Below are 57,127 nucleotides of genomic sequence, written 5' to 3'. Positions count from 1 at the left end.
CATATCGTTTTGTGGCACAAGAAAAAATATCTTTTTCAACAGCACCAAATCTTACGAAAGAACATTTAGAACCTAGAAAAGTTGTTTGTAGAACTTTTGCAATTGCTAAAGAGAACACGTATAGCATTATGCCTGGAGGTTTGGTTAGAGTTGCTGCAGAAAGAAAAGACATGAGAGTTTCCAACCAAAAAGGAGGCACAAGTAAAGATTTTTGGGTTACAAATAACAATAAGAAAAACAACAAAAAACTTCAAAGATATCATTGGCATCACTCAACATCTAACAACTTAACAGGTATTGAAAACCTACCAAGCAACACAGCCGAAAATTTATTTTGGTCTGGTAGATATTTGGCAAGAACTTTAATTACTGCAAGGTATATAAGAATGGTTTTAAACCAAATGAGCAATTCTGAATTTAATAAACGAGATTCAGATTCTGAAAGTTTACATATTTTATACAAATCAATAACACATTTAACATCTATTTTTCCTGGATTTACAGGTAAGAACGAAGAGAAAGCACTAGAAGATCCTTTAAAAGAAATTGCTATTGTACTTTTTGATAAAACTAAAGTTGGTAGTTTAGCACATGCACTTTCTTCTTTTAACAATTCTTATTACTCTTTAAGGAATTTATGGTCTAAAGATATGTGGCGTGTTTATGATACGTTGCAAAAAATTTGGCATGATTTTGATGAAGAAGATCATCAAAATGAGAAAAAAATCATAAAATTACTAGACACTGTTATTACAAAACTAATTGCTTTTATTGGCTTAATTGAAGAAAGTATTTTAGTAGATCAAGGATTATTACTCTATTTTATTGGCTTACAGATGGAATTAGCAACGATGTGTATTGATAAATCTAGAGCACTTTTAGCAATCAATTATGAGGAAGATGTAGAATATGAAATTTTAGAATCGCTATTAAACAGCCACGAAAGTTTAAACATTTACAGATATAGTTTTAAATCTTACTTGAATGTAGAAAATGTAGTGAATCTTATTTTATTAGATAAATCGTATTCAAGATCTTTAAAATATCAACTAAACAGAATTAAAAGAGATATTTTTAAATTGCCAAAAAGAAACGAAGATACTGCATTAACTTCTTTACAAAAAGCAATTACAGAGGCTTGTAATTTAATTAATGATGCAAAAGCAACTGATTTAATTAAGGTTGATAAAAATGAAGTTACTAGAAAAAATTTGGAGAATTTATTGGCTTCTTTAAGTGATAAAATCCATGATACTTCTATGTCTTTAACGGATATGTATTTTAATCATTCTGATGAACAAAAACAGTTAGTTGACCAAAATTATACACTTTAAAATGATTTTTTCAATTATACACACAACAAGCTATAAATATGATAATAATGTAACTTATTGTCACAATTTAGCCATCTTAAAACCTAAAGATTTTATTGGGCAAAAGTTATTGAGTTATGAGTTAGAAATTACTCCAAAACCTAGTTTTTTAAATGAAAATATAGATTTTTTCGGGAATACAGTAACTCATTTCTCTATTGATAAACAACACAAAGAATTAATTGTAACTGCAAAAAGTAACGTAGAGCGTTCTTTTGAAATTCAAGAAAAAAATGAACATTTAAAAGGTGATAAAAACATCACTTTAGAAAAAGCTATTGAAAAATTAAGTTCTTTTTCTTCAGAAATTATAGATGCTAAACAGTTTTTATTAGACTCACCTTTCATCAATAAAATATCGAGTTCAATTAAAGAATATGCAGAGGTTTCCTTCAAAAAAGAGCGTTCTGTTTTTGAAGCCTCTAAAGAATTAATGAAACGTATTTTTACGGATTTTAAATTTGATGCCACTTTTAGCACGATTGCAACTCCTATTGAAGAAGTTATGAAAGAAAAAAAGGGCGTTTGTCAAGATTTTGCTCAAGTTGCAATTGCTTGTGTACGTTCCATGGGTTTGCCTGCAAGATATGTTAGTGGCTATATAGAAACATTACCTCCTCCAGGAAAAGAAAAACTAGTGGGTACAGATGCTTCCCATGCTTGGTTTTCTGTATTTATTCCAGGTTTTGGTTGGGTAGATTTTGATCCTACAAACAATCAAATTCCAAAAAACCAACATATTACAGTTGCTTTTGGTAGAGACTATTATGATGTACCTCCTTTAAAAGGAGTTATTTATGGTTCTGGAAATAGTATTATGAAAGTTTCAGTAGATATTAGACCTGCTAAAGACTAAAAACCAAAATGCTTTGAAATTTTTAAATCTTAAAAATCTCAAAGCATTTTATTTTAAAAGTAAAGTAACTAATTAACAAGCAATATGGTACTTTACATTCTCTTTTGTGTAACTCTCAATAGCACCTTTACTTTTAAGTTGATCTATAATTGTATATAAAGATAATATCATAGAAATATTTTCTACTTTATTTAAAATTTGAAAACTTGTTAAAGGTTCTTCTTTAATTACATTTAGCACAGACAATTGTTGTGCTGTCAATTTATTGTTATTCATAGCATATTTTTTAGATGATAAATATACAATAATAATTTTTCAAACAACTACAACCTAATAAGAATCTGTTTTACTGTCATTTACTTATTTTGTAACAGAGTAAATATCCTCCTTAAAAAACATAAAAACGTTATCTAATTTACCTTAGAAAGCAAATAGAACAACGTTTTATAAAATCAATAGAAAATAAAATTAGCTACTAAGCAGCATAATGATATTTTTTATCTTGTTTCATGTAACTTTTAAGCACACCTTTTGTACTAAGCTTATCTATAATATTATACAATGATAAAATCATAGAAATACTGTCTACTTTTTTTAAAATTTCGAAACTTGTTAGATGCTCAGTTTTTACAGCATTTAATACTGACTGCTCTTCAGCAGATAGGGTAATTTGAATCATAGGGATTATAATTTAGAACTCAAATATACAGTATTTTTTAAAAAATTTAAAAAAAACATCATAATTATTAAGAAAATTTTAACAATATATTTTTTGAATCTTATAAACGATATAAATTAAAGTATCTAACAGCAGTAAACATAACTCTTAAAAACTTGACTTACAGTATTTTAAAACATTTAAATTAGGGAATATTATTTTATCTCTTCATATTCAATAAGATACATATCTGAATATACTTTGGTAAAATGCGCTCCAAAAAATAAAATTAAACTAGAATAAGAAACCCAAAGCATAATTAAAATGATAGAACCTGCTGCTCCATACGTAGAACCTGGATCCATTTCGCTAAAATACCAAGCCATTAAATACTTACCAATTACAAATAAAATTGCTGTTAAAGCTGCACCAATTCTTACTGCTCGCCAACGAATGCTTTTTGTTGGTAAATATTTAAACATTGTTGCAAAAAGCACGTATATAAAGAAAATGGAAATTGTAAAATCGATAAGATATACATAATCAAACAAAATTTCTGGCATAAATTTTTCAATTCTGCTGCTAAAAGCACTAATAATTGAAGTGAAAATAAAACTGATTAAAAGTAAAAAACCTATAATTAAAATAAATCCAAAACTTTTTAATCTACTTAAAAGCATTTTAACAAATCCATTAGTATTTTCATTCTCTTTTACTTTCCAAATTTTATCGAAAGCAGATTGAAGTTGATAAAAAACTCCTGTTGAACCATAAATTAAGGTTATAAAACCAATAATAGTTGTAAATATTGAGACTGATTCATCTCCTCTATCCAACATCATAACTCTTATGGATTCTGCTGTTTGCACACCAACTGCTGCAGAAATTTCGTCTAACAATTCTCCTTGCACAATTTCTCTACCCCAAACATTACCAACAAGATTTAAGATGATAACGATTAAAGCAGGCAAAGATAATATTGCATAATAAGCAACCACTGCACTTAATTCAAAAGGATTGCTATCAAACCAATTATTTGCGGTTTTTACAAATAGTTTTGGTAAATCTTTAAGTTTAAATTTATGTGTCAATTTTATAATATATTTAGATAAAAAATAATCCAAAGTAACAATTACTTTGGATTATTTTTATGCGTTTTTAAGCTTCTCCTCTTGCAGGATAGTCTTCTTTTAATATATAATCTATTCCATTTAAAACGTCTTTAAATTCAGGTCTTCCAAAAGGCATAGATTGTATAGATTCCCAATAAATTTTTCCTTTTGTATCAATCAAAAATAAACCTGGTTCTGTAAATTGTTTTGGTTCTTTATCACTAATACCTTCAGAAATGAATAAACCCCACTTACGAGCTTCATCAATTGAAAAATTATAACCTACAGGAACATCATCTATTGCCCAATCTTTGTAAGTTTCTTTTGCAAGTTCTTCTGTATTTGCACTAATTGCAACTATATTAACACCTCTTTTTTTAAAGTCTGGTATTTTTGTTTGTAATTCTTCCAATTGTTTTTTACAAACTGGGCAATGTTTGCCTCTATAAAAAATTATTAATGTGAAATTTTCTGGCTTTTGTTCTTGTAAACTCCATTGTGTACCATTTACCAAATCAATTGTTAATTCTGGTGCTTTATTTCTAGGTTTTATCATCTTGTAATTTTTATGAGTTTTCTAATTTATTTACTTCTAATTTCGGATAATCTGTATATCCTTTAGGTCCAGGTGTGTAAAAAGTTTCTTGATTCCAATCTGCTAATTCTTGGTTTCTTTCAAAACGTTCTACCAAATCAGGATTTGAAATATACAATTTACCAAAGGCAACTAAATCTGCGTTTCCTTCTTCAATCACTTTGTTTCCAGAAGCTTCATCAAAACCTGCATTAATCATTAAAGTTCCATGATATAAAGGTCTAAAATGTTCTGCAATATTTTGTACAGCAAACTTAACATCAGAAACATCATTAAAAGGTTCAGATAAGTGAATGTATGCTAAGTTATAATCATTTAATTTTTTAATAATATATTCGAAAGTAGGAATCGTCTCTTCATCCATTTCCATTCCAAAAATTCCATTTAAAGACGGATTGAATCTTGCTCCAATTTTTTGTTCGTGTAAAACTTCTTTTACAGCATCTAAAACTTCAAAAAAGAAACGCGCTCTATTTTCAATACTTCCTCCATATTCATCTGTTCTTTTGTTGGATGTTTTGTTAAAAAACTGATGAAACAAATATCCATTTGAAGAATGAATCTCTACACCATCAAAACCAGCATCAACAGCATTTTGTGCAGCATTTTTAAAATCAGATATTGTTCTTTTAATATCTTCTTTTGTCATTTCTTTTGGTGTAACTGTTTCTTTTTCTCCTTCTGGAGTATACACAGTTTCATTGGCATTTATAGCAGAAGGTGCTAAAGGTAATTCTCCATTATGAAAATCGGGATGCGAAATTCGTCCAACGTGCCAAAGCTGAATAAATATTTTCCCACCTTTATCATGTACTCTTTTTGTTACTTTTTTCCAACCTTCTACTTGTTCTTTACTGTAAATACCAGGAGTGTTTATGTAACCGACAGCTTCTTTAGATACTTGAGATCCTTCTGTAATAATTAAACCTGCAGAAGCTCTTTGTTCATAATATAAACCTTGTAAATCGTTTGTTGGCACATTACCTTTATTATCTGCTCTACTTCTAGTCATTGGAGCCATGACAACTCTATTTTTTAAAGGCAAATCATCAATATTATTAAAATTTTGTAATAAAAATTCTTTCTTCATTGTTCTCTCTTTAAGTTGTTATTATTAAATTTATTATTGATAAAAGCGTTTAATAGGTAGCTAATTTTTCTTTTTTCTTTGTCAATTGTCTGTCCAATTCTTTTACAGATTCATTAATAGAACTTATAAAATTATCGTGACTTGCTTCTGCAAACAATCTTGGTCCAGGTACACTTACTCTAATATTACAAATCATTCCTGTTTCATCAGAAGAGGTGTTTTCTGTTTTAAAAAAAACATCTGCTCTTACTATCATCTGAAATTTATCGTACAGTTTTTCTAACTTTTCTTTTGCGTATGCTTCTAACCTTTCACTAGCTTCTACATTATGGTACTCGAAATTAATATTCATAGTTTTATCATTTTAAATTAATAGACTATAAATGTATTTACAAATAGAAATGTAGGTTTGCTGAAATGCAATTAAGTTGAACTCAATTGAATTGTTAACACCTTTTTAAGAGATTATTTTCTTTTTCTTGAAGTGATAAAATAAACGCCCGTTAATAAAATACATGAAGCTACAATTGATTGTGTTGTTAACGTTTCCTCTAAAAAATACCAACCCATAAATAAAGCAATTACAGGATTTACATAAGCAGATGTTGACACTTTTTCTGTAGACACATTTTTTAGTAGATAATTAAAAGCAGTAAAGGCAACAATACCTCCAAAAACAATTAATAAAATCATAGAAATCTGAACATTTGTACTCCAATATAAAGGTGATAGCCAAACTTCATTAAAACTTAAACTTGCTAAAAACAGCACAAAACCAGCCACCAACATTTGATAACCTGTTGTAACCATAAAACTTTTTGGTAAATCTGCTTTCGATACAAATACACTTCCATAACTCCAACTTAACACACACGTAAGTATCATAAAAACCCCTAATAAAGTTCCTTCAGAAGTTATCAATTCTTTTTGACTAACCAATAAATACATGCCAAACATTCCTAAAATTACTCCAATAATAGATTTTTTCTGAAATGGTTTTCTATCAATTAATCGTAATAAAAAGAGCACAAAAAGTGGTTGAGTGGATGCCATTAAAGCTCCAAAACCACTATCTACATAACGTAAAGCCCAAACAAAAACGCCATTTCCGTAGATTAAAAAGAAAAAAGAAGCAATCATGGAATTAAAAAATTGCTTTTTAGTAATTTTTAAAGGTTGTTTTAAAATAAACGCTAAAAAAATCATTAAAATACCTGCAACAGAAAAACGAATAGAAGCTAAAAAAAAAGGCGATAATTCTGTAACTGCAATTTTATTAAATAAATAGGTAGAACCCCAAACTACATAAATTGCAAAAAATGAGATAGCAATAAGAAATTTGGAATTTTTCATATCAATAAATTTATAAATCAAAAATACTACTAATAAACATCTAATAAATATTTATAAAGTAAAAATGTTTAAATGTTTATATTTGAGAATTCAGAAGAAAAAAATAAACATAAAGAAGTTAAAATTGCATAAAATGAGTTCATTTGGCGATATAACAGAAGAAACTAAAGGTTGTTTAGAAGGAAGAAAATATTGCTAGTCAAGTATTAAAATCTGGAAAAACAAGAAATATTGTGATGGTTGGAGCTTCTCACGTAATTGATTTAGAGAATGAATTAAAGGCGAATTACCTAAATCTAAGAGTAATTCTAATGAATGAGTATTAAACTTTCTATGTTACTTTAAATTAGAAAACCTTCACGAAATTCGTGAAGGTTTATTATTGAAAATTAACTAATAACTATTTGTCTTTTTTCTTTTCTGTAATCGTTTTTTTATCCAAACTAAAATCCTTGTTCTCTTTTAAATTAGGTGATGGATTTGTAGGATCGTTTTGAGTTTTTGATCTATCAAATTTTTTATTGTCTTTTATAATTCCCATAATATTTTATTTTTTAAATTCGATATAAAACTAAAAAACAAATTTAGAACCACAAGTTAAAAGCTTGTTAATAAATATTTTACACTGTTAAAATAGTTTATGAGTTAAAGTTTACATCTATCAAGACAACAATATTTTAAGTTGTTTTATAATTTCGTAATTCAACTAAAAACAAAACAAATGTCAATATTAACAATAATTTTAAGTGTATTATTACCTCCTTTAGCAGTGTTTTTAAAACATGGTTTAGGAACACAATTTCTATTAAGTATTCTATTAACCATTTTAGGTTGGTTGCCAGGAGTTGTACATGCACTTTATGTAAATAGCAAATAATTATGAAAGAAAAATCAGATACATACAATTCGGAAATTACAAAAGAAGATTTACAAGCTTTAGGAGATAAAGCAGGAAATTTAAGAAACGATAATGGAGATGATGAACTTTTAAAAAATAAAGTTACCAAAGATTTCTCTGGAAATGATTTAGATGTTCCTGGCAGAAAACCTAGAAAAAACGTTACTAAAAAAACTCTTAAAGACGAAGAAAATCAATTATATAGTATTGGAAGTGATGACAATGAGAATCTAGAAATTGATACTATTAACCATAAAGAAAAATAAAATGGACACTGAAGATAAAGAAAAGAAAATTAAAATTAGCAAAAAAAATGCCGATGAAATTTTGGCAATTAATCATGATGCAGAAGGAAATCATATATCTAATGCTAGATCTGGTATTACTTATATTCCTAAAAAAAATGGAAAATAAAGTAATTATACTAAAAATTTAAACCTCACAAATAACTAATTTGTGAGGTTTTGGTTTATAAAACCATTATCAAACTAACTATTCTTCTTCATTTTTAGTGTTGATAAAATCAATATCTCTTGTGTTTTTTTGAACGGTAATTGCGCCAAAAAGACTCAATAAAAAGGAAATTCCATAGAAACCTTTTTCACTCAAAGCTAAATCTGCATTTCTTAAACCGATAATTAATAAAAGTATCGAAGCAATTGCGACCACCCAACTTATTCCATAATACATATCACTTACTTTTAGGTTTTCAGCTTTGTCTCTCACTGCTTTTTGAAGCGAAATCACAGCATAAATTCCCATTAAAAGAATGGCAAAATAATAGCCTTTTTCATTCAACTCCATACTTGCATTCCACAAACCAATACAATAAGATAGTAAACCGATAATAACAATTCCCCAAGTTGCACCAATATAAGCTGCTGTTGGTTTTTGATCTATTTCATTTGTAGACTTTTTACTTTTTTTCTGTTTTTTAGTTTCTTCATTAGATGAAACCGTTTTTTGATAATTCATACTATTTAGTTTAATAATTATGATACAAATTTGCAACAGTTTTAAAGTTCTATAAATACTATTTTTAACAATAAATGACGACTTAATTTTAATAAAGTAAGTACTAATAATATAATTTAGTATATTTATGAACTATTTACTGACGATATAATGATTCATTTAAATGAAATTCTAAGAACTCTAAACAAGGATAAACAACAAGACTTTATCAATTATTTAGATAAAAAGAACAAGCGAAAAGACGCTAAAAACATTCAATTAGTAAAACTATTATTAATAGATAATTTTTCTTCTCAAGAAATATCAGAAAAAATTTACGGGAAACAAAACAAAGTAGCTTTGCATGCTTTAAGAAAACGTTTGTTTCAATCTTTAATCGATTTTACTGCAAATACAAGCATCAAAGAAGAAAATTCTTTAGATATTCGATTGATAAAATATATTATTGCTGCAAGAAATTTTCTTCAAAAACAGCAAATAGAAGTCGGATACCAAATTTTAGAGAAAGCTAGAATTGTTGCTACTGAACATCAATTATTTTCAATTTTAAATGAAATTTATCATACTAAAATACAATATGCACATCAATATGAAACTTTAAATTTAGAGGAGATTATTCATAACTTTAAAGAGAATCAGCAGCAGTTAATTCAAGAAGATAATTTAAATATTGCGTATGCTAAAATCAGGAAATCGCTAAATGATTATCAACAAAAGAAAACAACTATTGATATTAAAAAGCTAATTGAAAGCACCTTAAAAGAACAAAATAATTTAGACATAAGCTTACTTTCTTTCAAATCATTATATCAACTTTTACAAATAACCACAATTTCTTCTTCTCAAAAATTCGATTATTACAACATAACAAATTTTGCTGTAGACACTTATAAAATTGTAAAAAACCATACGGCTAAAAACAAACAAACGTATTATCACATAGAAATTCTATACTTAATCTCTAACATATTTTTCAGAAATAAAAAGTTCAATCAATCTTTAAAATATTTAGAATTGATGAATTTTTACATGCAAGAAAACAAGCAAAAATATTTGAAAGAATTTTCTTCAAAACACGATTTGTTACTTGCTTTGAATTATAATTATACAGAAAAACAAGAAGAAGCAATTCAGCTTTTAGAGAATTCTATTGATAAAAAAAACATCAATATTATTCATCAATTGGATATTTATTTATCTTTAATTGTATGCTATTATCAAAATAAATCTTTAACAAAAGCACAAAATTTACTTTCCAAATTATACCATACAGACAAATGGTATCTTGAAAAAGCAGGTTTAGTTTGGACGATTAAAAAGAATTTAATTGATATTTTACTACAAATAGATTGTGGAAATATAAATTTGGTAGAATCTCGTTTAAAAAGTTTCAAAAAAAATTACTTTAAACACTTAAAAGAAATAAATCAAGAGAATGTAATTGCTTATTTAAAATTGGTAGAAATCTATTATAAAAACCCAGAAACAGCAAGTTCAAAAGAATTTTATAATAAAGTAGAAACATCTTTCAATTTTATTGATAAAGAAAAAGAAGACATTTTTATGATGAGTTTCTTTGCTTGGTTAAAAGCAAAAATGACGAAACAAGATGTGTATTTAGTGACTTTAAAGTTGATCAATAGTTAATCTATATTGTTTTTTTAATTTTCAAAAAAGAATATACATTTGGCATCATAATTGTTTATTTATAAATTTTTCAAACAAAACCTACTCTATGAAACGTATTTACTCTTTAGTCTTAATTATTTCAACTTTATTTTTTTCTAACTGTAGTAAAGACGATAACGAACTAGATGTGAGATATAACACAAATGATTTACAAAAACTACATGCAAATAGTTCTAAAAAATGGTTAGTTGAAAGCTTTTTTATAAACTATGAATCTAACATTTTAAGTGAATATAACGATTGTTATACAGATGATGAATTTACATTTTTTGATGATAAAAAAGAAGTTCAAACAACACTAGGTAATAGCTCTTGTTTCTATGATAATCCAACAGATCAGCAAGCTACTTTATCTTATCAATTTTACGACGATATTGGTAAAATTTATTTAAACGTAAGTAGAGGAGAAAGTTTCAATGAAAAATTCACAACTCGAATTTTTACGCTAGAATTAGAAGAAATTAGTGAAACTAGAATGGTTTTTGCATCAGGTGAATATCCTAATTATGGTAAAACCATTGTTTTTACAGCAGTTCCATAAATTTTAAAAAACGTTACTTTTGTCTTTTTATCAATTCAGCTTCTATATCTTTTAAAGTAAAGCCTTTCGCTTGCAATAACATTAAATAATGAAATAACAGATCTGCAGATTCGTACAAGAATAATTCATCATTAGTATCCATAGCTTCAATAACAGTTTCCACAGCTTCCTCACCTACTTTTTGCGCTATTTTATTGATGCCTTTATCAAACAAACTTGCTACATAAGATTTTTGAGTGTCTTTATTGGCAACTCTTTCTGTAATTACGTTTTCTAAAGTTGATAAAAATCCAAAATTAGAATTGTTTTCTTCAGCCCAACAAGTATCTGTTCCTGTATGGCAAGTTGGTCCTTTAGGGTTCACAGAAATCAACAATGTATCATTGTCACAATCTAGTTTTATAGCAACCAAATTCAACACATTGCCACTTTCCTCACCTTTGGTCCACAAACGCTTTTTTGTTCTACTAAAAAAAGTAACTAGTTTAGTTTCATTCGTTTTTAAAAAGGCTTCTTCATTCATATAACCCAACATCAACACATTTTTTGTGGTGGCATCTTGAATGATTGCTGGCACTAAACCATCATTATTTTTATTGAAATCTATGTTCATATTTTTTGTTTTAGTGTCTCTTCGAGCGCAGTCGACAAGTTAATAGTTCTCGACTGCGCTCGAACTGACATTTTATATTCTAACTGGAATATTATGCTCTTTCAATTCTTGTTTTAATTCCAAAATCGGAATTTCCCCAAAATGAAAAACGCTTGCTGCTAAAGCTGCATCCGATTTCCCTTCTACAAAAGTATCAATAAAATGCTGTACAGTTCCTGCTCCACCAGAAGCAATAATTGGAATATTCAATTCTGTAGATAATTTAGCCAAAGCTTCATTTGCAAAACCTGCTTTTGTACCATCATTATTCATAGAAGTGAATAAAATTTCTCCTGCACCACGTTTTTCAACTTCCTTTGCCCAATCAAATAAATTCAATTCTGTTGGGATGGTTCCTCCTGCCAAATGCACAAACCATTCTCCCTCAATTTGTTTTGCATCAATAGCAACAACCACACATTGACTCCCAAATTTATCTGCCAATTCGTTTACTAAATCAGGTCTTTTTACTGCAGATGAATTGATAGAAACTTTATCTGCACCACAGTTTAAAAGTACATCTACATCTTCTACTGATGAAATTCCTCCACCAACTGTAAACGGAATATTTACTTGTTCAGCAACTTTCAAAACCATTTCACGCATGGTTTTTCTACCTTCTAAGGTTGCAGAAATATCTAAAAAAACGAGTTCATCTGCGCCTAAATCTGCATATTGTTTTGCCAAAACTACAGGATCTCCAGCATCAATTAAATTCACGAAATTAACACCTTTTACAGTTCTTCCGTTTTTAATATCTAAACAAGGTATTATTCTTTTTGTTAACATAAGCCCATCCTAACCTTCCCAAAGGGAAGGAACTAATTCGTTAATATTTTTATAATTATGGATATTATTTTAAATAAATTTATCCATAATGTCAGTTCGAGTGATTTCGATTTTTTATCGAAATTGTATCGAGAACTTTTTATAATTCAGAAATAAATCGAAATAACATTTAGTTATTTAAGATAAATTTCTCCAATTGTTTTAAGCTAATCTTATTCTCATAAATCGCTTTTCCAATAATTACACCTTCACAACCTAATGCTGCTAATTTCGGCAATTCATCAAACGTTGAAATTCCACCAGAAGCAATTAGTTTTATATTTTTTACTTCGGATAAAATCTGTTGATACACATCGAAACTTGGTCCTTGTAACATTCCGTCTTTAGAAATATCCGTACAAATTATGTATTGAATTCCTTTTTGCTGATAATCTGCAATAAACGGAATTAATTCTAAAGCACTTTCTTCTTGCCAGCCATTTGTCGCAATTTTTCCTCCTGAATTATCTGGATAAAAATCGGCTCCTAAAATTATTTTTTGGGATCCATAAGTTGCAATCCAGCTTTCAAAAATTTCTGCATTTTTCACAGCAATACTTCCTCCAGTAATCTGATTTGCACCAGAATTAAAAGCAATTTCCAAATCTTTATCCGATTTTAAACCACCACCAAAATCAATCTTTAAATTGGTTTTTGATGCAATTTGCTCTAAAACTTTATAGTTGATAATCTCACTAGCTTTTGCGCCATCTAAATCTACAACATGTAAATATTCGATTCCTGCAGCTTCAAATTCTTTGGCAACTTCAAGCGGATTTTCATTGTATATTTTCTTGGTAGTGTAATCGCCTTTTGTTAAACGAACACATTTTCCGTCAATAATATCTATGGCTGGAATTATTCTCATTGATTAACTTGTTAATCAACCCTGAACTTGTTTCAGGGTTTTTATTATATTTCTAATATTTTTAAATCTGGATTCGATTTTTTAACCAAATTCCATTTCCATTCTTTATGCCAATTCTTCAATTGACTTTCTCTTTTTCTAGCCATTTTATTATCTTCAAATGTTTCAAAATAAATCAATTCAAAAACATTATACTTTCTTGTAAAATTAGCTCCATTTCCAGACTTATGAACTTTAATTCTTTTTTCTAAGTCTCTAGTAGAACCAACATAAAGTAAAGTTCTATTTTTATTTGATAAAATGTAACAATAATAATTCAATTAAAATTTGTTAGTTTAAAATTAAATTTTCTGAAACAAGTTCAGAATGAAATTATAGCTTCAAAAAATTCTCAAGAATTTTTGAACCTATAATTCCAGATTTCTCTGGGTGAAACTGAACTCCATAAAAATTATCTTTTTGTAAAGCAGATGCATATTCAATTTCATAATCTGTGGTTGCAATCATTTCAGCACATTTTTCGGCATAAAAACTATGTACCAAATACATAAATTCTTTGTCTTTAATTCCTGAAAATAAATCAGATTTTAAATCAGCAATTACATTCCAACCCATTTGCGGAACTTTTACATCCTTAGAAAACTTTTTTACATCCACATTAAAAATTCCAAGTCCTTTTGTATTTCCTTCTTCAGAGGAATTGCACATCAATTGCATTCCTAAACAAATTCCTAAAACAGGTTGTTTTAACGTAGGAATTAATGTGTCCAATCCACTTTCTTGCAACATTTTCATGGCAGAACTTGCTTCTCCAACTCCAGGAAAAATTACTTTATCTGCTGCTTTTATTTCATCAATATTGTTTGATAAAACTGCATCAACTCCCAGTCTTTTAAAAGCAAATTGAATACTTTTAATGTTTCCTGCTCCGTAATTAATTATCACAACTGAAGCCCCATCTAACTTCCCCAAAGGGGAAGAACTCTCACTCGTACTTTTATTATTTGATATTTCTTTAGTCATTATTTTAAATTATAAACTTGCTAACACAAGAGTGTTTCTTCCCTTTGGGAAGATTAAGATGGGCTTCTCTACAACATTCCTTTTGTAGATGGCAAAAACATTTTATTTGCATCTCTTTTTACAGCCATTTTCATCGCTTTTGCAAAAGCTTTGAAAATTCCTTCAATTTTATGATGTTCGTTTGTGCCTTCTGCTTTGATATTTAAGTTGCATTTTGCACCATCAGTAAACGATTTAAACAAATGATAAAACATTTCTGTTGGCATATCACCAATTTTTTCTCTTTTGAATTCTGCATCCCATTCTAACCAGTTTCTACCTCCAAAATCGACTGCAACTTGCGCTAAACAATCGTCCATTGGCAAGCAAAAACCATAACGTTCTATACCTAATTTATTCCCTAATGCTTTGTTGAATAACTCCCCAAAAGCAATCATGGTATCTTCTATAGTATGATGTTCATCAACCTCTAAATCGCCATCTACTTTTATAGTTAAATCCATATTTCCATGCCTCCCAATTTGGTCTAACATATGATCGAAAAAATGCAATCCTGTAGAAATATCATTTTTACCTGAACCATCTAAATTTAGTTGGATGTAAATTTTGGTTTCATTTGTATTTCTGGTAATTTCTACAACTCTATCTTTCAATTTTAAAAATTGATAAATTTCTGACCAATCAGTAGAAGTTAAAGCGATGCAATCTATAATTTCTTGTTTAGACGTTTCAATTTCGTCAGCTCCTAAATCTGGATTTTCTGATAAGAAAATTCCTTTTGCTCCCAGATTTTTAGCCAATTCCATGTCTGTAATTCGATCTCCTAAAACAAACGAGTTTTCCAAATCATACTCTTCAGAAAAATATTTTGTTAGCAAACCTGTTCTTGGTTTTCTGGTTTCAGCATTTTCATGAGGGAATGTTTTATCAATAAAAACCTCAGAAAAAACAACCCCTTCTTTAGCAAAAGCATCGATTATTTTATTTTGAGCTGGCCAAAAAGTATCTTCAGGAAAAGAGTCTGTTCCCAAGCCATCTTGATTGGTAATCATAACCAATTCGTATTCCAATTCAGCAGCAATTTTTGCCATAAATTGAAAAACTTTAGGATAATACTCTAACTTTTCTAAACTATCTAATTGATAATCTACAGGTGGTTCTAAAACCAACGTTCCATCTCTGTCTATAAATAATACTTTTTTGCTCATACTAAAAGCCCATCCTAACCTTCCCAAAGGGAAGGAACTCTTACTCGGGTTTGTAAGAATTTAATTGTTTATTATTCTTTTCTAACCTGACAGGTTTTGAAAACCTGTCAGGTCTATTGAATCAAGTTCAGGATTTCGAGATTGATAAAAGTTCCTTTATCAATCTCTCATTTTCCAATCTAGTTCCAACTGTTAATCGCAAACAGTTTTCACATAAAGGCTGGTTTGTTCTATTTCTAATCACAATACCTTTTGCAATTAATTGATTGTACCTTTTGGTGGCATCATCTACTTTTACCAAAACAAAATTACAATCTGTTGGATAAATTTTTGTAATAAAATTAATTTCTTTTAAATGATGAATTAAAGAAGTTCTTTCTTTAATAATTTCCGAAATTTCATTCGTTACTTCCTCCATTTTTTGCAAACGTTCAACTGCTTTTTGCTGCGTTAATTCGTTTACGTTATAAGGTGGTTTTATGTTGTTTAAAATGGCAATAATTTCTTGTGATGCATAACAAACTCCTAAACGAATTCCTGCTAAACCATACGCTTTTGATAAGGTTTGAGTAATAATTAGATTCGGAAATTCTTCTAATCTTTCTAACCAGCTTCTTTGTTCAGAAAAATCGATATAGGCTTCATCTATAACTACTAAACCATTAAATTTCTGCAATAATTCTTCTACTTTATCAGTCGAAAAACTATTTCCTGATGGATTATTAGGCGAACATAAAAACAATATTTTAGTGTTTTTATTGATCTTCTCTAGAATTTGAGCAACTTTTGGTTGAAAATCTTCCGTTAATAAAACTTCTCTATTTTCTATATTATTGATGTTCGCTAAAACCGAATACATTCCATATGTTGGTGGTAATGTAATAATATTGTCTTCTTTAGGTTCGCAAAAAGCTCTAAAAATTAAATCTAAAACTTCATCACTTCCATTTCCTAAAAGGATGTTTTTTTGAGGAACATTTTTAATACCTGACAATAATTCTTTAACCGAATTTTGTTGTGGATCTGGATAACGATTTACACCATTTTCAAACGGATTTTCATTGGCATCCAAAAAAATCATATCGCCAGAAGTTGCATCTTTATATTCATCTCTTGCTGATGAATAAGGTTTTAGAGATTTGATGTTTTCTCTAACTAAACTGTTGATGTTGAAATTTGTTTTCATTTTTATGTTTATTAGACCTCACAGGTTTTAAAAACCTGTGAGGTCTTACTAACTAATTTATTTAAAAGGTACTGAAACAAGTTCAGCACAGTTTCTATAATCTTTTCAATCTTATAGAAACTGCATTTTTATGTGCTTGTAAACCTTCTGCTTCCGCCATTAATTCTATCGATTTTCCAATGGTTTGAATGCCTTCTTTTGATATTTTTTGAAACGTAATACTTTTCAAAAAACTATCTAAATTTACACCTGAATACGCTTTTGTAAATCCGTTTGTTGGCAATGTATGGTTGGTTCCAGAAGCATAATCTCCTGCGCTTTCTGGTGTGTAATTCCCAATAAAAACAGAACCTGCATTGGCAATATTATCTACATAAAAATCATTATTGTTTGTGCAAACAATAAAATGTTCTGGACCATATTCGTTAATTAAATTCAACGCAATTTCATCAGTTTCCACAAAAATAGATTTTGAGTTTGCAATGGCCTTTTGAGCAATTGCTACTCTTGGCAAGTCTAAAATTTGTTTATTGATTTCAATTTCTACTGCTTCAATTAATTTTTTTGATGTTGATACCAAAATAACTTGACTATCTGCTCCATGTTCTGCTTGACTTAATAAATCTGAAGCTACAAAACTGGCTTTTGCAGTATCGTCTGCAACTACCAATAACTCACTGGGTCCTGCAGGCATATCAATTGCCACTCCAAATTTGGTTGCCAATTGTTTTGCCACTGTAACATACTGATTTCCTGGACCAAAAATTTTATACACTTGTGGAATTGTTGCTGTTCCAAAAGTTAAGCCAGCAATTGCTTGAATTCCGCCAACTTTAATAATTTTAGTAACGCCACAAAGTTTTGCAGTAAATAAAATTGCTGGGTGAATTTTACCTTCCTTATTTGGTGGTGAACACAACACAATTTCTTTACAACCTGCAATTTGTGCAGGAATTGTCAACATTAAAACTGTTGAAAAAAGTGGTGCAGTTCCTCCAGGAATGTACAAACCAACTTTTTGAATCGGTCTTTTTTCTTGCCAACATTCAACTCCTTTCGTGGTTTCTACAAAAACTTTATCCGTTTTTTGTGCGTTGTGAAAAACGGTAATATTTTTATTCGCTAAAATAATAGCTTCTTTTAATTCGTCTGAAACTAATGAAACTGCTTCTTTAATTTCAGCTTCAGAAACTAAATTATTTTCTAAAGTTACTCCATCAAATAACTGTGTGTATTTTTGTACAGCTTTGTCTCCTTCTTTTTTTACTTCTGTAAAAATTTCGGTAACAGTTTTTTCAATATCATCAACCGTTTTTGTGGGTCTTTGTAATAGTTGAGACCAAGTTGACTTTGGTGGATTTATAATTGTTTTCATAAAATTATACAAAAATTTGAAAATTCAAAAAATAATCTTTTTCTTTTTTATTTAATGATACAAGGTTTTTAAAATTTTGCAAAACTTGTATAAACTTGCAATTTGCGTTAGGGATTGAAATGACATCCTTTTGCTTTTTCTGCAAAAGATATAATGTAAAGCCCGTTAAAACGCCCAAAAAATTACACTCGATACTGAAACAAGTTCAGCATACTTTAGTTTTTAAACAAAAAAACTAAAGTACCATGTTTTCAATAGGACACACTAAAATTCCCTGAGCACCATTGGCTTTCAACTCATCTATAACATCCCAAAATTTATCTTTATCGATCACAGAGTGAATTGAACTCCAACCTTTTTCTGCCAAAGGCAACACAGTTGGACTTTTCATTCCTGGTAAAATATCGATAATTTTATCGACCTTATTATTTGGTGCATTTAGCAACACATATTTGGATGATTTCCCTTTTAAAACAGCCTGCATTCTAAACTGAATTTTCTCTAAAATTGCTTTACTTTCTTGAGAAATTTTAGGCGAAACTGCCAAAACTGCTTCCGATTTAAACAACACCTCAATTTCTTTTAAACCATTTTTAAACAGTGTGCTTCCACTAGAAACGATATCGCAAATACCATCTGCCAAACCAATATTTGGGGCAATTTCCACAGAACCGTTAATGATGTGTAATTGGGCGTCGATATTATTTTGCTTCAAATATTTTTTTACAGTTTCTGGATACGAAGTCGCAATTCTTTGTCCTGCTAAATCTTTTAACGAATTTGCTGTAGATTCTTTTGGAACCGCAATTGAAACCTTGCATTTCGAAAAACCTAAACGTTCTACAAAATCGATATCAGTTCCTTTTTCGATTAAAACATTTTCGCCAATTATGGCTGCATCTACAACTCCATCTCGTAAATATTGAGGAATATCGCCATTTCTTAAATAGAAAACTTCTACTGGAAAATTTCTTGCGGATGCTTTTAATTGATCAATTCCATTATCGATAGAAATACCAATGTCTTTTAAGATTCCCATAGAATCTTCGTTTAATCTTCCTGATTTTTGTACTGCAATTCTTAAATTACTCATTTTTTAATTTTAGTTTGGTTTGAGCAAATTGGTTTTAAAACAAAAAACCTGTTTGATTTGCTCAAACAGGTTTATAAATATCTTGACTTTATTCAATACATTTTTAAATCGCTTGATTGCAATTGTAAAAATGATGATGATGGTTTTGAATAAATTTCATGTCTTTTTTTAATTATACAAATATTCAAATTTTATTTTGATTATTCCAAATGATGCACGTAAAATTTTTGTTAAACTGAAATATTTATCAAAATTTGAGTTTTTGTTTAATTTTTTTGAGTTGGGTGATTAAAAAAGGGGTGTTTTCCTGTTGATTATTTGGTGGGAATACTCGAACTTAGCTGAGGATGAATATTTTGAAATAAAACTTGGGATATTTGTTAAGTTGTAATTTATATGGCTTATCAAATAGCTGAAATGAATACTCAAAAATTTCAGCTTATTTTGCAACAGAGAAATGAATATTAATTATTAAATTTAACAAATATGAAAAACAGAAAAAACAAACCAACCAAAATCTTTATAATTGGATTTTTATTCCTCGGAATTTCACTCTTCCTTTGTAATTGTGAAAAAGAAAACGAATTTGAAAATATAACTCAAGAGAAAATAACTCCGCAAAAAATAACGCTTTCTCAAGCCAAAGAAGACAAAAACTTTATTGATATCTCTAATAAATTTAAAATCAATTCTTATTTCGAAAATGAGTTTAAATCTAAATCAAAAAAACAATTTTAAAATTGACTTCTCCATTTTTTATAAAATTGAAAAAGAAAACTATGTTTCTTATACTTTTTTAATTGAGAGAAATTCTGAAGAAACATCTTCAAAAGCTTCTGAAAATTTAGTAATTGAAAAATCAAATGACACTATCAAAGGTTTTATAATTAGGTACGATAGTGTATTTTATAGAAAAAAAGGATCTGGGTTATACCTAAATGCCACTGTTTCAAAAACAGCATATAAATATAATATTGAAGAGCTTATTAATAACCAAAATATACAATTAAAAGGAGGTTGGTCTTGCAGTAATACAACAACTTATACACCTAAAGTTTGTACAGACCACGGTTCATTTAGTACAAATCCTAATTGCGAACATGTTAGAAGTGGTTATTGGAATGTTTCAACAATAAGAACTTGTTCATATAGCAGTGAAAATAGTCTTGTAGCAGAAACTGAATTAGACTTTGGTTCAGAAGCTGGTGGAGGTAGAAGAGGTGGTAGCTCTGGAAGTGGAGAAACTGTTTCTATCATTCCTTGTGATGGAGAAAGTGATGGTTTAGAGCAAGGAATTGATGGTGGGTGCTTTGATATTATAGAGGAAGATGAGTTAATTGATGATGACCAAATTATTAACGAACTTACTGGAAAAGCACTTTGTGTTTATAATAAAATGGTTGACAACAATAATAATATTAATTGGATACTTGAGAATTTTAAAGATGGAAATAAACCTTCTAAATTTGATTTAATATTTGAAATGTCTACAAGTTTGGGAAATGAGACAAATGCTTCAACTGTAAAATCTGGAAACACATTTACTATTAGTATTAATGAAAACACTTTATCTAACAGAACTTCACTTGGACTAGCAAGAACAATCATACATGAAGGCATTCATGCAAGATTAAGAGAGTTTGCATCAAGAGATGGAAGTAATGCTGTAAAGTTTCCTGGCGTATATAATTATTTCAGAATTTATAAAAAAAATTGGGATCATCAGCAAATGGCGGACTATTATAGAAGTACAATTGCTAAAGGATTAAAGCAATATGATAATAGTCAACATTCTGACCAATTCTATAATGATATGTCTTGGGAAGGTTTAGCGAATATAAAAGATGCTAACGGTGTTCAAGATCAAATTTATACCGAAGCATGGAAAAAATTAACTACACCAGAAAAAAATAGAATCAAAAACACCATTACAAATGAAAAAGATAATGTTAATAAAACTTGTCAATAATGAAAAACTATTTATTAATAATTACCTACTTTTTATTAACAAACACATATTCACAATCAAAGGATACAATTTATTTGCTAATTAACAAAAATGATTCCTTAATTAAAAAGCAGGTTGCTTCTATAACAAATGAATATGAAGGATATAAAATTATAGATAAAAAAAAACTTATAACAGACACCAAAAGGTCTTCTGACATAGGAGGTGATGATATTCAATATGAAAGATTTGATAGTTTTTCATTTTCTTTTAACAGAAAGAATGATATTCTTATTTCTAAGTCATATTTAGCTAATCTAAATTTAATAACAGACAGAGAATATTTTCTAAATCTCAAAAAGAAAGGTGATAATTTTGATACATTAGGGTTTACTTATTTTTTTATTGAGAAAACTAATTGTGAAAATAAATTTATTTTGAGAAAAGTTAGCCCTGTTACTTTTGAATAAAATACAAACTTAAGCCATATATAATTTATTGCTAGCTTCTTGCTTACTTACGAAAGTCCTCGCGGACTTTCTTGCTCGGTAATTATTTACTAAATTAGTTGCTTGAAACACGCAACAAACCATATACAACCACATTAGAAAACCTATACCTAAAATCAAAACAAAAACTTCATCCCTTTTAACTAAAAATCAATAATCATATTTTCTTTAATTTTTTCTAAAATTATAGTTGTAAAAAAAACTATTTTTGCAACCATGAAAGAAGTAAAACAAGTTACTAAAAAATTGCAGAAAGCAGTTGCAGAAGCTATTCAACAATACACTATGATTGCTGAAGGTGATAAAATAATGGTGTGTTTATCTGGAGGGAAAGACAGTTATACGCTTTTAGATATGTTGCTGTATTTTAAAAAAGTAGCACCAATTTCTTTCGATTTAATTGCTGTAAATCTCGATCAAAAACAACCTGGTTTTCCTGAGGAAGTTTTACCAACGTATTTAACAAACCTACAAGTCGATTATAAAATTATAGAGAAAAACACCTATAAAATTGTCATGGACAAAACTCCTGAAGGCAAAACTACTTGTAGTTTATGTTCGCGTTTGCGTAGAGGAACTTTGTATGAAGCTGCTAAAGATTTGGGTTGTAACAAAATTGCTTTAGGGCATCATAGAAATGATATTTTAGAAACCTTTTTCTTGAATTTCTTTTTTTCTGGAAAGATGGAAACCATGCCTCCAAAATTTAAAAATGATGCTGGAGATTTAGCCGTTTTAAGACCTTTGGCTTTTTGTAAAGAAAGTGATATTGAGGTGTATTCGGATTTTAAAGACTTCCCAATAATTCCTTGTAATTTATGTGGTTCTCAAGAAAATTTGCAACGCCAAAATGTAAAACAAATGATTGCTGATTGGGAAAAAGAGTTCCCAAATAGAAACGCAATTATGATGAATGCTTTGCAGAATGTTTCTCCTTCGCATTTATTAGACACCAAATTGTATGATTTTGAAAATTTAGAAAGTAAGGTTGCTGAGGATATTTTGATTGATTAATTTTCTTTTTTAAAACCAAGAATTTACATCAAAATTAAAACTGCAATTGCCACAAAAACCACAATTTGCATCCATTTTAGATAGAAACCAATTTTCTTATTTTCTTTAATTTTTTCTGAAATTGTGCCAGCTAAAATGGCTATTGTAGAAAAAATAATGAGTGAAACTGACATAAAAATAAATCCTAAAACATAAAATTGCAGGACTGTAGAAATTGTATCAGAAAACAAAAATCCAGGAAACAGCGCTAAAAAGAAAATAGAAACTTTTGGGTTTAAAACATTCATAACAAACCCTTGTTTAAACAATTGTGTGGTCGTTTTCTTTGCTACATGTTCATTGGATAGTATAATAGTAGCATCAGATTTATACACTTTATAGGCTAAATATAATAAGTAAATTGCGCCAAATAATTTAATGGCAAAAAATAAGTTTTCTGATTCTTTTAGGATGGCTGAAACTCCAAATGCTAATAAGGTTGTGTGAACCAAACAACCAGAAATCAGTCCAAAAACGGTTGCCAAACCAAACTTTTTACCATTTACAATACTTTGTGTCAGCACAAAAATATTATCTGGTCCTGGAGACAATGCTAAAAGAGAGGTTGCAATTGCAAAAGAGAATAAGGTTTCTAACATGTAAACGAAATTAGTCTTTTTCCAAAACAAAACTGAGTGAGATTCTGAAACGAGTTCAGAATAACAAATGTTACAAATCCTTCAAAACAGCTTTGTTAATTCTCTTTATCAAACTTGGTCCTTCATAAATAAAACCTGTGTAAATCTGTACCAAATCTGCTCCTGCTTTCAATTTTTCTAAAGCATCTTGTTCAGAATGGATTCCTCCTACTCCAATAATTGGAAAAGATTTGTTGGAGTTGTCTGCCAAATATTTGATCACTTTTGTGCTCTGGTTTTTTATTGGCTGACCACTGACTCCTCCATTTCCAATTTCTTGCAAACGTTCTTTTGAGGCTTTTAAATTATCTCTATTGGTTGATGTATTGGAAGCAATTATCCCATCAATTTTAGTTTCTACAACCAATTCTATAATTTCATCTAATTGTTGATTGTTTAAATCTGGAGCAATTTTTAGTAAAATTGGTCTCGACTGCGCTCGACCTGACAAAGAAAGTTCTTGATTTAATTTTTGGCAAGCAGAAATTAATTCAATTAAATACTCTTTGTCATTCAATTTTGCATGACTCCCAACATTTGGGCAACTAACATTTAGCACAAAATAATCTACATAAGGATGCAAACCTTCAAAACACTCTAAATAATCTGCTGTGTAATTTTTAGGTAATGTTTGTGTGTTTTTACCAATATTTCCACCAATAATAACATTGCCTTTATTCTTTTTTAATTGTTGAATGGCAACTTCCAAACCTTCGTTATTAAAGCCCATTCTATTGATAATTCCTTGATCGTCTTTTAAACGAAATAATCTTTTTTTAGCATTACCAACTTGTCCTTTTGGAGTTACTGTACCAATTTCTATAAAACCAAAACCGAAGTTTGCCAACTCATTATATAAAACTGCATTTTTATCAAAACCAGCAGCTAAACCCACTGGATTTTTAAACGTTAAACCAAATAAAGTACGCTCTAACTTTTTATCATTTACTTGATACAAACTTTTAAAAATCCCTGAAACCAAAGGAATTTTACATAAAAAGCGTATCAACGAAAAAGTAAAATAATGAACTTTTTCTGGATCAAAAAGAAAAAAAATGGGTCTTATAAGTAGTTTGTACATATTATTTTTTTGAAAACCAGTTTTTAAATTCTTTCGTTTTTATAAATGTTGGAGAAAATTCCGATAAATTGAACTTTAATTCTTCTTTATCTATCTCAAATCTGGTCACGTATAATTCTAAAATTTCGATGACTTTTTCATGATTATTTGTTTCCAAATAAATACCTAAAGCACTGTCATAAGCATCAATAAAATCTGGATATTCAAGATTTATAATAGCATATTTTCCTAAAGCACTTTCATAATCTTTTTCGAAATAATAAATATTCCCTTTTATATAATTTAAGAATGGATCACCTCCTAAAAGTTCGTCTAATTTATCAATAGATTTTATAGCTTTATCAAATTGTTTGTTTAAAATTAAACCATCTAAAGAAACTAAATATAAACTAGGATCGTTTGGAAATCTTTTTTCGTAATCTTTAATCGCTTTGTAATATATATCTTCAGATAAATTAAAGGTAACCATAATATTTACCAACTGAAAAGCTTTTGTAATTTTAGAAGAACTACTAATAGTTTTATATACTTTATGCGCTTCTTTAAATTTACCAGCAGCACTTAACTCTTTCACTTCAATTAATTTAAGAGCATCTTGATAGCTTGTAATTCCAGTTAAATCTTTCGTTAAAACGTTTGATTTATCTAAAATCGACTTATAATATGTTTTATAAGTATCACTCAAATATTCGCCAGACATATAAATGTACATGTCTACAATTTTAAGTTCGCCATTAATCTCTTTCACTAAATAATCATGGTAGTTTAAACCTTCTCCATAAAGCCTAAATAGCAAATGAAAATTGTTTTTTTCGTCTTCGTAAGCTCTAATAAATTCATAAGAACCACCTTCGCTTTTTTGTTCAACCAGCATTTCTCCAAAATTGAAACTTCTAGAAAATCCGTTGAAAAAACCAGCATTAAATTCGTGAATTTCTTTGTCTGTAGATTTTAGAAGAAAAATATCTGCAAAAGCTTTTACATCATAAAGCTCATTCATTGCAGAAATATCATCTCTATCTGATTTATTTTGAAGACTAAAACCCAAATTTGTTACTTCTTCTAAAGTAATCTTCGTTTTTTCTTTTTCTTTAACGCAAGAAAATGAAATTACAAATAAAAGTAAGTAAGCAATTTTTTTCATGATATTTTATCTTAAAACAGCTTCTAAATTCTTTTCGAAACTTTGCTGTAATTTTTGCATTACTTTATCTATTTGATTGTCTTCTAAAGTTTTAGAATTATCTTGTAATACAAAACTAACTGCGTAAGATTTTTTACCTTCTGGTAATTTATCTCCTTCATACACATCAAATAAATCTACTTCTTTTAAAATATTTTTTTCCGATTGAAAAGCAATATTGTAAATCTCTTTGAATTGTGTTTTAGAATCTAACAATAAAGCTAAATCTCTTTTTACAGATGGAAATTTAGAAATCTCAGTAACTTTCAATTGTTTTTTACTGGCTAATTTTAAAATATTATCCCAATTAAAATCTGCAAATAATACTTCTTGTTTAATTCCGAATTCCTTTAAAATTGATCTTTTTACAACCCCAAATTCAGCAACTTTAATTTTTCCTAAGCTTAAAGCAATTCCTTCAGAAAATACATCATTTTTTGTAGGGGAAGTTTTAAAGTTACTTATTCCTAATCTTTCTAATACTGATGTTATAATTCCTTTTACATAAAAGAAATCAGATGTTGTTGTTTTGCTATTCCAAGAATCTTTGGTTCTGTTTCCAGTTACAAACAATGTTAAGTGTTTGTCTTCTTGATATTTGCTGTTATAGTTATGATATGTTTTACCAAATTCATAAAACTTTAATGAGTTATTTCTTCTATTTAAATTATAAGAAACAGACTCTAAACCACTAAATAACAAAGATTGACGCATCACATCTAAATCGCTACTTAAAGGATTTAACATGGCAACATTTGCTTCATCATTAATGTTTTCTGACAATTTTGTATAATCAGATTTTGTTAAAGAATTTGCCATGGTTTCATTAAATCCTAAAGAACTTAATTGGTCTGCAATAATGTTTTCAATTTTGGTTTCTTTGTTAGAATCAAAAGAAATTGAGGTGTTTAATTTGTGAGAAAACTCAATATTATTGTAGCCATATACACGTAAAATTTCCTCAATAATATCTGCTTCTCTTTGCACATCTGTTCTGTAAGATGGAATTGTTAATCCTAAACCACCTTCAGTTTCGCTGTTAATTTTAATCTCTAAAGAAGCTAAAATATTTTTAATTTTTTCTTTCGGAATTTCTTGTCCTATTAATCTATACGCATTTTGATAAGAGAAAAACACTTGAAAATCTTCCACTTTAACAGGATAAAAATCAGAAATATCAGAAGCTAACTTTCCTCCTGCAAATTCTTCAATTAATAACGCTGCTCTTTTTAAAGCGTATTCTGTCATATTAATATCAATTCCTCTTTCAAATCGAAAAGAAGCATCTGTATTTAAAGCGTGTCTTTTAGCTGTTTTTCTAACAGAAACAGGATTAAAATAAGCACTTTCTAAAAATATTGATGTTGTGTGTTCTGTAACTCCAGATTGTGAGCCACCAAAAACACCTCCTAAACAAAGTGGAGTATCATCAGCATCACAAATCATAATATCATCCCCAGAAAGCGTTCTTTCAACATCATCTAACGTGGTAAATTTAGTACCTTCTTCTAGAGTTTTTACTTTAATTTTAGTTCCTTTAATTTTCTGAGCATCAAAAGCATGTAAAGGTTGCCCAAGTTCATGCAACACATAATTTGTAATATCTACAATATTATTTTTTGGTGCAATACCAATGGCTTTTAAATGATTCTGAATAAATTCTGGTGAATCTTTTACAGTAATATCTGTAATTGTAATTCCACAATAACGAGGCACTAATTCTTTATCTTCCACTTCCACATCAAAACGAAGTGTTCTTTCATCTACGTGAAAATTACTTACAGAAGGCGAAATTAATTCCTTTTGAACATCTTTCTGAATTAAACCAGCTCTTAAATCTCTGGCAACTCCATAATGACTCATGGCATCAGATCTGTTTGGTGTTAAACCAATTTCAAAAACATAATCTGTTTTTATATTAAAAACATCCGAAGCTAAAGTTCCTTCTTTAAGTTTTTCATCTAAAACTAGAATTCCATCATGTCCACTTCCAAGACCTAATTCGTCTTCAGCACAAATCATTCCATGACTTTCTTCGCCTCTAATTTTCCCTTTTTTAATTTTAAAACCTACTCCTTTATCATCATACAACATCGTTCCAATAGTAGCCACAGGTACTTTTTGACCAGCAGCAACATTAGGAGCTCCACACACAATTTGTACAGGATTCCCATCTCCTAAATCTACAGTAGTTACTTTTAATCTGTCTGCATTTGGATGCTGCACACAGGTTAAAACTTTACCAACAACAATGCCTTTTAAGCTTCCTTTTATAGATTCTTTGGTTTCAATTCCTTCTACCTCTAAACCTAAATCAGTTAACAACTCTCCTGTTTTAGTTGCATCCCAGTCAATTTTTACAAATTGTTGTAACCAATTATAAGATATCTTCATGTTTTTTTCTTGAAATTTTTCAGCGGCTAAATTAACCAATTTTAAGGGTTTTATTAAATATTGATGTAAGTATTTTATCGTAAATTTGAACTCAATTTTAATTACTATCGATGCGTTTTTTACTATTGACTATCAGTTTTTTACTCTTTATTTCTTGCAATACAAAAACTACTAAAACTTTGGATATTGGCACTTATAGAGGTGTTTTACACATACAAGACAACCAAGAATTGCCTTTTATTTTTGAAGTTAAAAACGATTCTCTTTTAACAATTTTTAATGCTGATGAAATTATAACTGTTGATGAAATCACCTATAAAAATGATTCTGTTATCATACAAACGCCCGTTTTTGAAGGTTATATAATTGCAAAAATCAAAGAAAACTCCTTGAAAGGAAGTTTTATAAAACCGAGTTTAGATCAAATTGTGCCTTTTGAAGCGATAAAAAGTAACAATCGATTTTCATCAAAAAAAGAAGCAAGCATAAATATTACTGGTAATTGGGAAACTGTTTTTAATGCTGATCATAAAGTTGATACGTATCTTGCTAAAGGAATGTTTACCCAAACTAGCAATAAAGTTACTGGAACTTTTAGAACTACAACTGGCGATTACAGATATTTAGAGGGCATTGTTGATGGAGATTCCTTAAAACTTTCAACTTTTGATGGTGCTCACGCATTTTTATTCACAGCAAAAGCTACTGATTCTACCTTAAATGGGTATTTCTATTCTGGCAATCATTGGAAAGAACCTTTTACAGCAAAACTAAATAATGAGTACGAATTGCCAAATGAAGAGAATTTAACCTTTATAAAAGAAGGTTACGAATATTTCGATTTTTCTTTTCCTGATACTAGAGGAAGAGTTGTTTCCTTGAGCGATCCTGAATTTAATAACAAGGTTGTTATTTTACAAATTATGGGAACTTGGTGCCCAAATTGTTTGGATGAAAGCAAGTTTTTAGTCAAGTATAGTAAAGAAAATCCGAATAAAGATTTGCAAATTATTGCATTGGCTTTTGAAGAAGCAAAAACGAGAGAAATTGCGTACGAAAGAATTAAACGTTTTAAAAAACGAATAGGAATTGAATATCCTGTTTTATTAGCGCAATTTGGTAATTTGGCTAATAAAACGCTGGCACAACAAAAATTGCCAATGTTAAATCATATAATTTCTTACCCAACTACCATTTTTATGGATAAAAAAGGAAAGGTTAGAAAAATTCACACGGGTTTTAATGGACCAGCAACAGGTGAAAAATATACTGATTTCACTAAAGAATTTGAAGTTTTTGTAAATGAATTGTTGAATGAAAATTGATTTATTTATTGTTACGAATTCACTAATTTGAAATTCAAACAATTATTGTTTTATGAAATGTCGCTCCTAAGGAGCTTTACCATTTTATCTAATTTTCTTATTAATATTACGCTCCTAAGGAGCTTTACAACCTTGTTGTATTTACTCACTATTAAGTTTACGCTCCTAAGGAGCTAAATAAAACCTGAAAATATTTTCAGAAAAAATAAAATTTAATTTGAAGACTTTAACCTTTGTGATTCGTGAATTCGTAGTGTTTTTTTTTAAACTTTTTGTTTGATATAATTCAGAAAACAAATAAATCTAAAGCAAATAAAATATAATTCGATTTATCCATTTCAAAATAAATATCTTTGCTTTTTAATTAAAAATAATGCTGCAAAAAATCCCAAACTACATAAAATACATTTTTAGCAATTTCTTTTTATTAATTGTTTTTAATTTCATTTTTAGAATCCTATTTTATTCTTTTTTTGCAGAATTAGAAACTGCAACTTCAACCGAAATTCAAAAAGCATTTTGGTTAGGTTTACGTTTCGATATAAAATTGGCTGCGATTGCTCTTTTTCCTTTAGCACTTTTAGTTTTAATTGTAAACAGACGTTTTTTCAGCAATCTGTTTTATAAAAAATTAGCAACTTTTTATTTGATACTTGCATACATTATTTTGACGTTATTCTATGTAATCGATTTTGGATATTATGATTATTTATCCATTAGATTAGATGCTGCTTCACTTCGTTTTTTGGAAGATTTACAAATATCTACACAAGTTTTATTTGAAAGTTATCCTGTTTTTAAAGGTTTGCTTGGTTTTTTAGTTCTTAGTTTTATCATTTATAAACTCTCTAGATTTTTATTTTTTAGTTATAAAAATCACCAACTTAATCGTTCTAAAAAGGTAAAAGCTATTTACTTTATTTTTACTTTTTTATTGTTATCTTTTAGTATTTACAATAGTTTTTCTCATTATCCTTTAAGATGGAGTGAAGCTTTTTTCTCTAAAAATAGTAAAGTAAATCAGTTTTCATTAAATCCTGTTTTATACTTTTTCGATAGCTTTAAGTTTAGAAGTGAAGGTGTAAATATGACCGAATTCAAAAATTATTACCCAGTAATTGCCAAAGATTTAGGCTTGCCAAAAGACAGTATTTCTTTCGAAAGAAAAGTAGTTTTTGAAGATTCATTAAAAACAAAACCCAATGTTGTTTTTGTCATGTTAGAATCTGTTGGCGTAAAACCTTTAAGTTACTATGGAAATCCCCTCAACAGTTCACCAAAAATAGATTCTTTAATTCCTAAGAGTTTAAATTTTTCTAATTTTTTTGTGCATAAATCTGGAACTGCAGCCAGCGTTTTTGCAAGCGTTACTGGTTTGCCAGATATAGATGATGTAAATACAGCTTCTAGAAATCCAATGATTATAGATCAGCGTATTTTATTTGATCAATTTAAAGGCTATGAAAAATTGTATTTTTTAGGTGGTAGTGCAAATTGGGCAAATATTCGTGGAATTTTTCAAGCAAATATCAAAGGTTTAAAAATATTTGAAGAAGGCAGTTATGACACAGAAAACAGAGCTGATGTTTGGGGAATTGACGATTACGAGTTATTCAAAGAATCTGACAAGGAGTTGCAAAAATTACATCAACAAAACAAACCCTTTGTAGCGTATATTCAAACTGCAAGTAATCACATTCCATTTACAGTTCCTGATCAAAAGGAAAGCTTTACACCTCTTTCTGATACCGATATTTCTGATGATTTGTTAGCAAAATCGGGTTTTAAATCGGTTGCTCAACTAAATGCGATGCGTTATTTAGATTTTAATATTGGTCGTTTTTTAGAAAGAGCAAAAACTGCTGGTTATTATGAGAATACTGTATTTGTGTTTTTTGGCGATCATAACACAATGATGAACAGAAATGATCAATACACAAATGAACACGATTTAAACATCAATTTACAACATGCGCTTTTCTTTATTCACGCTCCAAAATTTGTAGAACCCAAAGAGATTTCTAAAAACGGAAAATTAATTGATATGTTTCCAACTGTCATGAGTTTGATAAAGATGGATTATACAAATTATACTTTAGGAAGCAATCTTTTAGACACTTCAAAGACTAGGAAAGCATCCTCTTTTGTGTATTTAAAAATGAATGGCGAACCTACTGTTGGTTTGCTACAAGACAGTTTGTATTATTCAAAAACAAACATAACTAAAACGAAAGGTTTATATAATTTAAAAGCAAAAAACTTGGTAGATTTAAAAGCAAAATATCCGAAGAAAACTTTAGAAATGGATAGCCTTTTAAATGCGTATTATCACTCAACAAAATATTTATATTTCAATAATAAAAAGCTAGAAAAATAATTTTTTATCGAGTTTTTTAAAGAAGAAATAATAAATATTAGCCAATAAAATTCCTAACAAAATTCCAATAAAAACATCTGAAGGAAAATGAACGCCTAAATACAATCTGCTATAGGCAAAAAAGGCTGGGAATAGTAAAAGGAAATAAATTTGTTTGTATTTATCTCTCAATAAAAATATTGTAAATAAAGAGAAAAAGGTAGATGTTGTAGCATGCCCAGACATAAAACTATGACTTTGTGGGTTTGTAAATTCTCTTAAAGAAATACGTAAAGAATCCATAATATCTGGATCGTTATTTGGTCTTAATCTAAAGGAATTATCTTTTATAAAAACGGTTAATTGGTCTGAAATTGTAACCAACAAAATCATGGCTAAAATCATAACTCCACCACGTTTCCAACCAAATGTTTTTACAATTAAAATAAGTATAAAAAGGAACAATGGAGCCCAGTAAAATTGGTTGGTAATTCCCAACCAAAATGAGTCCCATTGTTCACTTCCTAAATTGTTTAAGAAAACTGATAGCTCTTTGTCTTTTTGTAAAATTGAGTCGAACAAATTAATTTCCTATTTCTAAAATTTCTATTTCGAAAACCAAATCAGATTTTGCAGGAAATGGTCCGTATTTAGCTTCGCCAAAACCAATATAATAAGGAACAAATAATAGAGCTTTTTCACCAACTCTCATATTCGCAACACCTTCTTTAAAACCAGTAATCATTGGTTTTTCTGCATCATCTAACTGAAACACAAATGGCTGACCACCATCTTTTGTAGCTTGTATTTGAGTACCATCTGCAGTGTATAACATAAAATGAGATTTTATAGGTTTATTGGTAACTATTTTTTCTCCAGAAGGATTTTCCTTTAACATTAAAATCCCTAAACCAGAGGTTGTTTTTCTTGCTTTTTCTTCGCCCATTTTAGCAAAAAAAACAGCTTTATCTTCTAGATACTTTGCATATCTAGCAACTTCTGCTGATGCTTCTTGCTCTTTTCTTGTTTTCTTATTTTCTTCATACAAAAGCAACTGATTATCAAAAACTTCGGCTGCATTAAAAGAATTGGCTTTACTTCCAACTCTAATAATATTAATGGTATGAATCGTATCTAACTGAACAATTGAATTTAAAACAACATTTCTTAAAGAATCTACAGCATTATTTAGTTTTGCTTCATCTTTAATGCTCTTTTTTAAAGTAGCTAATTGAGTTGGGTTTACAATCGTTTTACCAAAAACAGGATGTTTACCATCTAAATGCGGAATTTCTCTATGGGTTATAAAAAACTGACTTCCATTAGATTCTGGCCCTCCATTTGCCATCGATAACACTCCTGCATCATCATGCTTATAAAGTAAAGAACCGTTTTCGTCTTTTGGAAACTCGTCTCCAAATCGATAACCAGCAGTTCCTCTTCCTGTTTCTGTTGGGTCTCCTGCCTGTACAATAAAGTTATTTACAACTCTATGAAAGCGAATACCATCGTAAAACTTTTTACCTTTTAAAGAATCTGTAACCTTATTGTTATTTCCTTCTGATAAAGAAACGAAATTAGCAACAGTCATGGGTACATCTTCTGCATATAACTCTAATAAAATATCACCTTTATTAGTTTGTATTTCTGCATACAAGCCATCTTCTAAATTTTTATATTTAGAAGATTGGCAAGCTGTTATCAATAAAAAAACAACAAAAATATAGGCTACATTTCTCATTTATTGTTCTAAAATATCTAAAATTTCTACTTCAAAAATTAAGGTAGAAAAAGGCTGAATTAAAGCACCTCTTTGTTGCGCTCCATAAGCTAATTCTTGAGGAATAAAGAATCTGTATTTAGCACCTTCATTCATCAATAATAAACCTTCTGTAAAACCAGGAATAAATTGATTTGGACTTGCATCATAAGGAGTTCCTTTATCTACTGAACTATCAAAAACTTCACCATTTATAGTAGTTCCATGATAATGAATTTTAATTTTAGAAGTAGCAACTGGCTTTTCTCCTGTTCCTTCTTTTAAAACAAGATATTGTAAACCACTATCTGTTGTTTGTACATTTTCTTTTACTTTATTTTCAGCTAAAAAATCTTGACCAGCTTTTTTGTTATCTCCAAACTTTACTTCTGCATCTTTAGCTGCTTTTTCTTGTTGTTCTTTCATTTTTTCAGCTTGTTGCTTTTGAAAAAACGCACCTAAAAATGCATTTAAATCTTCTTGTGCAATCAACATATTTGTTGAATCCATTCCATTTCTATAGCCTTGTAAAAACAAATCAGTATCAGCTTTTTCAAAATTTGCTTTTACTTTAATAGCCATGTCCATTCCTAAAGCATAACTTGCAGAATCTATTTCAGTTTCTAAAGATTTAACATCAGGTTTTTGATTTCCACAAGAAACCATCATTGTTGAAGCTGCTACAATTGCTAAAGTTTTTAATACTTTCATTTTTCTATTTTATTTAATGTTAATTAATGTTACTGTACTTTTTATAGATTGGTTTATTCCAATTTTATTGTTGTCTCCTGTAATGCCAAAAGCACTATAGGAAGGAATTACAAAGGTAATCGTTTCTCCTATTTTCATCAACTTTATTCCTTTTTGTAAGCCAGAAATAAAATCTTCTTCATCTACTCTATAATTTTTTATACCTAAAGCTTCTTTGCTATAAAGTATGCTATCATTTAATGCTGTAATATTATATTCTAAAACAACTTCATTCCCTTTTTCGGGTGTTGGTAAATCTTCTTCAATTTTATTGATATACGTGTACCAAAAACCATTTGAAGATTGCAAATATACATTTGTGCTATCGTTTTTTATCAATTGAAGAATTTTTTCATCTTCCAATTTATTTAAAATTTTATTTTGTTGCATTGCTTCAAAATAAAAAGTTGTCGATGGTTTTGGGTTGATCGGTTTTCTAGGTGCTACTTTAGAACAAGAAAAGCACAAGAATATCAATAAAAATAAAATACTATATTTCATAAGAATTTTCTAATTCTGATTGATATTGCCCTAACAAACCTGAAAATTTAGTCACAGTTTCTGCTAAAGATACATTCGATTTTCCTCCTGCAGCATTATCATGTCCTCCACCTTCAAAATGATTTCTTGCAAATTGATTTACAGAAAATTTTCCTTTAGATCTAAAAGAAATTTTTACAAGATTTTGCTCACTATCTTCAATAAAAATAGCAGCAAAAACAATTCCTTTTAAAGAAAGTGCATAATTTACAATGCCTTCTGTATCTCCTTTTTGGAAATCGAAACGTTTTTTCTCTTCGTCTGTTAAAGTGATGTACGCTGTTTTATAAGTTGGCAAAATTTGCAAATTACTTAATGCTTTGCCTAATAATAACAATCTATTATAAGAATTTGCATCGTACACATTATTATGTATTCGATCGTTTTCTGCACCTTTATCAATTAAATCTGCAATAATTCTGTGCGTTTTACTTGTGGTAGATCTAAATCTGAAAGAACCTGTATCTGTCATAATACCTGTATACAAACAGGTTGCAATAGCAGCATCAATTAGATCCAAATCGTTATTCATTTCTATAAATTGATACACCATTTGGCAAGTAGAACAAATTTCTGTATCAGAATACATATAGGTTACATCATCTGGTTGTTGATGATGATCTATCATTGCAAAATCATTTGGATATTTCTCCAAGGTATTTTGCATGTCATAACCTACTCTATGCAAGGTATTAAAATCTAAAAGAAAAATAATATCTGAATTGCTAATGGCTTTTTGCGATTGTTTGTTTTGCCAATCAAACCTGTAAACGGTCTCAGAACCAGGCAACCAATGTAAAAAATCTGGATATTCATTTGGCATGACAACTGTTGCTCCATGTCCTTTTTTATCCAAATAATGTTTTAAGGCTAAAGTAGACCCAACAGCATCTCCATCTGGGTTTCTGTGCCCAATGATTACAATATTCTTAGGTTTTTCTAAAAACCTTTTTAAATCTTCAAATCCTTTTAAAATCATAAGGTGCGAATATACAATTTAATTAAAAAAATTATGTAGTTTTGCACCCGTTTTTATGATATGTTTAAATGTCATAAATTTAATATGAAAGCTTAATTAAAAGTAAAGAAAAATGGCGACAAATAGAACATTTACAATGCTAAAACCAGATGCTGTAGAAAACGGACATACTGGAGCAATCTTAGACAAAATAAATGCTGCAGGATTTAGAATTGTAGCTTTAAAGAAAACTCAAATGACCAAAGCAGATGCAGAAACTTTTTATGCAGTGCATAATGAGCGTCCGTTTTTTGGTGAGTTAGTAGAGTTTATGACTAGAGGACCAATTGTAGCTGCAATTTTAGAAAAAGAAAATGCAGTAGAAGATTTTAGAACCTTAATTGGTGCTACAAATCCTGCTGATGCTGCAGAAGGAACTATTAGAAAATTATATGCAACTTCTATGGGAGAAAATGCTGTACATGGTTCTGATTCTGATGAAAATGCACAAATTGAAGGAAACTTTCACTTTTCTGGAAGAGAGCAATTTTAAAACTCATTTCCACTAAAAATTTATAAAACTCGTAACTTTATTGTTGCGAGTTTTTTTTATACAACCTATTTTTTTTTAGATATCTTTGATAAAACTCAAATTAATGAAACAGCTATTTTTATTTTTTTTCATCTCACTTTTATTTTTTAATTGTGATAAAACGCCTAAAGTTCAACAAGAAATTATTAATACAGATATTAAAAATTTCTGGAAAGCTTACGATCATATTTTGGCAGTTAATGATAGCACTTTACAGCTTAAATATCTAGAAGAATATTTTTTAGACAAAGCTACAGAAGGTCAACAAGGTATGATTAGAGCCAGAAATTATACGCCTAAAGAATACTTAAATGCGATTAAAAGCTATCCTAGATTTTGGAATTCTATTAGAAACAACACCTTAAACACAGCACAATTTGATATTCAAATAAGAGCAGGAATTGAAAATCTAAAAGAAATATATCCTGATTTAAAACCTGCAACTATTTATTACACAATGGGTGTTTTTAGATCTCCAGGAACTGGTTTTGATGATTTGGCTTTAATTGGTTCTGAGTTTGCTTTGGGTGATAGATATACTGTTACAGAAGAATTTCCTGAGAATTTAAATTATGTTAAGAATTATTATAGCATAAATCCGCCAGCTTTTTTAGATTTTTTGAATATTCACGAATACGTGCATACTCAACAAAAACTTGCTTTAAACAATACTTTATCGCAAAGTTTATACGAAGGAATTGCAGATTTTATTGCAGCAAAAGTAACTCATAAAAAACCTCCTTTTAAATATGATAACTTCGGATTAAAAAATGAAGCAAAACTTAAAATAGCTTTTGAAAACGAACTATTTAATATCCGAAAAATGGGTGATTGGATGTGGAATGAAAACAATCAATTTAAAACTAGAGATTTAATTTACTTTATAGGTGCAAGGATTGCTGAAGCCAATTACGAGAAAGCTTCTGACAAAAAAGCAGCCATCAAAAAAATGATTGAATTGGATTATAATAATGATACTGAAATTGAAGAATATGTAAATAATTCAGGGTATTTCTCAACTACTTTAAAAGATTTAGAGCAAAAATTTGAAGAAAGCAGACCCACTGTAAAAGCTATCAATCAATTTGAAAATGGAAGTCAAAATGTGCCTGCTGGTTTATCTGAAATTACACTTTATTTCTCTGAAAAAATGGATATCAATATAAAATCGACTGGTTTTGGGGAATTAGGCAAAGATCATTTTCCTAAAGTTACCAGTATCGATTTTGCTGAAGATGGCCTTTCCATCACCTATAATGTAAATTTAGAACCAAACAAGAGATATCAGATTTTATTAGAAAACGGTTACAGAACTGAAAATGAAATTCCTTTAAAACCTTTTTTGATTGATTTTAAAACGAAAAAGTAATTTGATTTGTTTTCAATATCATTAAAACGTACATTTAAAATTAATTATAGAAATTATCTTTTAAGTGATAACTGAACTAAAAAATATCCTATTCTGATATATTTAAGGAATATTTATTATATAATAAGTTGGGCAACATTAAAAAAAAAATGAGAATGAAGTTAAAAATCATTTTAGTCTTTGTCCTTACTGCTATGTTTTTGAGCTGTAAAAAGGAAAAGACAACACCTGAAAAGGAATTAAATAATGTTATGTCAAAAATTAATAATAAAACTTCTATAAGTTATGATTTAAATTATCGAATAAAATATTTTGAAAATCTTGACACAACAAATTTATATGTCAAAACAATTATTATAAAGGAAAAATCTGATTCACTTTTCGGTGGTTATATTTGGTATTCGAGAAAAGATAGCATAACAGATTATATTAAATATTATGATTTGAACTCTTTTTATATCATAAATAACAATAGGAAAGAAGTAATCCAATACAATCCTAAAATACCCATTCCTTATGGTTTTACTAATAATTTTGATGGCAAACTATTAAAGACTTACTTTCTTCAAGGTAGTAGTTTAAAAAAATTAATTCAAGACTCTATTTACAAATCAAAAGTAATTGACGAGAATGGTTTATTGAAATTAAACATAATATATCCAGATGGAGATGAAGTCGTGAATCAGGTAAAAGAAATATTTTTTGATAAAACATCTAACATAGTCAAACAAATTATTTTTAAAGCGGAATTAGATAACTTACAAGAATATAACGAATGGAATATAAGCAATGTTAATTTTGATAATTACAAGGCAAAAGACCTCGAATTAAAATTCCAAACAATTACAAAAGATTACGAGTTTAAAGATTATCAACCACCTTCAAAAGAAGCAAATTTACCATTAGCAAAAGGTCAAAAAGTTATAGACTTTAAAGGTCAATATCTATCAAAAAACAAATCCGAATTTGATCTTGCTAATTTTTCGAATAACATAATTATACTCGATTTTTGGTATAGAACTTGTCCACCTTGTATAAAATCAATCCCTCAATTGAATAACATCTATAAGAAGTACGAATCAAAAGGGGTGAAATTATTTGGTGTTAACGATATAGATACTGATTCACTTTCAAGAGCGTTATTAATTCCTTTTCGTCAAAAAGAAAAAATAAATTATCCTATCGTATTGACTGACAAATCTATTTCAGAAAAATATAAAATAGTAGGCTACCCAACTTTGTATATTATAAATAAAGATGGAGAAATTGAATTCTCAAAATTAGGATATTCTGAAAACCTAGAAAAAGAAGTTGATAGTATTTTAAATAAGATTCTGAAATAAAATTGTTGCTCAACATTTATATATAACAAAAAGAATTTTATATTATTTAAACCAGCATCAATTTACTAATAACTTCCTCCCCTAATTCTTCGTTCATCATTTTTATAATTTTTTCTTTTCCATAACTTAATTCTTCTCTTAAAACAGAAGATTTTAACTGAATAATTAAGGTTTTATTATTCAACTTTACAGAAGTTGTATGTGTTGCAACTCCTGGGCCCATCATTTTAAACCAAGTTTCTTCCACCTTAATTTTCTGCATTCCTTTACTCAAGTTGTTTTCCTTGATAAAGCTTTTCATTAAATCTTCTATCGAAAAAGAATCGTTTTCTCTTTTTGCCATTATATTTAGCTATTTGCTTTTGGCATTTTGCCTTTCGCTAATTAGTATATATTTATTTACTCCCAACTTCCTATTCCCAACTTCCAACTTCAAACTTCCTACTTCCTACTTCCCATTCTCAACTATAATTGAAAAATCTGATATTCTTTACTTCCTTGCTTTAAGATGTTTTCAGTTCTATCTGCATGTGTGTCTGTGATAAAAATCTGTCCAAATTCATCATTATTAACCAAGTCAATAATTTGTGAAACTCTATTTTCATCTAACTTATCAAAAATATCATCTAACAATAAAATTGGTAAAACATTAGATTGTTGTTTGATAAACTCAAACTGCGCCAATTTTAATGCAATTAAATACGATTTCTGCTGTCCTTGAGAACCAAACTTTTTAATAGGATATTCGCCAATTTCGAAACTTAAATCGTCTTTATGAATACCTGAAGTTGTGTATTGTAGAATTTTATCTTTTTCTAATGATTTTTTTAATAAATCCGACATTTCAAAATCGTGTAATTGACTTTTATAATTCAAATTTACTTGCTCTTTATCACCAGAAATTATTTGATATTTTTCATTAAAAATCGGAATAAATTGTTCTAAAAAAGCTTTTCTAACATTATAAATTCGAGTTCCATATTCAGAAAGTTGCTCATTATATACACTTAAATTTAAAGCGTCGAAGACGCGATTGGCTGCAAAATATTTTAACAACGCATTTCTTTGAGAAAGTACTTTACTGTAAGAAATTAAATCTTGCAAATACGTTTTGTTCTGCTGAGAAATTACACCATCAATAAATTTTCTTCTGGTATCACTACCTTCTGTAACCAAATCTCTATCTGCAGGAGAAATTATCACCAATGGAAACTGACCAATATGTTCTGAGAACTTGCTATATGCCTTGTCGTTTCTCTTTAAAACTTTCTTCTGACCTTTTTTTAAACTGCACACAATTTTCTCATTTCTATCATTTAAAAGGTAATCTCCTTCAATCATAAAAAAACCTTCTCCATGCTTTATATTCTGAATTGCGACAGCATTAAAGTAACTTTTGGTAAAAGACAAGTAGTAAATGGCATCTAAAACATTGGTTTTTCCAACACCATTATCACCCACAAAACAATTTATTTTCTCTTGGAAATCAAACGATTGTGAGGCTATATTTTTAAAATTAACTACTGAAATTTTTTGTAAATACATGGATTTAAAACAAGATTGAAAATGAATTGCAAATTATTGAAAATTTAGCGAATTATAGGCTTTTAAAATCCAATTAAAAAAACTATTTTTGTCGCCACTAATTTTTAAGGAAATAATGGCAACATACAAGAAAAAATATAAACCAGAAGGTAAAAAAGAAGAACAAACTGCACAAGAAATGGAAAGCACAACAGCTGAAGTTTTTAACACTTTAGATGAAACTGCTTCTAAATCTGAAAAATGGATTGAAAAAAATAGCAAAGTTTTATTTGGAAGTTTGGTTGCAATTGTTCTTGTTTTTATAGGATATTTAGCATATAATAATTTTGTTGTTGAACCAAATGAATTAGAAGCTTCTAACGAATTAGCGTTTCCAAGAAAATATTTTGATGAAGCTGCAACTGCTGGTTCTGGTATCGACTCTTTATTAACTTTAGGTTTAGAAGGTGCAGATGGTAGATATGGTTTTTTAGACATTGCAGATTCTTATAGTGGAACTGATGCAGGAAATTTAGCAAATTATTATGCTGGTGTTTCTTACTTACAAATGAAAAATTACAAAAAAGCAATTGAATATTTAGAGAAATTTAATTCTGACGATGAAATGTTAGGTCCAGTTTCTTTAGGTGCAATTGGTGATGCTTTTTCTGACATCGATCAGCAAGAAGATGCTTTAGAATATTATGAAAAAGCAGCAAATAAAAAAACAAACGAATTTACAACACCATTATTTTTATACAAAGCAGGACAAACTGCAATGTCTTTAGAAAAATATGGTAAAGCAGAAGAATTATTCTCGAAGATAAAAGAAAACTACCCAACATCTGACCAAGGTAAAGATGTGGAGAAATTTATCAACGCAGCAAAATATGCTAAGAAATAAGTAGACAGTAAAACAGTAGCAGTTGACTATTACAAGCTAACTGAATATTGGAACTGAAAACTGAAAACTAAAAAAATGGCAACAACAAATTTATCTTATTACGATAAAGCAACAATCCCAAATGCGAACTCTTTTCGATTTGGGATTGTTGTTTCAGAATGGAATCCTGAAATTACACAAAACCTTAAAAAAGGAGCAATTGAAACGTTGTTAGATTGTGGAGCAACCAAAGAAAACATTATTTCTTGGGATGTTCCTGGAAGTTTTGAACTTGTTTACGGTTGTAAAAAAATGATTCAATCTCAAAATTTAGATGCAATTATTGCGATTGGAAATGTAATTCAAGGTGAAACTAAACATTTCGATTTTGTTTGCGAAGGTGTTACACAAGGTATCATCGACTTAAATGTAAAGTTTGATGTTCCTGTAATTTTTTGTGTTTTAACAGACAATACTAAACAACAATCTTTAGACAGATCTGGAGGAAGCTTAGGGAATAAAGGTATTGAATGTGCTGTTGCTGCAGTTAAAATGGCTGCTATTAAAAATTTAGATAGGTCTTCTGGAAGTGTTGGGTTTTAGAGAAAAGTAAACCAAAAAAACGCAAAGAAAAATAATATTGAGTTAATTTATCATTTCGCCTTTAGGAGAAATCTCATAATTCTCTCAATTTTGTGTTAGCTATTTTATATAATTTCTCATTCGTCGAAAAGACATAACTGAAAGTAAAATAGATTAAGGATCATTGTATTTTTTAAGAATACTTTTAACATCATTTCTTGATGTATTCCTTTTATTTCTTTAATTTTGAGTTCAGAAGTTTTGGTCTGAATTTTGATTGATACCTATTCTAATTTAAAATTATTATTATGTTTGGAAATGCTTTTAAAACAAGATCATACAATGTTTTCGATTATAAACCTAGGTATTATAATGAGAGAAAAGAAAGAATTAGAAAACTTGAAGAAAGTTATGCTAAAAACAGAGCTTTAGGTAAGGATGAAAATTTATCTCGTGTAGATTTTTCACCAAACAATTTAAGAAAAGCCTGGAAAAGAAGTAAATCTCCAATTTCAAATCGTAAATCATCTTTAAGATTAGCAGCTATTATAGCAATTTTAGTAGGAATTGCTGCTTATATTTTAGATTTTCATAGTTTATTTTAATGTCAGATATTATTCAACTTTTACCAGACCATGTAGCCAACCAAATTGCTGCTGGAGAAGTAGTGCAAAGACCAGCTTCTGTGGTTAAAGAGTTGTTAGAAAACGCTATTGATGCTGGTGCCACAAGTATAAAACTGCTCTTAAAAGATGCAGGTAAAACACTAATTCAAGTAATTGATGATGGCAAAGGAATGAGTGCCACAGATGCTAGAATGTGTTTTGAAAGACATGCAACCTCAAAAATAAAAAAAGCAGAAGATTTATTTAATTTATGCACCAAAGGTTTTAGAGGCGAAGCTTTAGCATCGATTGCTGCAATTGCGCATGTAGAGTTAAAAACCAAACAAGAAAACGAAGAATTAGGAACTTGTCTAAAAATTGAAGGTAGCAAAGTAATTTCTCAAGATTTTATTTCTACGTCTCAAGGTGCAAGTATTGCTGTAAAAAACTTATTTTACAACATTCCTGCTCGTAGAAATTTCTTAAAATCAGATACTGTAGAAACCAGACATATTATAGACGAATTTCAAAGAGTTGCTTTGGCACATCCTGCAATTTCGTTTTTAATGCATCACAATAATAACGAAGTTTATCATTTAAAAGGCGGCAATTTAAGACAGCGAATTGTAGCTGTTTTCGGTGCTAAAATGAATGAAAAACTAGTGCCAATAAACGAGCAGACAGATATTTTAACCATTCAAGGTTTTGTTGCAAAACCAGAATTTTCAAAGAGAAAAAGAGGCGAACAATTCTTTTTTGTAAATGATCGATTTATAAAAAGTTCTTATTTAAATCATGCAGTTGCCAATGCTTTTGATGGTTTGTTGGAGCATGGTTCACATCCCTCCTACTTTTTGTATTTAGAAGTGCCTGCAAGTTCTATTGACATCAACATTCATCCAACAAAAACTGAAATTAAGTTCGATAATGAAAAGGCGTTGTATGCCATGTTAAGAGCGACTGTAAAACACAGTTTAGGGCAATATAATGTAGCTCCAGTGTTAGATTTTAATAGAGATTCTAATTTAGACACTTCTTATCATTTAAATAAAAATGTAGTAAAAGGTTCAGCTCCAAAAATTACAGTTGATCCTGATTTTAATCCTTTTAAGGAAGCTAAACAAAAAGAAGTAACATTTCCTTACAAAAGAGAACAAAATACGCAAAGTTGGGAATCTTTATATACTTCTGTTGCTATTACAGATGAAGAAAAACAAGAGGAATTATTTAGTCATCAACAAGAAGTAAAAACACAAAAAACATTTCAAATTCAGCGTAAATATGTGTTAAGTTTGATAAAATCTGGTGTGGTTTTAATCAGTCAATCTTTGGCTCATCAGCGCGTTTTGTATGAAGAATTTTTAGAAAGTATAACCGTAAAAGAAGCCAATAGTCAGCAATTATTATTTCCTGTAAAAATCTCTTTTTCATCACAAGAAATAGAAATGATTTACACCATGAAAACCGAATTAGAAAATGCTGGTTTTTCTTTTGATGAATTTACAAAAGACAGTGTAACCATAAAAGGAATTCCTGTTTCTGTAACCGAAAGTAAAATAACTATTATTTTAGAAGAACTTTTAAATGATATAAATTTAGAAGTTCCAGACAGCAGTTTTAGTCATTTTGATGTAATGGCTAAATCTTTTGCAAAAACATTATCTATAAAAACGGGAACGCAACTTTCTGAAAAAGAGCAAGAAAGCTTGGTAAATAATTTGTTTTCTTGTAAAGAACCTACTATTTCTCCTTTTGGAAAATCAACATTTAAAACGTTGACGCTAAATGAAATAGATACTATTTTTAATCGTTAAAAATATGAATAATAAATTTTCAGGTGCTATAAAACACCTAATTATAATCAACGTAATTGTATTTCTAATTCCACAATTATTACAATTAGATTTAACAAATATGCTGGCTTTACATTTTCCAGAAAACGAAAACTTTGGTTTTTGGCAATATGTAACGCACATGTTTATGCATGGAAGTTTCCCACATATTTTATTTAATATGTATGGTTTATGGGCTTTTGGAACTCCTTTAGAACAATTATGGGGAAGAAATAAGTTTATCTTTTTCTACTTTTCTGCAGGAATTGGAGCTGGACTTATTTACACATTGGTTAATTATTATCAATTTAATGGTATTTATGATCAATTAATGGGTTTTGGTCTTTCTTCTGGTGATATTCAGAATATTTTAAATACTGGAGGTTACAATGAAGCTGTAATTACCTTGCCAACAGAAACAATGAGAAAATTCTATAGTCTTTATCATACTCCAGCAGTTGGAGCTTCTGGAGCAGTGTATGGAGTTTTAGTCGCTTTTGGTTTGTATTTTAAAGATGCAAAATTAGCGTTGATATTTTTCCCAGTGCCAATTGCTGCAAAATACTTTATTCCAGTAATGATTTTAGGAGATTTATTCTTTGGAATGACAAAATATTCTGTAGGTAATATTGCACATTTTGCACATATTGGAGGCGCACTTATTGGTTTTATAATTGCTTATTATTGGAAAAGAAATCATTTTAAATCGATATAAATGAGTTTTATAGACGACATAAAAAGAAGATATATTTCTGGAAACATAGTTGAAAAACTAATCTTTATAAACATTGCTGTTTTTATTTTAGCATTGTTAATGAGTGTATTTTCTGGCTTGTATAACAACGAAGGAAGTTTTATTACAACATGGTTTTCTTTAGATGATGATTACAGTTCTCTTTTTACAAAACCCTGGTCTATAATTTCTTACGGATTTTTACATGCAGGTTTTATTCATATTTTATTCAATTTAATTGCTTTATATTTTATTGGGAATCTGTTTTTAGAATATTTTACACAGAAACAATTATTAAGTTTTTACTTAATAGGTACATTTTTTGGCGGTGTTTTATATGTATTAAGTCAAAATTATTTTCCACTTTTTGAAGGGCGAAATTCTTATTTAGTTGGAGCTTCTGCAGGAGTTTCTGCTATATTTATTGGGATTGCAACCTACATTCCTAATTATCAATTAAAAATACGTTTTATAGGTTTTGTGAAATTGTGGCATTTGGCTGCAGTTTGGATTGCTTTAGATGTTGTTGGTTTAATTGGAGCAAATGCAGGTGGAAGTTTTGCACATTTAGGAGGCGCATTATTTGGTTTTTTATATGTACGCAAAGCCAGCAATAAAGACATTAAACTATTTGACGGAATTAGTAATTTCTTTAAAAAGAAAGAAAAACCTTTAAAAACCGTTTATAAATCGAAAGAAAAACAGCAAAAAACCACAAATACAAACTTAAATCAGCAACAAATTGATACGATTTTAGATAAGATTAGCAAATCTGGTTATGATACTTTAACCCCCTCAGAAAAGGAATTTTTATTTAAACAAGGAAAAAAATAGCTACAAACCAATTTTCCCAACTGTGAAGAAGTTATCATTTATCAATAAAATTATTTATATTCTTAATTCGTTGTTCGCAACATTTTTATTGCTGTCTTATTTTTTGCCTTTTGTTTCCCCAAAAGCAATGGCTGGTTTTGCAATTTTAAGTTTATTAGTGCCTATTTTAATTAGTATCAATATTGTTTTTGTATTGTATTGGCTCATCAACCTAAAAAAACAATTGCTTTTATCAACTATAATTTTAGTAATGGGTTGGTTTTTTACGCCTCCTTTCTATAAACTTACAGAAAATACATCTTCTTTAAATGATGATTTAAAAGTGATGACTTATAATGTTAGAATGTTCAATCACTGGAAATGGATTGATGATGAAACCATTCCTAAAAAAATTAATGCTTTTGTTGAAGAAAAAACACCCGATATTTTATTGTTTCAAGAATATTATAGTTTAGAAAAACAGCAATTTTCATATCCTTATAAATATATAAAAACCAAAAATGAAAATGCAAAAATTGGTTTGGCAATATATTCTAAATTTCCAATCATCAACAAAGGTTCTTTGGAATTAGAAAACACCTCTAACAATATTATTTTTGCCGATATTGTTAAGAAAAAAGACACCATTAGAATTTATAATTTGCATTTACAATCTTTACAATTAAGACCAGATCAAGAGAATTTTGGCGAAGCAGATTCTGAGAGGTTGATAGCGAGATTAAAAGATGGTTTTAAGAAGCAAGCTTTGCAAACTGAAGTTTTTTTAGCGCATGAAAAAGGTTGGAAAGGTAAAAAAATAGTTGCTGGAGATTTTAATAACACTTCTTATTCTTGGGTATATAATCAAATTTCAAAAGATAAGAAAGATGCTTTTATTGAAGCTGGTAAAGGATTTGGAAAAACTTTTAATTATTGGTTTCCTATGAGAATCGATTTTATTTTAACGGATGAAAATGCAATGATTAATAGATTTAATTCTTTTTCAGAAAAAAATTCAGACCACTTTCCTATTCTAGCGAAAATAAATTGGTAAGTTTCTTTATATTCGCATAAATTCTTCTAAAAAATTTATGAAACATTTTTCTGTTGCAATTATTGGTAGTGGTCCTTCAGGAGCATCTACTGCATTTTACTTAGGGAAACAAGGAATTTCTACTGTTATCATAGAAAAAGAAACGTTACCAAGATATAAAACTTGTGGTGGAGGCTTTGTAAATAGAGGTAAAAAAGACATGCCTTTTGATATTTCTGAAGTAGTTGAACGTGAATTTTATAAAGTAGATACGTATTTTAATAATCACGATACGTGTTATCATTCCAACAAAAAAGAGCCGATCATTACCATGATTATGAGAGATGCTTTCGACAATTTAATTGTTGAAAAAGCAAAAGAGTTTGGTGTTACTTTATTAGAAAATCATAAATTATTAAGTCTTGAATATGCTGATGAAAAATCAATCTTAAAAACATCTCAAGGAGAAATTTCTGCGGATTTTGTAATCGCTGCAGATGGTGTTTTAAGTCCGACTGCAAAAATGGCGGGTTGGAAAGAAGATACTCGAAAATTAATTCCAGCTTTAGAGTACGAAGTAGAAGTATCTGGAAAAGATTTTGAGCGACTTTCTAAATCTGTTCGTTTTGATATTGATGCTGTTCCTTATGGATATGCTTGGTGTTTTCCGAAGAAAAATCATTTATCATTAGGTGTTTTAACCACTAAAAAAGGCAAAATCAACCTAAAAGAATATTATAAAAAATACCTTGCAACTTTAGAAATTAATGAAATTATAAAAGAAGATGCACATGGTTTTCAAATACCAATTGCACCAAGAACAGATGGTTTTGTAAAAAACAATGTGTTTTTAATTGGGGATGCTGCTGGTTTTGCAGAACCTATTACTTCAGAAGGAATTTCCAACGCAATTTTAAGCGGGAAATATGTTGCTGAAGCTTTTATTGAAAGTAATTTAAACAAAGATTTAGCAGAGAAAATCTATTTGGAAAAACTAAATATTAAGTTGTTACCAGAGTTAAAATCGGGTGTTCTTTTATCAAAATTTTTGTACAATAAAAATCCTGTTAGGAACTATCTTTTAAATAAATATGGACAATATTTTAATAATATTATGGTTGATATTTTACATGGAGACAGACCTTTCCCTACAAATGTTTCAGAAAAATTAAAAAATAAAATTAAAGAGAAAATTTTTTAAAATAGTGATTTAAAATCTTTTACCTGTATTTCAAAATTATAATAGAATTCATAAATCTCACAAGGTTTGTAAAAAAAGCTGTGAACTACAGATTTATAGGTCTGATAAGAAATATTTTATTAAAATTGTTTCTTCTTTTCAAATCCATATTCACGCTCTACTTTACATATTCTTAATTGATATTGTTGGTACCATTTTTCTCTACCTAAATTTCTAACTTCTGTGTGTTCAATATTATTTTTCCAACGAGAAATATCGTCTAAAGTTTGCCAATAAGAAACTGTAATTCCTAGCTCACTTCTTGCAGATTCTATTCCCAAAAAACCTTTTTGAAGTTTTGCTAAAGCTTCCATTTTCTGAGCCGTTTCTGAATAATTTTCTAAATTATCAGTCATTATCGATGTAAAAATAACAGCATAATATGGTGTTTTTAAATGATCTACAATCATAATATTAATTCGTATTTTGTTTCTGGTAATTTTAAATCTTCACTTATAAACTTCTTAACAATTTTAAAATTTAATTTTTCTAAAATCTTTGCTGAGGCTTTATTTTCATCAACAACATAGCCAACTAATTTTTTAAATTTTAATTTTTTGCAATAGTTTATTGTTCCTTCACAAACTTCAAAACCATATCCATTTCTCCAATATTTTTCTAAAAAACGATATCCAATTTTATCATCAATTCCATCTTTTACCAAGGCTAAAGTGCCAATAAATTGTTTATCAGATTTTCTTTCAATAGCATAAATCCAAAAATCGTTGTAATGTAATTGATATCGACTCATTAAATCTAACAATTCTGTTCTATTTTCTTCAAGATTTTTAACTTCCCCAGTTGCGTATTTCAAAACATTCGAATTACTTTCTAGTTGATGAAAAGGTTCTAAATCCTCTAAAGTCAGTTTTCTAATAAGTGTTCTTTCCGTCACAAAAATCATGAATAATGTTGTAAATTTGCAGAAGCAAAATATTATTTGAGTAAGACTAAAGTTTTTATTAAAAATTTAAAAACTACAACTTACTAATAGAATTATAAAACCTCGATTATCGAGTAAAAGTACAAGAATGATTGCAGATAAAAAAGTAGCTTTTTATACATTAGGTTGCAAATTAAACTTTTCTGAAACCTCTACAATAGCTCGTAATTTTGTAAATGAAGGTTTTGAACGTGTTGATTTTACTGAAGAAGCAGATATTTACGTGATAAATACCTGTTCTGTTACAGATAACGCTGATAAACGTTTTAAAGCTATTGTAAAAAATGCGTTAAAGAAAAACGACGAAGCTTTTTTAATAGCTGTAGGTTGTTATGCACAATTAAAACCAGAAGAATTAGCAGCTGTTGATGGTGTAGACTTGGTTTTAGGAGCTACTGAAAAATTTAATGTTACTTCTTACATTAACGATTTAACTAAAAATAACGTTGGTGAAGTACATTCTTGTGAAATTAGTGATGCCGATTTTTATGTTGGTTCCTATTCAATTGGCGACAGAACTCGTGCTTTTTTAAAAGTACAAGATGGTTGTGACTATAAATGTACCTATTGTACAATTCCTTTAGCTCGCGGAATTTCTAGAAGTGATACTTTAGAAAACGTGATTGAAAATGCGAAAGAAATAGCATCAAAAGGAATTAAAGAAATTGTTTTAACAGGTGTAAACATTGGCGATTATGGAAAAGGCGAATTTGGCAATAAAAAGCACGAACATACTTTTTTAGATTTAGTAAAAAAATTAGACACTGTTAATGATATTCATCGTTTGCGAATCTCATCTATAGAACCAAATTTACTAAAAGATGAAACAATTGAATTTGTTTCTGAGTCTGAAACTTTTGTACCTCATTTTCATATTCCTTTACAATCTGGAAGTGATGAGTTGCTAAAGAAAATGAAACGTAGATATTTACGTAAAACTTACACAAACAGAGTTTCTAGAATTAAAGAATTGATGCCAAATGCTTGCATTGGTGTAGATATTATTGTTGGTTTTCCTGGTGAAACAGATGAGTTATTTTTAGAAACGTATAATTATTTAAATGCGTTAGATATTTCTTATTTACACGTTTTTACCTATTCTGAAAGACCAAACACAGAAGCCGTTAATTTAGGAGGAATTATTCCTAAAAAAACACGTGCAAAACGTAGTAAAATGTTGCGTGGTTTATCTGCAAAGAAAAGACGCTCTTTTTATGAAAGTCAGTTAGGCAACACATTAACAGTTCTGTTCGAAAACGAGAATAAAGAAGGATATATAAATGGGTTTACAGAAAATTACGTAAAAGTAAAAACTCCTTGGAATCCTGAATTGGTAAACACTTTACACAAAATTTCATTAACAGAAATTGATGAAGATGGTTTGGTTAGATTCGATTTTGTAAAAGACGCTATAGCCATATAATTTGGCATCAATTTTGTATAAAAATATGTAATAATTTTAAGAATAAATTATTGCAAAAAAACTACATTTAATACATGTCCAAAACTCCCATATATTTTATGCCAGGATTAGCTGCTGGCCCAGAAATTTTTCACAATTTAACTTTAGATCCAGAAATTTACGAGTTTCATTATTTAACTTGGAAAAAACCTTTGGCTTTAGAAGAAACTATTGCTAATTATGCCATGAGAATGACAGAAGAAGTTCATCATGAAAATCCTATTTTAATTGGCGTTTCTTTTGGTGGAATTATTGTGCAAGAGATGAGTAAGTTTATGGATGTTAAAAAAATCATCATCATATCTAGCGTAAAATCTACTGGAGAACTTCCAAAAAGATTTAAAATAGCAAGTAAAAGTAAAATCTATAAATTATTTCCGACGCAAATTGTGACGAATTTTGAAAGTTATGCAAAATATTTTGTTGGAAAATCATTAGAAAAGAAAGCTAAAATTTATAAGAAATATCTTTCTGTGAGAGGAAAAACCTATATAAAATGGTCTATTCATAATGCTATCAATTGGAGACAAGAAAAACCTATGGAAGGTATTGTGCATATTCATGGTGCAAAAGATGAAATTTTCCCTATTAAAAGTATTAAAAATTGCATTAGAATTGAAGATGGAAATCATTCTATGATTATTCTGAAAGCTAAAGAAATATCAAAAATAATTCACGAAAATTTAACTTGCTAAAGCTACTTCTTATTCTTACTTTTATTATTGCTAAAATAAACTATCATGAATAAATCATTTCGAATTATATCGCTATTAAGTGTTGTTTCAGTTACCATTTTATTTATAAATGCTATTAATAAAGATGAAGTAAAAGTTGAGCCTACTTCTAATACACATAAAAACTACAAAATAAAATCTTTGACTTTGCCTGCAAATTTAAATTTGGCAGGTGAAAGAGTTCCTGTAGAAATACCAGATGTTAAAGAAAGAATGGAAAGAGAATTGTTGGTTAACACCTATTGGCAATCGAATGGTTTATTACTTTTAAAAAGAGCTAATAAGTACTTTCCTATTTTAGAACCTTTATTAAAAAAACATGGTTTACCAGACGATTTTAAGTTTTTAGCGTTGGCAGAGAGTGGTTTTACTGATGAAACCTCTAATGTTGGTGCAGCTGGAATGTGGCATTTTATGAAAGGTACAGGTAAAGAATATGGCTTAGAAATTAATGATAATGTTGATGAAAGATATGATATTGAGAAGTCTACAAAAGTGGCTGCTGAATATTTAAGAAGTTCTTATGAGCGTTTTAATTCTTGGACTTTGGCTGCTGCTGCATATAATGCTGGTAATTATGGAGTTTCTAGAAGATTAGAAGCACAAGAGGTTAACAATTATTATGATGCTAAATTACCAGATGAAACTGAGCGTTATGTTTTTAGAATTTTAGCTTTAAAAGAAATTATTAACAATCCAGAAAAATATGGTTTTGTTTTTAATAAAGAAGATTTATATACTTCTCATAAAACAACAACGATTAAAGTTGATACTGCAATTACAAACATTACTGCTTTTGCCAAAAGATATGGTATGAATTATAAAGAGTTTAAAATTCATAATCCTTGGCTAAGAGAAGATCATTTAAATAATAAAAGTAGAAAAATGTACGAAATTAAAATTCCTGTAAAATAGGTTTTTTAATTTATAATATTTTTAACTCTGCCAACCAAACCAGATTCTAATTGCACTTTTATTCCATAAGGATGTTGTATCGATTTTGTTAATATTTTAGCAACAGCACCTTTTGTTAATTCGCCACTTCTTTGATGTGGCTTTTGAATAATTTCTACGAACATACCAATTTTAATGTTTTGTCTTTTTCTTCCGTCAATAATCATAACTTAAATTTTTTATAAAAATAAAAAAAAGCCTCGCAAATTGCGAGGCTTTTAGATAAAAAATTAACTAGTGTAATAAAATATATATTATAATACTCTTACATTTACTGCGTTTAATCCTTTTCTTCCATCTTGTAAGTCAAATTCAACTTCATCGTTTTCACGAATTTCATCGATTAATCCTGACACATGTACAAAATGCTCTTTGTTTGTTCCTTCTTCAGTGATAAATCCAAATCCTTTAGATTCATTGAAAAATTTTACGGTACCTTTATTCATTATAAAAAAATTATTGTGTTGTTAAATTAAGTCCTAACAACGTTTTATTAAAATACAAATATAATGCCAATAATTGATGAACAAAAAAAATAATAGTTTTATTTTAAAATTTACATCTAAATTTAAAAATTTTTGACTTTAAGAAGTAAATTTTATATATGTCTGCTTCACCTTATATTATCAAACTTTAAATAATGAGCATAAAAAAAGCCTCGCAAATTGCGAGGCTTTTAGATAAAAATTTAACTAGTGTAATAAAATATATATATATTATAATACTCTTACGTTTACTGCGTTTAATCCTTTTCTTCCATCTTGTAAGTCGAATTCAACTTCGTCGTTTTCACGAACTTCGTCAATTAATCCAGACACATGTACAAAATGTTCTTTGTTGTTTCCTTCTTCAGTAATAAATCCAAATCCTTTAGATTCGTTGAAAAATTTTACGGTACCTTTACTCATAATATAATAGTTAAATGTGTTATCTACTTAATTGCTGATAACATTGTATTGAATTGCAAATATAGTGCCAATTAAACTATAAACACCTAAAATATCTATATAATCCTAAAAACTTTATTAAAGACTAATAATCAAAGAATTAACGCTGTTAAATTCTTTTATAATAGCTTCTAAAACCTCTTTTGCTGGTTTTATATCATGAATTAAACCTGCAATTTGCCCAATTTCAAGTTCTCCATTATCTAAATCGCCTTCAAACATCCCTTTTTTTGCTCTTGCTCTGCCTAACAACTCAATTAATTTTTCTTTGGATGGATTTTGCAAGTACAATTCCTGTATTTCTTTATAAAATTTATTTTTTATCAATCTTACTGGCGCTAATTCTTTTAATGTTAAGTGGGTATCTCCATCCTTAACATCAACAATTATATTTTTAAAATTAATGTGTGCAGAAGATTCTAAAGTAGCAGCAAACCTGCTTCCTATTTGAACACCATCTGCTCCTAAAACCATAGCTGCTAACATTCCTCTCCCAGAACCAATTCCACCAGCTGCAATTACAGGAATTTTCACCTGTTCTTTCACCATAGGAATTAATGTAAAAGTTGTAGTTTCTTCACGTCCATTATGTCCTCCAGCTTCAAAACCTTCACAAACAACAGCATCTACTCCAGCACTTTCAGCCTTTAAAGCGAATTTTACAGAACTCACAACATGCACAACTGTAATTCCTTTTTCTTTTAAGAATGATGTCCAGGTTTTTGGATTCCCAGCAGATGTAAAAACAATCTTTACACCTTCATCAACAATAATATTCATAATTTCCTCAATTTGAGGATATAGCATTGGCACATTTACACCAAAAGGTTTGTCTGTAGTTTTTTTACATTTCTGAATATGTTCTCGTAAAACTTCAGGATACATAGAACCTGCTCCAATTAAACCTAAACCACCTGCATTAGAAACTGCTGATGCTAATTTCCATCCAGAAACCCAAATCATTCCTCCTTGAACAATTGGATATTTTATATTGAAAAGTTTGGTGATTGTGTTTGTCATATTTTACAAGTTCTAATTGAGATTGGTTCTTATCTAAAATTAGTTAATTATGAATGGTATTTCCCAAGGGTAATCTACTTTCATATTTGCTATTATTCCTGGTTCAATTCCTTTCAAGTTCGCAAAATAATTGATTATTTGCTCTTCGTATTTTGAATCTAACTTTGGTGTTATTGAAATATTTTGAACATTTCCTTCTTTACCTATCTCACATTTCAGTAAAAAATTTGTCTTTAAACCTTTTTTCCTTAAATCTCTAATCAATTCATTTTTGAGCTTAATCCTTAGTTTTCTAGAACCCTCATTATATTCTGGCACTTTCAATAAAACCAATTCTTCTTTTATTTCAGAACCTTGATCATCCCATAAATTATGGTTTAAAACTTTTCCATCTTTAAAAATAATTTGAGCTCTTCTCGTTAAATTTTCATCTAAATATATCCATTCACCAACTTCTTTTCCGTTTTGAAAAGTTCCGACAGTCATAACTTTACCATTATTACTATAGTAATTATATGTACCATCTTTTTTTCCTTCGGAATTATATACTTGAGTAGTTTTTAAATTTCCTTTGTCATTAAAAGTTTTAAAAAGCCCTGTTTTTGTTTTTAAATTTTTGTTTTTAAAATGACCCTGAAGTTTCATTTTACCATTTCCAAAATAAACAGTAGCTAACCATAAAGTATCTTTCTTAACGATAGTCTGAATGTAAGTAGCTCGCTCTTTAGCTATTTTATGATAGCTCTTATCTAAGTAATTTACAATTGAATCTTTCTGCGAAAAAGAAGAAATAGAAATAAAAAAACTAAAAATTATTAAAAAACTCTTTTTCATATTTATTTTAATTTAAGATATCACTCCAGAACCTAAAAGCTCTTCATTTTTATACCAAGCCACAAATTGCCCTTCTTGAATGGCAGATTGTTTGTTTTCGAATTCCACATACAAACCACTTTCTACTTTATATAAAATGGCTTTTTCCAAAACTTGTCTGTATCTAATTCTTGCTTCAACCTCCATTGTTTCTCCAACTTTTAAGGTTAAGTCTTCACGAATCCAATGGATTTCATCATTTGAAACAAACAACACATTTCTGTATAAACCTGTATGATTTTTGCCTTCTCCAGTATAAATTACATTTTCAGTTACATCAGTTTCAATAACATATAATGCTTCTTTTGTACCACCAACATCTAAACCTTTACGTTGTCCTTTTGTAAAATAATGTGCTCCTTGATGTTTTCCAACTACTTTCCCATCTTCTTTATGATAAGAAAATTTGGTTGCAAAATGTTTTAATTCAGCCTCCTTATTTTCAAAATCTGGAGTTTCTTTTACATATTCAGAAAAATCTGATGGAATGTTTACAATAACACCTTCTTTTGGTTGTAATTTTTGTTGCAAAAATTCTGGCAACCTTACTTTACCAATAAAACACAAACCTTGCGAATCTTTCTTTTCAGCTGTAATTAAATCGGCTTCCTTAGCAATTTCTCTTACTTCTGGTTTTGTTAATTCACCAATTGGGAATAATGCTTTTGCAAGTTGTTGTTGAGAAAGTTGACATAAAAAATACGATTGATCTTTATTATTATCTTTACCAGCTAATAATTTATAAACGGGCTTTCCGTTGATAATTTCTTCGCCTTTTCTACAATAATGTCCTGTTGCAACATAATCTGCCCCTAATTTTAAAGCGATGTCCATAAAAACATCAAACTTAATTTCTCGGTTGCAAAGTACATCAGGATTTGGTGTTCTTCCTTTGGAATATTCATCAAACATATAATCTACAATACGTTCTTTGTATTGTTCGCTTAAATCTACAACTTGAAAAGGAATCCCTAATTTTTCGGCAACAATCATGGCATCATTAGAATCCTCTAACCAAGGACATTCATTGGAAATTGTAACAGAATCATCGTGCCAATTTTTCATAAAAAGCCCAATAACTTCAAAACCTTGTTCTTTTAATAAATGCGCTGTAACACTAGAATCTACTCCACCTGAAAGCCCAACAACTACTCGTTTCATTTTTTATTTTTGAGAGTGCAAAGTTACGAAAATTGTGTGGAAAGTTGTAGAAACGAATTACACAGATTTTGCAGATGTTTGTGAAAAATGAAATGTAAAAAAAAAGGTAAGGATTACTATTATTTTAAGAATGCATCCTAAATATTACACAGAGATGCGCAAAGAAAAAAGCGGAGATTCACAGAGATCTTTGTTCTAAAAAAATTATATTGAGTTTTAGACTTTAAATTTTAATTCTCTTTTGTATATGTTTTTTTCTTATTCATTTCTGCATCAGAAGCAACTTCACCATCAATATAATATTCCCATTTTCCTACTCGTTTTCCGTTTTCGTAAACACCAGTTTCTTTTAAAAGTCCTGTAAGTTCAAAGAATTTAGCAACTCCATTTGGTTGTCCGTTTTTATACGTAACTACTTCAATTAAAATTCCTTTGCTAGAATATTTTTGAGATTTGCCATTTTTCAATCCATTTTTATAGTCAGAAATTTCTGCGGGTTTTCCATTCGGATAATAATTAAATAACTTTCCTTCTAACTTTCCATCAACATACATTTCTTCTGACATTATTTTTCCATCAGGAAAAAAATAATTCCACTTCCCTACTCGTTTCCTATC

The 57,127-nt window shown here is 28.9% G+C and carries 64 protein-coding genes and 1 pseudogene (2 of these 65 cut by a window edge); 27 read left to right on the top strand and 38 right to left on the bottom strand.

The genetic code is table 11. From position 1 onward, the window contains the following. Together LPB03_RS01125 and LPB03_RS01120 are read left to right on the top strand one after the other, a co-directional pair. Positions 1–1,334 carry the 3' portion of a circularly permuted type 2 ATP-grasp protein gene (locus LPB03_RS01125; RefSeq protein ID WP_231953124.1) on the top strand. 1,231 nt of this gene lie to the left of the window's left edge, so the window shows 1,334 of its 2,565 coding nt (coding positions 1,232–2,565); its start codon lies off the left edge, out of view; the stop codon is at positions 1,332–1,334. Between the two features lies 1 nt (position 1,335). After that, positions 1,336–2,229: a transglutaminase family protein gene (locus LPB03_RS01120; RefSeq protein WP_065318411.1), complete on the top strand. Its 894-nt coding sequence runs from the start codon at positions 1,336–1,338 to the stop codon at positions 2,227–2,229. Positions 2,230–2,301: 72 nt separating this feature from the next. On the opposite strand, the gene LPB03_RS01115 is transcribed toward LPB03_RS01120, so the two are convergent. From LPB03_RS01115 to LPB03_RS16710, 8 genes are all read right to left on the bottom strand, one after another. Further along, positions 2,302–2,505: a hypothetical protein gene (locus tag LPB03_RS01115; RefSeq protein WP_065318308.1), complete on the bottom strand. Its 204-nt coding sequence runs from the start codon at positions 2,503–2,505 to the stop codon at positions 2,302–2,304. A gap of 199 nt (positions 2,506–2,704) precedes the next feature. Next, positions 2,705–2,908 carry a hypothetical protein gene (locus tag LPB03_RS01110; RefSeq protein ID WP_065318309.1) on the bottom strand — a complete coding sequence of 68 codons (204 nt, stop codon included), beginning with the start codon at positions 2,906–2,908 and terminating at the stop codon, positions 2,705–2,707. A 194-nt stretch (positions 2,909–3,102) separates the two neighbouring features. Next, positions 3,103–3,978, bottom strand: coding sequence for a YihY/virulence factor BrkB family protein (locus LPB03_RS01105; RefSeq protein ID WP_317038998.1), 876 nt, complete (start codon positions 3,976–3,978; stop codon positions 3,103–3,105). Positions 3,979–4,045: 67 nt separating this feature from the next. Next, a complete protein-coding gene (locus LPB03_RS01100; protein ID WP_065318310.1) occupies positions 4,046–4,555 on the bottom strand; it encodes a peroxiredoxin-like family protein in 510 nt (169 codons plus the stop codon). Between the two features lie 10 nt (positions 4,556–4,565). Further along, positions 4,566–5,684: an alkene reductase gene (locus tag LPB03_RS01095; protein ID WP_065318311.1), complete on the bottom strand. Its 1,119-nt coding sequence runs from the start codon at positions 5,682–5,684 to the stop codon at positions 4,566–4,568. Positions 5,685–5,733: 49 nt separating this feature from the next. After that, positions 5,734–6,036 (bottom strand): ribosome hibernation-promoting factor, HPF/YfiA family, encoded by a 303-nt coding sequence (gene hpf, locus LPB03_RS01090; protein ID WP_065318312.1) that lies wholly within the window; start codon positions 6,034–6,036, stop codon positions 5,734–5,736. A gap of 113 nt (positions 6,037–6,149) precedes the next feature. After that, positions 6,150–7,037, bottom strand: a complete 888-nt coding sequence (locus LPB03_RS01085) for an EamA family transporter (protein ID WP_065318313.1) — start codon at positions 7,035–7,037, stop codon at positions 6,150–6,152. A gap of 400 nt (positions 7,038–7,437) precedes the next feature. Continuing rightward, entirely contained in the window at positions 7,438–7,578 is a 141-nt protein-coding gene (locus tag LPB03_RS16710; RefSeq protein WP_170324186.1) for a hypothetical protein, read from the bottom strand. A 180-nt stretch (positions 7,579–7,758) separates the two neighbouring features. On the opposite strand from LPB03_RS16710, the gene LPB03_RS01080 reads away from it, so the two are divergent. Genes LPB03_RS01080 through LPB03_RS16550 form a run of 3 tightly spaced genes read left to right on the top strand, consistent with a single transcriptional unit; the run spans position 7,759 to position 8,349 of the window. Further along, positions 7,759–7,914 (top strand): YqaE/Pmp3 family membrane protein, encoded by a 156-nt coding sequence (locus LPB03_RS01080; protein ID WP_065318314.1) that lies wholly within the window; start codon positions 7,759–7,761, stop codon positions 7,912–7,914. A gap of 2 nt (positions 7,915–7,916) precedes the next feature. Further along, on the top strand, positions 7,917–8,201 hold the full coding sequence (locus LPB03_RS01075; RefSeq protein WP_065318315.1) for a hypothetical protein: 285 nt from the start codon (positions 7,917–7,919) through the stop codon (positions 8,199–8,201). Between the two features lies 1 nt (position 8,202). After that, positions 8,203–8,349 carry a hypothetical protein gene (locus LPB03_RS16550; protein ID WP_157579346.1) on the top strand — a complete coding sequence of 49 codons (147 nt, stop codon included), beginning with the start codon at positions 8,203–8,205 and terminating at the stop codon, positions 8,347–8,349. A gap of 78 nt (positions 8,350–8,427) precedes the next feature. Here the strand turns inward: LPB03_RS16550 and yiaA are convergent, their stop codons facing one another. After that, positions 8,428–8,910, bottom strand: a complete 483-nt coding sequence (yiaA, locus tag LPB03_RS01070) for an inner membrane protein YiaA (protein WP_065318316.1) — start codon at positions 8,908–8,910, stop codon at positions 8,428–8,430. A 150-nt stretch (positions 8,911–9,060) separates the two neighbouring features. On the opposite strand from yiaA, the gene LPB03_RS01065 reads away from it, so the two are divergent. Both LPB03_RS01065 and LPB03_RS01060 read left to right on the top strand, forming a co-directional pair. Further along, a complete protein-coding gene (locus tag LPB03_RS01065; RefSeq protein ID WP_065318317.1) occupies positions 9,061–10,557 on the top strand; it encodes a hypothetical protein in 1,497 nt (498 codons plus the stop codon). Positions 10,558–10,645: 88 nt separating this feature from the next. Continuing rightward, positions 10,646–11,140 carry a hypothetical protein gene (locus tag LPB03_RS01060; protein ID WP_065318318.1) on the top strand — a complete coding sequence of 165 codons (495 nt, stop codon included), beginning with the start codon at positions 10,646–10,648 and terminating at the stop codon, positions 11,138–11,140. Between the two features lie 13 nt (positions 11,141–11,153). Here the strand turns inward: LPB03_RS01060 and hisIE are convergent. The 9 genes and pseudogenes from hisIE to hisG all read right to left on the bottom strand — a co-directional run. Further along, a pseudogene (gene hisIE, locus LPB03_RS01055) lies at positions 11,154–11,759 on the bottom strand (bifunctional phosphoribosyl-AMP cyclohydrolase/phosphoribosyl-ATP diphosphatase HisIE); the annotation flags it as partial. A 66-nt stretch (positions 11,760–11,825) separates the two neighbouring features. Then, a complete protein-coding gene (hisF, locus tag LPB03_RS01050; RefSeq protein WP_065318320.1) occupies positions 11,826–12,581 on the bottom strand; it encodes an imidazole glycerol phosphate synthase subunit HisF in 756 nt (251 codons plus the stop codon). A 169-nt stretch (positions 12,582–12,750) separates the two neighbouring features. Then, positions 12,751–13,488, bottom strand: a complete 738-nt coding sequence (gene hisA / locus LPB03_RS01045; protein WP_065318321.1) for a 1-(5-phosphoribosyl)-5-[(5-phosphoribosylamino)methylideneamino]imidazole-4-carboxamide isomerase — start codon at positions 13,486–13,488, stop codon at positions 12,751–12,753. Between the two features lie 44 nt (positions 13,489–13,532). Then, positions 13,533–13,808 (bottom strand): GIY-YIG nuclease family protein, encoded by a 276-nt coding sequence (locus LPB03_RS01040; RefSeq protein WP_065318322.1) that lies wholly within the window; start codon positions 13,806–13,808, stop codon positions 13,533–13,535. Between the two features lie 52 nt (positions 13,809–13,860). Continuing rightward, positions 13,861–14,511, bottom strand: coding sequence for an imidazole glycerol phosphate synthase subunit HisH (gene hisH / locus LPB03_RS01035; RefSeq protein WP_083186990.1), 651 nt, complete (start codon positions 14,509–14,511; stop codon positions 13,861–13,863). Positions 14,512–14,579: 68 nt separating this feature from the next. Beyond that, a complete protein-coding gene (hisB, locus tag LPB03_RS01030) occupies positions 14,580–15,719 on the bottom strand; it encodes a bifunctional histidinol-phosphatase/imidazoleglycerol-phosphate dehydratase HisB (RefSeq protein WP_065318323.1) in 1,140 nt (379 codons plus the stop codon). Positions 15,720–15,846: 127 nt separating this feature from the next. Continuing rightward, the gene (gene hisC / locus LPB03_RS01025) at positions 15,847–16,905 is read right to left on the bottom strand and encodes a histidinol-phosphate transaminase (protein WP_065318324.1); all 1,059 of its coding nucleotides are present in this window, start codon (positions 16,903–16,905) and stop codon (positions 15,847–15,849) included. 94 nt (positions 16,906–16,999) lie between these two features. Next, a complete protein-coding gene (hisD, locus tag LPB03_RS01020; RefSeq protein ID WP_065318325.1) occupies positions 17,000–18,280 on the bottom strand; it encodes a histidinol dehydrogenase in 1,281 nt (426 codons plus the stop codon). A 235-nt stretch (positions 18,281–18,515) separates the two neighbouring features. Next, positions 18,516–19,373: an ATP phosphoribosyltransferase gene (gene hisG / locus LPB03_RS01015; RefSeq protein ID WP_065318326.1), complete on the bottom strand. Its 858-nt coding sequence runs from the start codon at positions 19,371–19,373 to the stop codon at positions 18,516–18,518. Between the two features lie 486 nt (positions 19,374–19,859). On the opposite strand from hisG, the gene LPB03_RS01010 reads away from it, so the two are divergent. The 4 genes from LPB03_RS01010 to ttcA all read left to right on the top strand — a co-directional run bounded on the left by LPB03_RS01010 (position 19,860) and on the right by ttcA (position 22,844). Continuing rightward, positions 19,860–20,111 (top strand): hypothetical protein, encoded by a 252-nt coding sequence (locus LPB03_RS01010; protein WP_065318327.1) that lies wholly within the window; start codon positions 19,860–19,862, stop codon positions 20,109–20,111. Beyond that, on the top strand, positions 20,077–21,342 hold the full coding sequence (locus LPB03_RS01005; RefSeq protein WP_065318328.1) for a hypothetical protein: 1,266 nt from the start codon (positions 20,077–20,079) through the stop codon (positions 21,340–21,342). Before LPB03_RS01010 ends, LPB03_RS01005 begins: the two co-directional genes overlap by 35 nt. After that, complete coding sequence (locus tag LPB03_RS01000; RefSeq protein WP_065318329.1) at positions 21,342–21,791, top strand: hypothetical protein; 450 nt, start codon at positions 21,342–21,344, stop codon at positions 21,789–21,791. Before LPB03_RS01005 ends, LPB03_RS01000 begins: the two co-directional genes overlap by 1 nt. Positions 21,792–22,046: 255 nt before the next feature. After that, positions 22,047–22,844: a tRNA 2-thiocytidine(32) synthetase TtcA gene (gene ttcA / locus LPB03_RS00995; protein ID WP_065318330.1), complete on the top strand. Its 798-nt coding sequence runs from the start codon at positions 22,047–22,049 to the stop codon at positions 22,842–22,844. Positions 22,845–22,867: 23 nt separating this feature from the next. On the opposite strand, the gene LPB03_RS00990 is transcribed toward ttcA, so the two are convergent. The 4 genes from LPB03_RS00990 to pheT all read right to left on the bottom strand — a co-directional run bounded on the left by LPB03_RS00990 (position 22,868) and on the right by pheT (position 28,179). After that, positions 22,868–23,482 carry a LysE family translocator gene (locus LPB03_RS00990; protein WP_065318331.1) on the bottom strand — a complete coding sequence of 205 codons (615 nt, stop codon included), beginning with the start codon at positions 23,480–23,482 and terminating at the stop codon, positions 22,868–22,870. 70 nt (positions 23,483–23,552) lie between these two features. Further along, entirely contained in the window at positions 23,553–24,602 is a 1,050-nt protein-coding gene (locus LPB03_RS00985) for a quinone-dependent dihydroorotate dehydrogenase (protein ID WP_065318332.1), read from the bottom strand. 1 nt (position 24,603) lies between these two features. Then, positions 24,604–25,746 carry a tetratricopeptide repeat protein gene (locus LPB03_RS00980; protein WP_065318333.1) on the bottom strand — a complete coding sequence of 381 codons (1,143 nt, stop codon included), beginning with the start codon at positions 25,744–25,746 and terminating at the stop codon, positions 24,604–24,606. A gap of 6 nt (positions 25,747–25,752) precedes the next feature. Beyond that, positions 25,753–28,179 (bottom strand): phenylalanine--tRNA ligase subunit beta, encoded by a 2,427-nt coding sequence (pheT, locus tag LPB03_RS00975; protein WP_065318414.1) that lies wholly within the window; start codon positions 28,177–28,179, stop codon positions 25,753–25,755. A gap of 110 nt (positions 28,180–28,289) precedes the next feature. On the opposite strand from pheT, the gene LPB03_RS00970 reads away from it, so the two are divergent. Then, positions 28,290–29,504 (top strand): TlpA disulfide reductase family protein, encoded by a 1,215-nt coding sequence (locus tag LPB03_RS00970; protein ID WP_065318334.1) that lies wholly within the window; start codon positions 28,290–28,292, stop codon positions 29,502–29,504. A gap of 373 nt (positions 29,505–29,877) precedes the next feature. After that, positions 29,878–31,881: an LTA synthase family protein gene (locus LPB03_RS00965; protein ID WP_065318335.1), complete on the top strand. Its 2,004-nt coding sequence runs from the start codon at positions 29,878–29,880 to the stop codon at positions 31,879–31,881. Here the strand turns inward: LPB03_RS00965 and LPB03_RS00960 are convergent. Genes LPB03_RS00960 through LPB03_RS00940 form a run of 5 tightly spaced genes read right to left on the bottom strand, consistent with a single transcriptional unit; the run spans position 31,870 to position 35,888 of the window. Further along, entirely contained in the window at positions 31,870–32,442 is a 573-nt protein-coding gene (locus tag LPB03_RS00960) for a phosphatase PAP2 family protein (RefSeq protein ID WP_065318336.1), read from the bottom strand. The two genes, LPB03_RS00965 and LPB03_RS00960, sit on opposite strands and share 12 nt — an antisense overlap. Before the next feature lies 1 nt (position 32,443). Next, positions 32,444–33,601 (bottom strand): peptidylprolyl isomerase, encoded by a 1,158-nt coding sequence (locus tag LPB03_RS00955; protein WP_065318337.1) that lies wholly within the window; start codon positions 33,599–33,601, stop codon positions 32,444–32,446. Then, entirely contained in the window at positions 33,602–34,330 is a 729-nt protein-coding gene (locus tag LPB03_RS00950) for an FKBP-type peptidyl-prolyl cis-trans isomerase (RefSeq protein WP_065318338.1), read from the bottom strand. Positions 34,331–34,339: 9 nt separating this feature from the next. After that, on the bottom strand, positions 34,340–34,870 hold the full coding sequence (gene gldI, locus LPB03_RS00945; RefSeq protein ID WP_065318339.1) for a gliding motility-associated peptidyl-prolyl isomerase GldI: 531 nt from the start codon (positions 34,868–34,870) through the stop codon (positions 34,340–34,342). Beyond that, the gene (locus LPB03_RS00940) at positions 34,860–35,888 is read right to left on the bottom strand and encodes a DHH family phosphoesterase (RefSeq protein WP_065318340.1); all 1,029 of its coding nucleotides are present in this window, start codon (positions 35,886–35,888) and stop codon (positions 34,860–34,862) included. The genes gldI and LPB03_RS00940 overlap by 11 nt, the downstream gene beginning before the upstream one ends. A 112-nt stretch (positions 35,889–36,000) precedes the next feature. On the opposite strand from LPB03_RS00940, the gene LPB03_RS00935 reads away from it, so the two are divergent. From LPB03_RS00935 to LPB03_RS00925, 3 genes are all read left to right on the top strand, one after another. Then, complete coding sequence (locus LPB03_RS00935; RefSeq protein WP_065318341.1) at positions 36,001–36,420, top strand: nucleoside-diphosphate kinase; 420 nt, start codon at positions 36,001–36,003, stop codon at positions 36,418–36,420. A gap of 103 nt (positions 36,421–36,523) precedes the next feature. Then, positions 36,524–37,828 (top strand): Ig-like domain-containing domain, encoded by a 1,305-nt coding sequence (locus tag LPB03_RS00930; RefSeq protein ID WP_065318342.1) that lies wholly within the window; start codon positions 36,524–36,526, stop codon positions 37,826–37,828. A gap of 155 nt (positions 37,829–37,983) precedes the next feature. Continuing rightward, complete coding sequence (locus tag LPB03_RS00925) at positions 37,984–39,171, top strand: TlpA family protein disulfide reductase (protein WP_170324187.1); 1,188 nt, start codon at positions 37,984–37,986, stop codon at positions 39,169–39,171. 46 nt (positions 39,172–39,217) lie between these two features. Here the strand turns inward: LPB03_RS00925 and LPB03_RS00920 are convergent, their stop codons facing one another. Both LPB03_RS00920 and recF read right to left on the bottom strand, forming a co-directional pair. After that, positions 39,218–39,514, bottom strand: coding sequence for a DciA family protein (locus tag LPB03_RS00920; RefSeq protein ID WP_065318344.1), 297 nt, complete (start codon positions 39,512–39,514; stop codon positions 39,218–39,220). A gap of 122 nt (positions 39,515–39,636) precedes the next feature. Then, positions 39,637–40,716 carry a DNA replication/repair protein RecF gene (gene recF / locus LPB03_RS00915; RefSeq protein WP_065318345.1) on the bottom strand — a complete coding sequence of 360 codons (1,080 nt, stop codon included), beginning with the start codon at positions 40,714–40,716 and terminating at the stop codon, positions 39,637–39,639. Positions 40,717–40,831: 115 nt separating this feature from the next. On the opposite strand from recF, the gene LPB03_RS00910 reads away from it, so the two are divergent. The 8 genes from LPB03_RS00910 (at position 40,832) to LPB03_RS00875 (ending at position 48,377) form a co-directional block, all read left to right on the top strand. Next, complete coding sequence (locus LPB03_RS00910; protein ID WP_065318346.1) at positions 40,832–41,599, top strand: tetratricopeptide repeat protein; 768 nt, start codon at positions 40,832–40,834, stop codon at positions 41,597–41,599. A 75-nt stretch (positions 41,600–41,674) separates the two neighbouring features. Beyond that, entirely contained in the window at positions 41,675–42,181 is a 507-nt protein-coding gene (gene ribH / locus LPB03_RS00905; protein ID WP_065318347.1) for a 6,7-dimethyl-8-ribityllumazine synthase, read from the top strand. A gap of 287 nt (positions 42,182–42,468) precedes the next feature. After that, entirely contained in the window at positions 42,469–42,765 is a 297-nt protein-coding gene (locus tag LPB03_RS00900; RefSeq protein ID WP_065318348.1) for a hypothetical protein, read from the top strand. Continuing rightward, entirely contained in the window at positions 42,765–44,579 is a 1,815-nt protein-coding gene (gene mutL / locus LPB03_RS00895) for a DNA mismatch repair endonuclease MutL (RefSeq protein ID WP_065318349.1), read from the top strand. The genes LPB03_RS00900 and mutL overlap by 1 nt, the downstream gene beginning before the upstream one ends. A gap of 4 nt (positions 44,580–44,583) precedes the next feature. Beyond that, positions 44,584–45,312, top strand: coding sequence for a rhomboid family intramembrane serine protease (locus LPB03_RS00890; RefSeq protein ID WP_065318350.1), 729 nt, complete (start codon positions 44,584–44,586; stop codon positions 45,310–45,312). Further along, positions 45,313–46,164: a rhomboid family protein gene (locus LPB03_RS00885; RefSeq protein ID WP_065318351.1), complete on the top strand. Its 852-nt coding sequence runs from the start codon at positions 45,313–45,315 to the stop codon at positions 46,162–46,164. Positions 46,165–46,186: 22 nt separating this feature from the next. Further along, complete coding sequence (locus LPB03_RS00880; protein ID WP_065318352.1) at positions 46,187–47,197, top strand: endonuclease/exonuclease/phosphatase family protein; 1,011 nt, start codon at positions 46,187–46,189, stop codon at positions 47,195–47,197. A 37-nt stretch (positions 47,198–47,234) separates the two neighbouring features. Continuing rightward, the gene (locus LPB03_RS00875; protein ID WP_065318353.1) at positions 47,235–48,377 is read left to right on the top strand and encodes a geranylgeranyl reductase family protein; all 1,143 of its coding nucleotides are present in this window, start codon (positions 47,235–47,237) and stop codon (positions 48,375–48,377) included. Between the two features lie 119 nt (positions 48,378–48,496). Here LPB03_RS00875 and LPB03_RS00870 read toward each other — a convergent pair whose 3' ends face one another. Next, on the bottom strand, positions 48,497–48,826 hold the full coding sequence (locus LPB03_RS00870) for an antibiotic biosynthesis monooxygenase family protein (protein ID WP_065318354.1): 330 nt from the start codon (positions 48,824–48,826) through the stop codon (positions 48,497–48,499). Further along, positions 48,823–49,320: a GNAT family N-acetyltransferase gene (locus LPB03_RS00865; protein ID WP_065318355.1), complete on the bottom strand. Its 498-nt coding sequence runs from the start codon at positions 49,318–49,320 to the stop codon at positions 48,823–48,825. The genes LPB03_RS00870 and LPB03_RS00865 overlap by 4 nt, the downstream gene beginning before the upstream one ends. A gap of 127 nt (positions 49,321–49,447) precedes the next feature. On the opposite strand from LPB03_RS00865, the gene mtaB reads away from it, so the two are divergent. The 3 genes from mtaB (at position 49,448) to LPB03_RS00850 (ending at position 52,470) form a co-directional block, all read left to right on the top strand. Next, on the top strand, positions 49,448–50,782 hold the full coding sequence (gene mtaB, locus LPB03_RS00860; RefSeq protein WP_065318356.1) for a tRNA (N(6)-L-threonylcarbamoyladenosine(37)-C(2))-methylthiotransferase MtaB: 1,335 nt from the start codon (positions 49,448–49,450) through the stop codon (positions 50,780–50,782). Positions 50,783–50,880: 98 nt separating this feature from the next. After that, a complete protein-coding gene (locus LPB03_RS00855) occupies positions 50,881–51,516 on the top strand; it encodes an alpha/beta hydrolase (RefSeq protein ID WP_317038999.1) in 636 nt (211 codons plus the stop codon). Positions 51,517–51,561: 45 nt separating this feature from the next. Then, the gene (locus LPB03_RS00850; RefSeq protein ID WP_065318358.1) at positions 51,562–52,470 is read left to right on the top strand and encodes a lytic transglycosylase domain-containing protein; all 909 of its coding nucleotides are present in this window, start codon (positions 51,562–51,564) and stop codon (positions 52,468–52,470) included. A gap of 5 nt (positions 52,471–52,475) precedes the next feature. Here LPB03_RS00850 and LPB03_RS00845 read toward each other — a convergent pair whose 3' ends face one another. The 7 genes from LPB03_RS00845 to LPB03_RS00815 form a co-directional block, all read right to left on the bottom strand. Continuing rightward, complete coding sequence (locus tag LPB03_RS00845; RefSeq protein WP_317039000.1) at positions 52,476–52,676, bottom strand: YwbE family protein; 201 nt, start codon at positions 52,674–52,676, stop codon at positions 52,476–52,478. 87 nt (positions 52,677–52,763) lie between these two features. Continuing rightward, positions 52,764–52,955, bottom strand: a complete 192-nt coding sequence (locus LPB03_RS00840; RefSeq protein WP_065318359.1) for a cold-shock protein — start codon at positions 52,953–52,955, stop codon at positions 52,764–52,766. A gap of 270 nt (positions 52,956–53,225) precedes the next feature. Next, positions 53,226–53,417 carry a cold-shock protein gene (locus LPB03_RS00835; RefSeq protein WP_065318360.1) on the bottom strand — a complete coding sequence of 64 codons (192 nt, stop codon included), beginning with the start codon at positions 53,415–53,417 and terminating at the stop codon, positions 53,226–53,228. Positions 53,418–53,534: 117 nt separating this feature from the next. After that, positions 53,535–54,476, bottom strand: coding sequence for an NAD(P)H-dependent flavin oxidoreductase (locus tag LPB03_RS00830; RefSeq protein WP_065318361.1), 942 nt, complete (start codon positions 54,474–54,476; stop codon positions 53,535–53,537). 39 nt (positions 54,477–54,515) lie between these two features. After that, positions 54,516–55,310 (bottom strand): toxin-antitoxin system YwqK family antitoxin, encoded by a 795-nt coding sequence (locus LPB03_RS00825; RefSeq protein ID WP_065318362.1) that lies wholly within the window; start codon positions 55,308–55,310, stop codon positions 54,516–54,518. Between the two features lie 12 nt (positions 55,311–55,322). After that, on the bottom strand, positions 55,323–56,510 hold the full coding sequence (gene mnmA, locus LPB03_RS00820) for a tRNA 2-thiouridine(34) synthase MnmA (protein WP_065318363.1): 1,188 nt from the start codon (positions 56,508–56,510) through the stop codon (positions 55,323–55,325). A gap of 230 nt (positions 56,511–56,740) precedes the next feature. Further along, positions 56,741–57,127, bottom strand: partial view of a toxin-antitoxin system YwqK family antitoxin gene (locus LPB03_RS00815; protein ID WP_231953123.1) — the 3' portion only. It continues 267 nt past the right edge of the window; 387 of the gene's 654 nt are visible here — the last part of the coding sequence; the start codon falls outside the window, past its right edge; the stop codon is at positions 56,741–56,743.

Source organism: Polaribacter vadi (genome assembly GCF_001761365.1).
GTDB classification, from domain to species: Bacteria; Bacteroidota; Bacteroidia; order Flavobacteriales; family Flavobacteriaceae; genus Polaribacter; species Polaribacter vadi.
The sequence above is the reverse complement of the archived record's forward strand: the minus strand, read 5'-3'. Positions and strand labels throughout refer to the sequence as shown.

What these genes read in the sequence shown, in the direction of transcription:
- LPB03_RS00980 (WP_065318333.1), bottom strand. Translation starts at nt 25,746, where the DNA reads ATGAAAAAAATTGCTTACTTACTTTTATTTGTAATTTCATTTTCTTGC.
- LPB03_RS00955 (WP_065318337.1), bottom strand. Translation starts at nt 33,601, where the DNA reads ATGAGAAATGTAGCCTATATTTTTGTTGTTTTTTTATTGATAACAGCT.
- recF (WP_065318345.1), bottom strand. Translation starts at nt 40,716, where the DNA reads ATGTATTTACAAAAAATTTCAGTAGTTAATTTTAAAAATATAGCCTCA.
- LPB03_RS01010 (WP_065318327.1), top strand. Translation starts at nt 19,860, where the DNA reads ATGAAAAACAGAAAAAACAAACCAACCAAAATCTTTATAATTGGATTT.
- LPB03_RS01095 (WP_065318311.1), bottom strand. Translation starts at nt 5,684, where the DNA reads ATGAAGAAAGAATTTTTATTACAAAATTTTAATAATATTGATGATTTG.
- LPB03_RS01120 (WP_065318411.1), top strand. Translation starts at nt 1,336, where the DNA reads ATGATTTTTTCAATTATACACACAACAAGCTATAAATATGATAATAAT.
- LPB03_RS01000 (WP_065318329.1), top strand. Translation starts at nt 21,342, where the DNA reads ATGAAAAACTATTTATTAATAATTACCTACTTTTTATTAACAAACACA.
- LPB03_RS01100 (WP_065318310.1), bottom strand. Translation starts at nt 4,555, where the DNA reads ATGATAAAACCTAGAAATAAAGCACCAGAATTAACAATTGATTTGGTA.
- LPB03_RS00875 (WP_065318353.1), top strand. Translation starts at nt 47,235, where the DNA reads ATGAAACATTTTTCTGTTGCAATTATTGGTAGTGGTCCTTCAGGAGCA.
- LPB03_RS00835 (WP_065318360.1), bottom strand. Translation starts at nt 53,417, where the DNA reads ATGAGTAAAGGTACCGTAAAATTTTTCAACGAATCTAAAGGATTTGGA.
- ribH (WP_065318347.1), top strand. Translation starts at nt 41,675, where the DNA reads ATGGCAACAACAAATTTATCTTATTACGATAAAGCAACAATCCCAAAT.
- LPB03_RS00845 (WP_317039000.1), bottom strand. Translation starts at nt 52,676, where the DNA reads ATGATTATTGACGGAAGAAAAAGACAAAACATTAAAATTGGTATGTTC.
- LPB03_RS00940 (WP_065318340.1), bottom strand. Translation starts at nt 35,888, where the DNA reads ATGATTTTAAAAGGATTTGAAGATTTAAAAAGGTTTTTAGAAAAACCT.
- LPB03_RS00850 (WP_065318358.1), top strand. Translation starts at nt 51,562, where the DNA reads ATGAATAAATCATTTCGAATTATATCGCTATTAAGTGTTGTTTCAGTT.
- hisC (WP_065318324.1), bottom strand. Translation starts at nt 16,905, where the DNA reads ATGAAAACAAATTTCAACATCAACAGTTTAGTTAGAGAAAACATCAAA.
- hisA (WP_065318321.1), bottom strand. Translation starts at nt 13,488, where the DNA reads ATGAGAATAATTCCAGCCATAGATATTATTGACGGAAAATGTGTTCGT.
- LPB03_RS00825 (WP_065318362.1), bottom strand. Translation starts at nt 55,310, where the DNA reads ATGAAAAAGAGTTTTTTAATAATTTTTAGTTTTTTTATTTCTATTTCT.
- mutL (WP_065318349.1), top strand. Translation starts at nt 42,765, where the DNA reads ATGTCAGATATTATTCAACTTTTACCAGACCATGTAGCCAACCAAATT.
- LPB03_RS00965 (WP_065318335.1), top strand. Translation starts at nt 29,878, where the DNA reads ATGCTGCAAAAAATCCCAAACTACATAAAATACATTTTTAGCAATTTC.
- LPB03_RS00990 (WP_065318331.1), bottom strand. Translation starts at nt 23,482, where the DNA reads ATGTTAGAAACCTTATTCTCTTTTGCAATTGCAACCTCTCTTTTAGCA.
- LPB03_RS00840 (WP_065318359.1), bottom strand. Translation starts at nt 52,955, where the DNA reads ATGAATAAAGGTACCGTAAAATTTTTCAATGAATCTAAAGGATTTGGA.
- hisB (WP_065318323.1), bottom strand. Translation starts at nt 15,719, where the DNA reads ATGAGCAAAAAAGTATTATTTATAGACAGAGATGGAACGTTGGTTTTA.
- LPB03_RS01080 (WP_065318314.1), top strand. Translation starts at nt 7,759, where the DNA reads ATGTCAATATTAACAATAATTTTAAGTGTATTATTACCTCCTTTAGCA.
- LPB03_RS01110 (WP_065318309.1), bottom strand. Translation starts at nt 2,908, where the DNA reads ATGATTCAAATTACCCTATCTGCTGAAGAGCAGTCAGTATTAAATGCT.
- hisG (WP_065318326.1), bottom strand. Translation starts at nt 19,373, where the DNA reads ATGAGTAATTTAAGAATTGCAGTACAAAAATCAGGAAGATTAAACGAA.
- gldI (WP_065318339.1), bottom strand. Translation starts at nt 34,870, where the DNA reads ATGAAATATAGTATTTTATTTTTATTGATATTCTTGTGCTTTTCTTGT.
- LPB03_RS00925 (WP_170324187.1), top strand. Translation starts at nt 37,984, where the DNA reads ATGAAGTTAAAAATCATTTTAGTCTTTGTCCTTACTGCTATGTTTTTG.
- mtaB (WP_065318356.1), top strand. Translation starts at nt 49,448, where the DNA reads ATGATTGCAGATAAAAAAGTAGCTTTTTATACATTAGGTTGCAAATTA.
- LPB03_RS00935 (WP_065318341.1), top strand. Translation starts at nt 36,001, where the DNA reads ATGGCGACAAATAGAACATTTACAATGCTAAAACCAGATGCTGTAGAA.
- yiaA (WP_065318316.1), bottom strand. Translation starts at nt 8,910, where the DNA reads ATGAATTATCAAAAAACGGTTTCATCTAATGAAGAAACTAAAAAACAG.
- LPB03_RS00900 (WP_065318348.1), top strand. Translation starts at nt 42,469, where the DNA reads ATGTTTGGAAATGCTTTTAAAACAAGATCATACAATGTTTTCGATTAT.
- LPB03_RS00890 (WP_065318350.1), top strand. Translation starts at nt 44,584, where the DNA reads ATGAATAATAAATTTTCAGGTGCTATAAAACACCTAATTATAATCAAC.
- LPB03_RS01085 (WP_065318313.1), bottom strand. Translation starts at nt 7,037, where the DNA reads ATGAAAAATTCCAAATTTCTTATTGCTATCTCATTTTTTGCAATTTAT.
- hisF (WP_065318320.1), bottom strand. Translation starts at nt 12,581, where the DNA reads ATGTTAACAAAAAGAATAATACCTTGTTTAGATATTAAAAACGGAAGA.
- LPB03_RS00970 (WP_065318334.1), top strand. Translation starts at nt 28,290, where the DNA reads ATGCGTTTTTTACTATTGACTATCAGTTTTTTACTCTTTATTTCTTGC.
- ttcA (WP_065318330.1), top strand. Translation starts at nt 22,047, where the DNA reads ATGAAAGAAGTAAAACAAGTTACTAAAAAATTGCAGAAAGCAGTTGCA.
- LPB03_RS00830 (WP_065318361.1), bottom strand. Translation starts at nt 54,476, where the DNA reads ATGACAAACACAATCACCAAACTTTTCAATATAAAATATCCAATTGTT.
- LPB03_RS00855 (WP_317038999.1), top strand. Translation starts at nt 50,881, where the DNA reads ATGCCAGGATTAGCTGCTGGCCCAGAAATTTTTCACAATTTAACTTTA.
- mnmA (WP_065318363.1), bottom strand. Translation starts at nt 56,510, where the DNA reads ATGAAACGAGTAGTTGTTGGGCTTTCAGGTGGAGTAGATTCTAGTGTT.
- LPB03_RS00910 (WP_065318346.1), top strand. Translation starts at nt 40,832, where the DNA reads ATGGCAACATACAAGAAAAAATATAAACCAGAAGGTAAAAAAGAAGAA.
- LPB03_RS01115 (WP_065318308.1), bottom strand. Translation starts at nt 2,505, where the DNA reads ATGAATAACAATAAATTGACAGCACAACAATTGTCTGTGCTAAATGTA.
- LPB03_RS00870 (WP_065318354.1), bottom strand. Translation starts at nt 48,826, where the DNA reads ATGATTGTAGATCATTTAAAAACACCATATTATGCTGTTATTTTTACA.
- LPB03_RS16710 (WP_170324186.1), bottom strand. Translation starts at nt 7,578, where the DNA reads ATGGGAATTATAAAAGACAATAAAAAATTTGATAGATCAAAAACTCAA.
- LPB03_RS00865 (WP_065318355.1), bottom strand. Translation starts at nt 49,320, where the DNA reads ATGATTTTTGTGACGGAAAGAACACTTATTAGAAAACTGACTTTAGAG.
- LPB03_RS00930 (WP_065318342.1), top strand. Translation starts at nt 36,524, where the DNA reads ATGAAACAGCTATTTTTATTTTTTTTCATCTCACTTTTATTTTTTAAT.
- LPB03_RS00950 (WP_065318338.1), bottom strand. Translation starts at nt 34,330, where the DNA reads ATGAAAGTATTAAAAACTTTAGCAATTGTAGCAGCTTCAACAATGATG.
- LPB03_RS01075 (WP_065318315.1), top strand. Translation starts at nt 7,917, where the DNA reads ATGAAAGAAAAATCAGATACATACAATTCGGAAATTACAAAAGAAGAT.
- LPB03_RS01065 (WP_065318317.1), top strand. Translation starts at nt 9,061, where the DNA reads ATGATTCATTTAAATGAAATTCTAAGAACTCTAAACAAGGATAAACAA.
- hpf (WP_065318312.1), bottom strand. Translation starts at nt 6,036, where the DNA reads ATGAATATTAATTTCGAGTACCATAATGTAGAAGCTAGTGAAAGGTTA.
- LPB03_RS01005 (WP_065318328.1), top strand. Translation starts at nt 20,077, where the DNA reads ATGAGTTTAAATCTAAATCAAAAAAACAATTTTAAAATTGACTTCTCC.
- pheT (WP_065318414.1), bottom strand. Translation starts at nt 28,179, where the DNA reads ATGAAGATATCTTATAATTGGTTACAACAATTTGTAAAAATTGACTGG.
- hisH (WP_083186990.1), bottom strand. Translation starts at nt 14,511, where the DNA reads ATGACTAAAGAAATATCAAATAATAAAAGTACGAGTGAGAGTTCTTCC.
- LPB03_RS01060 (WP_065318318.1), top strand. Translation starts at nt 10,646, where the DNA reads ATGAAACGTATTTACTCTTTAGTCTTAATTATTTCAACTTTATTTTTT.
- LPB03_RS16550 (WP_157579346.1), top strand. Translation starts at nt 8,203, where the DNA reads ATGGACACTGAAGATAAAGAAAAGAAAATTAAAATTAGCAAAAAAAAT.
- LPB03_RS00885 (WP_065318351.1), top strand. Translation starts at nt 45,313, where the DNA reads ATGAGTTTTATAGACGACATAAAAAGAAGATATATTTCTGGAAACATA.
- hisD (WP_065318325.1), bottom strand. Translation starts at nt 18,280, where the DNA reads ATGAAAACAATTATAAATCCACCAAAGTCAACTTGGTCTCAACTATTA.
- LPB03_RS00985 (WP_065318332.1), bottom strand. Translation starts at nt 24,602, where the DNA reads ATGTACAAACTACTTATAAGACCCATTTTTTTTCTTTTTGATCCAGAA.
- LPB03_RS00920 (WP_065318344.1), bottom strand. Translation starts at nt 39,514, where the DNA reads ATGGCAAAAAGAGAAAACGATTCTTTTTCGATAGAAGATTTAATGAAA.